Source organism: Nostoc sp. LEGE 12454 (genome assembly GCF_056620565.1).
On sequence record NZ_JBWQXL010000038.1, the window covers coordinates 1 to 57,671 of the forward strand.

Here is a 57,671-nt window from a genome sequence, read left to right on the forward strand (position 1 = left end):
ATATTTAACAGCTTTTTCCAATTCTTCTCGGCTCTGTTTAATCTCAACTTGCAATTTGAGACCCATCACACTTGTACCAAATACACCCTTGTGAATAATTTAGCGCAGCTTCATACAGAAATGGTATTACTTGATTTTGTTGCCCTACGTTGAGTAAAGCCGATCGTTAGAATAAACTGTCCTCAAAAATTCGCTATTCCCTAGCAAGTTGCTTGATGCATCAAGTAGCTAATTGCGATGCCTACGGCGAGCTGCGCCTACGCAATTTGATAGTTGAAAGTAAAAGCATTGTAATTGCTCACAGAACTGGTAGAATCACCATATTCTTGATAAAGAATACGAGGTTTTTTGGTGTTTGTACTAGATATATGGAATCATCCAGTATTATAAACATAATATAACTGTATTCCCATCAATTATTTGTAGATTTAGTGGAGGAAATGGAATGAGTTTGTGGCAACGCCCACTGAAAAGGTTACAAGCGATCGCGTTCAATAGAACGTATCGGTTCAGACTAAGTTCGCTCAAAGGCTTTGTATCACTCTTTTTGGTAGGTACTGTATTGAGTGTAGCCCTTGCCGCCTGCTCTGGTGGAGGAACTGAGAGTACTTCTTCCTCTGAAACCCCTGCTGCTAATGCTACTCCTGTGGCTGCAAGCAAAGATAATGTTGAACTAACTTTAGTTTCCTTTGCTGTCACCAAAGCCGCTCACGAAGCAATTATTCCTAAGTTTGTAGAACAGTGGAAAAAAGATCGTAATCAAACTGTCGTCTTCAAGCAAAGCTATGGTGGTTCTGGTTCCCAAACTCGCGCCGTTATCGATGGTTTGGAAGCAGATGTTGTTCACTTAGCATTAGCTGGAGACACCACAAAGATTGAGAAGGCTGGATTGATTCAGCCAGGATGGGAGAAAGAAGTTCCCAACAATGGTATTGTCTCTAAATCGGTGGCAGCATTAGTCACTCGTTCCGGCAATCCTAAAGGCATCAAGACCTGGGCAGATTTAGCCAAAGACGGTGTAAAATTGATTACTGCTAACCCCAAAACTTCCGGCGGTGCTAAGTGGAATTTCTTAGCACTATGGGACTCTGTGATTAAAACAGGTGGCGATGAGGCTAAAGCTACTGAATTTGTGACTAAAGTTTACAAAAATGTGCCAATCTTGCCTAAAGATGCGCGGGAAGCTACTGATACATTTGCCAAGCAAGGGCAGGGAGATGTCTTAATCAACTACGAAAACGAAGTTATTTTGGCACAACAAAAGGGCGAAAAGGTTGATTATGTCGTTCCCGATGTGAATATATCCATCGACAATCCGATCGCGGTAGTAGATAAAAACGTCGATAAGCACGGAACCCGCGAAGTTGCTGAAGCTTTTGTGAAATACCTCTATAGCCCAGAAGCACAGCAAGAGTTTGTCAAATTGGGATTCCGTCCTGTGGATGAGACTTTAGCTCAAACGAAGGAAGTCACAGACAAATTTCCCAAGCTGAAAACTCTGGGTACAGTTGCAGACTTGGGCGGTTGGGAAGCGATTGATAAGAAGTTCTTCGCAGATGGGGGCGTGTTTGACAAGATTCAAGCCAAAAAATAATTCGTAATTCGTAATTCGTAATTCGTAATTCTGACTCCACAACTTTCTTTTCTCCAGAATTAAAAGTAGTTGGTCTGTGCTTGAATTACGAATTAGCAATACGAACACTGGCAAAAAGCTCCTTGTGAATTTTAAATTTTGAATTTTTCACTATGACATCTGTATCTCCTTCTGTGGAAGTTGAACGCAAAACGCCATTCTGGAAGAGATTGGGGCGAGTTCCTTGGACTTGGCGAATCACCATTGCATACCTGACGGTGATGTTGTTTGTCCCCATAGCTGCGATGTTTCTGAAAGCAAGTACAGAACCTCCATCTAGGTTTTGGGCGATCGCAACCAGTGATATCGCATTAGCAACATATAACGTAACTTTTGTGACGGCAATATTTGCTGCCTTACTCAATGGCGTATTTGGAACTCTGATTGCTTGGGTTCTGGTTCGCTACGACTTTCCGTTAAAGCGCTTGATTGACGCCACAGTAGATTTACCGTTCGCACTACCAACTTCCGTAGCAGGGCTAACCTTGGCAACAGTTTACAGCGATAACGGCTGGCTAGGTTCGCTACTAGCACCACTGGGAATTAAGGTATCTTTTACCCGCACGGGAGTAGCGGTAGCAATGATATTTATCTCACTACCTTTTATTGTGAGAACTGTACAACCCGTGCTTCAGGAAATGGAACATGAAATTGAAGAAGCCGCCTGGTGTCTGGGTGCTTCTCAATGGCAGACCTTCTGGAAAGTGATTTTGCCACCTTTATTTCCCACAATTTTAACTGGTGTTGCCTTGGGTTTCTCTCGTGCAGTTGGAGAGTATGGTTCGACTGTGATTATCTCTTCCAATACGCCCTATCAAGATTTAATCGCACCTGTGCTGATTTTCCAACGGTTAGAGCAGTATGACTATTCTGGTGCAACAGTAATTGGCATAGTTTTACTATCAATTTCGTTGGTACTGCTATTGGCAATTAATTTCTTACAAGGATGGGCAAGGCGATATGACAGTAGATAAGCCAAGTTTTCACTCATCTGCATCTGAGACACATACGGCCAAGCCTAAAGAGCAGAAGAGTTGGGTGCCAATAGTTTTAATTGGGATAGCGATCGCCTATTTAGCCCTAGTTCAATATATCCCAGCAATTAACGTTTTTGTCCAAGCCTTCAGCAAGGGTGTTGGGCCGTTTCTATCCAACCTGACGCGACCAGCTTTTATCCATGCAGCTTGGCTGACACTGTTATTAGCTGTGATTTCTCTACCTTTAAATACGGTATTTGGTTTATGTGCAGCTTGGGCGATCGCTCGTCATAAATTTCCTGGACGCGCCGTAGTTTTGAGCATAATTGACCTGCCCTTTTCAATTTCGCCCGTAGTTGCAGGATTAATGATTGTGCTACTTTACGGCCGGAATGGCTGGTTTGGCCCTTGGCTTCAAGCCCATGATATCAAGATTATCTTTGCCTTTCCAGGTATGGTACTGGCTACAGCCTTCGTGAGTATGCCCTTTGTGGCGCGGGAAGTGATTCCGGTTTTAGAAGAGTTTGGTAAGGATCAAGAAGAAGCTGCTAGAACTCTAGGTGCGAAAGATTGGCAGATATTTTTGCGCGTCACCCTACCCAGTATCCGTTGGGGCTTACTCTACGGTTTAATTTTGACCAATGCCAGAGCAATGGGTGAATTCGGAGCAGTTTCAGTGGTATCTGGCAACATTGCTGACCAAACCCAGAGCCTACCACTGTTTGTAGAAGACGCTTACAAACAATACGAAACGGAAGCGGCTTTCTCTGCGGCTGTACTGTTAGCGTTGTTAGCAGTAGTAACCTTGGTGCTGAAGGAGATTCTAGAACAGAAAACCCGCATTAAAGATGTTGAATAGAAAAATCAAGCGATTATAGTTATCTTTTGAATAGGATACAAGCAAATCATGGGACATGGTACGAGCTACCTAGTACCTATCAGGAAATTACCGTTAGGGTTAAGAGTAGTTCTGTACCAATCCCGATTAGGGATTGAAATAACTCAGATATGGCTACTGACAATACACTTACCAATAAAAGGATTCGACTCAGAATTCCTAAAGATTATCACCAGGAACCTGTTATTTCTCGCCTGGTGTCTGACTACGGACTGATTGTGAATATCACGGCAGCAATTTTGGGAGCCAATGCTGTCGGAGATGGTTGGTTTGACCTTGAACTACAAGGAACAGATGCACAAATTCAAAGCGGGTTAACTTATCTCCGCGATTTGAAATTAGAAGTCTGGGATGATACTAAAGCAAGCGATTGGTAAGAGTTATAGCAACACAAACAGTTTATTTATCTGGTTTTAAAAGAATTGCAACCCGCAGATCCTCGACTTTATAAAACTTGTCGGGGATCTTGTTTCTCATGAATGATTCAGAATTGCTATAGTGGTTTGTCTACAAAAGGGTATACCAAATACCGTTATCATTTTGACGTAAAATACGGTATCTTCCCTGAAGAAATTCTAGCATTCTGGGAAAATTTTTGTTGATAGTAGGCTGCTGAATATAATCAATAAAGATATAAGGAGGCTTAGATGAATCTAACTCTTCTAGAAGTTTTGTCCATTGCTCAGGTAGGAAATATTCAAGTGCCCAACCACGTAGTGATGTTGCCTGAGTCCGATTGGAGAAGTAGTAAATAGATGGATCGCCAGCTACATAAATCTTACCAGGAAGACTTCCTGGTTGGGAGATAAATTCAGCCTCTGAACGAAGAGATGGATATTTTTCTCTAAAAACAGTCTGATATTTTAATCGTGTATCTTCAGTTAAAGCAAAGTTATTATTAACCAGAACAACGCTTTTTTTTATCAGAGTATTCGATAAAGGCAAGAAAAACAAAAATATCAGTAGGATGGTAGTAAATGGGGAACTCAATTTTCTTAAAGACTCCCATAAAACATCTAATCCTTTAGTTGCTAAAATACCTAAAGGTACAAACAATAGTAAATAATGGTATTCCCAAAATGCCCCGCGTTGTAGAACAATCACACCCCAAGCAAAAATACACCAAATCACGAGTAACAAAGTCAATATATTCTTAGACTTACGTAATGATACATCTACTGCAACAATAGCGACTAAAAGTAGAGGGTAAAAATTATTTAAGAACCATTTTATTCCTGCAAAAAGCCCGCTTGGGTCAAATTGGGAATTAGCAACAATCCGAGGTGGATATAAAAAGAATGTTTGATACAAAATTGGTAAACTATTAAACCAGGCAAAATAGCTAACAATAAATAAAATAGGAAATATAATTCCCATAAAAATTGGTATAAATATTTCTACAAAAACTTTTTGAATTGGCTCTCGTTTAATTAGCACAGAATATATGAAAAGAGTTAGCCAAAACGAAAGTAATATTAGTAGAAGTATTAATTTAAATATGAGGACAATTCCACCAATCAAACCTGACAGTAAAAGTATAAAAAATCTTTGTCTTCCTTCACATTTAAAAGATTGAGAAGTCAGCCAAATACAAATGAATAAAGGCAAACTAACCAATGCTTCCACTTGAGTCAGATGCCAAGGCTGTGAAACAGTATAGTAAACGCCAACTGTTAACAAAGGTACTAGACTTGCGATTATCGGATGCTGAAAATAGCTTTTTAGACCCAGCAACAATATTATAGACAGAAACACCATGTAAATAAGTTCAAAAAGATGGATGCCAATCTCATTAAAACCAAATAAAGTTCCTGCCAAAAAGTAAAAGCAAAAAATCCCCGGTTGCTTCACATCCCAGAAATCACGATAAAGTAACTTACCTTGTTGCATTTCCAAAGCACCAAGCCTAAAAAATGCTTGATCTCCGTCAAATGGAAAAGGTAAATGTATAAGACCAATGATCGCAATCCCAATCAAAACTAAAAAGTCAATTTTATTTAATTTAGTAATATTACTCATCAAACTTTATAATCAAAAGTTAACCGACTATCTTATGCTGATTAATATCCTAACAGGGTAAAGATCAAGACAATTTTAGGATATGAACTTAAAGTTTAAAGTTTCTGCGATCGCGTCAACACTGACTTTTCATTTTATTAAAAATTAGCTGAAGTACCAAAAATATTTAAGTAAGTAGCCAAGAATAAATTAAAGTACATTAAATAATGTAAAAAATATAATTTTTCTCTACCTTGAAGGCTCTAGGTTTACTTTGAGGGCTAGAGCCGCTTAATCTAAACCTTTAATTATTAACACCGTTCTACTTCTCACAAGAGATGGCAGTTCTTGCTGGAGGAAATAAGTATGAATAAAAACCTTCTTTCCAACTAGAGCATCTAACATCGTCCACTGCCTAAGTCTCAAGTTGCGCATGGATTACTCAAACTGGACTGTCTCTGGAAAAGACGCGTACTATTTTTTAGTAAAAATGTCAACCGTATTAACCTCAAGCTAGTCAAAATATAATGAGTTTGATTTACGTTATTTTACCCATTGTATTTTTTCAGTCTTTGTGAGACTCTCCTTTACATAACAACAAAATACATAAAATCGATAGAGTTACAGTATTTTAATAAAAGCTAGAAATATGAAAATTTCTATGAGGCTGACATTCAAGCAGGCACAGTTGAGTTGTGGGGGCACGGCATCAGCAAGATTCTCTGCCGAACCCAAAAATTGCGTGCGATCGCTATTGGGAATTAATCTGATGTCTGAGAGTAAATCTGTAGAATCCGCTTCAGTCCATAGTCGAATTCTCGTGCCTCAACGGTATAACAGGCAACCTGTAATTTCTCGACTGGTTTCTCGTTATGGTTTAACCGTCAATATTAAAGCTGCATCCCTGACATCTGACAGTGACAGCGATGGCTGGTTTGATTTGGAACTTTCAGGAAATCCCCAAAAACTGACAAATAGCCTATCTTACTTGCAAGGATTGGGAGTGAATTTGCTGCAAATAGCGATCGCTAACCAAATTCAACCCAACCAGCACACTCTACCTTTCCCAAATCCAGCTAGCAAACTGAGTCTTAAAGACTCTGCATGGCTGACAAATAAATGGCAAGAACAATTCCAGCAATGGATTTCTCAGGGTCAAACAAATCGATTGCGCTTGCAACTGTGCGTCTTAAAATCTTATTACGAAGAACCAGTGATTTCTGAGTTAGTTTCTCGTTATGGACTAACAGTCAATATCACCAGTGCCTTACTTCAACCCGATACGGAAGATGACGGCTGGTTTGACTTGGATTTGTGGGGGAGAACAAAGCAACTCTACTCTAGCTTGATTTATTTAGAAAAACTGGGACTACCGATTTGGCTGGATTTGTCTAGCGTTTATAGCGATCGCTAAGTTAATAATTCGTAATGACGCTCCTGCGTCGCTAACGTAATTCGTAATTCAAGGACAATTTGGCTGGATTTGTCTCGGTAGCGATGTCTACGACGGGCTACGCCTACGCTAATTAATAAAATTACCACTATCCAATGGCAGCACTAAATCACCAAAAAACCAATTCCCAAAACAGATTATCACTGGTTTCTTCAGTTTCTGAAAAAAGCCAAGTCACTCAGATTCGTCTGCGGATACATATTCCCAAATGCTATCTGCAAGCGCCCGTGATTTCGCAGTTAATTTCTACTTACGGCTTGGTAGTTAATATTACCAAAGCTATGCTACAACCAAATACAGATCGAGAAGGATGCTTTGACATTGAACTGCGGGGAACAGTGCCACAAATTTCTCGCGGTTTAGCTTACCTAGAATCCCTGAATCTTAGAATTGTGGGTAAGCCGAATGCTGACGGCGATAGCTGGTTTTACTGAAATAATCTAAATTTCGTAGTACCAAATTTCTTCTTCTTTTAGGACAATTCGATGTAAGGAGAGACGATCGATCAAGCCCTCTTGTTCAAACTGTCCAAGAACACGAGTAATGGTAACACGAGTTGAACCAAGCATTTCCGCCAGGTCTTCATGAGTCAGACGCATATCTATTAAACGTCCCTTCTCAACTTCCGAACCAAACTTTTTGGATAACCATGCCAACAGCTTGATGAGCATAGTATCCACTTTTTTATGGCTACGAATGATCATCAATTCTTGAGCCTGTTGGATATGGGCAAGTAGAGTTTCTGTTAGTTCAGTCCACTCCTCTAGAGGTAAAACTGTTGCCTCCACTTTAGTTAGGCATTCCATCTGATAAGGTTCTAATTTTGACAACCTCTTACCAACGACATCTCCAGGTCCCCACAATCCTAGAGCGACAGTTGTACCATCTTCTAGATAGCTAAAAGTTCTCACAAAACCCGTTTCAATCTTCCAAAGGTCGTTATAATGCTCCGGCAGAAATGACCTACGGGCAAAAAGTTGCTTAGTATTGTTACTGCTTGAAGTAGATAAGCTTGTGTACAAAGACACCATACTATATAAAACTATTCTCCGATAAATTAACCGTAGTATTACATTTATATCAGGTTATAAGAACCTATGGGTATTTTAAAAAAGGGAGTGGGGAGTGAAGAAGGGAATAGGGTACAGGTTACAGGGTACAGATAATTCCCTATCACCTGTCACCTGTCACCTCTCCCACTCCATTCCCTAAATTCCCGCACCATCAAGAAAATCTTCAATTATCCCATCAGAATTATTACTCTTAGGGTTGTCGGTTAATTCGTCGCCAAGTTCAGCTGGAGACAAACTAGATTGTTCCAACTGCTCGAACTGTTTCTCTAGAGACTTGACACGTTCAAATAAAGCGCGGATGACTTCAGCTTCTACGTCGCGTACTTTATCGTGATCCAGAACATTGCTAGACGAGTTGTTCTGACGAGTTACGCGCCCTGGAATCCCAACTACAGTAGTGTTACTGGGGACATCTCGTAGCACCACAGAACCAGCTCCGATACGGACGCGATCGCCAATTTGAATATTTCCTAATACTTTCGCCCCTGCTCCCACAACCACATGAGAGCCTAAAGTTGGATGGCGTTTACCACTTTCTTTCCCAGTCCCGCCAAGGGTAACACCTTGATAAATCAGAGCATAATCCCCTACGATCGCAGTCTCGCCAATCACTACTCCCATGCCGTGGTCAATAAACACTCCCTGGCCAATTAATGCCCCAGGATGAATTTCAATTCCAGTTAAAAACCTACTAATATGAGAGATGAATCTTGGTATGAAGGGAATTCCAATTTTATACAGCCAGTGTGATAATCGATGAAACACTAGAGCTTGCAGTCCAGGGTAACAGAACAATACTTCTAGCCAGTTACGGGCTGCTGGGTCACGCTCAAAAATGGTTCGCAAATCAGTTAGTAGCATACTCTGTTGAGATTTTTGTTGGTAGGTGAGGCTCTGAAAACAGAAACTCAGGATGATTCCCAGAAAAAGATCGAGTCCTTTATGGGAATTGTGTAAAAGCAGAATCTACGGTAATTCGATAGAGTATAGTATTTTTGTGGGGAATAAGTGGGATGCTATCACATTCCACAGTTGAAAAAAATTAATTTCGCATAAACTGCGATATGTCCCTCAATTCACCGTAGTATGTTGAGTACAGTGTTGAATAGCCAAAACTACGCTCTCTTGGATCTATCTTCCAAAGTGGAATACGCATTGCTGGCACTATTAGAACTGGCAAGCCACCACGGAAAAAAACTTCCTTTAACCATGAGCGAGATTACTGCCAAACAACCCATACCTGAGCGCTATCTGGAACAAATTTTGACCAACCTCCGGCGTGCTGGTGTGGTGCAGAGTCAACGCGGCTCTAAAGGAGGTTTCGTTTTAGTTCGGGAACCTTGGCAGATTACAATACTTGAAATTGTCACTTTGGTTGAAGGCGAGCGGAAAGAGAAAGATACTTCTAACTCTCCGACTCTAGAAAAGACTCTGGTTTATGAAGTTTGGGAGCAAGCTAACGCTGCCTCAATAGAAGTTTTGGGTCGTTATACACTCCAAGACTTGTGCGAGGAAAGAGAAACTCGCGCCCAGCAGAGTCCAATGTATTATATTTAGTCACGACGGAGTACCCCCATGCGGATAGCGAAAGATATCACAGAGTTAATCGGTCGAACTCCTCTAGTTCAATTAAACAAGATTCCCCAAGCTTCAGGAGCGGTTGCTCGGATTGTGGTGAAGCTAGAAAGCATGAATCCAGCATCTTCTGTGAAAGACCGGATTGGCGCGAGTATGGTGGAAGTGGCGGAAGAAGCAGGCTTGATTCACCCCGGAAAAACTGTTTTAGTAGAGCCGACTTCTGGAAATACAGGAATTGCGCTAGCGATGGTGGCAGCCGCTAAGGGCTACCATCTCATTCTAACGATGCCTGACACAATGAGCCACGAAAGACGATCGATGCTCAAAGCTTATGGCGCTCAACTAGAGTTAACGCCAGGGGTAGAAGGGATGCGAGGAGCGATCGCTCATGCAGAGGAAATTGTCGCTAAAACGCCCAATGCCTATATGTTGCAGCAGTTCCGCAATCCCGCTAACCCGAAAGTTCACGCCGAAACCACAGCCGAAGAAATTTGGAATGATACCGATGGAGAGGTAGATATTCTCGTGGCGGGAGTGGGTACTGGTGGGACGATTACGGGAGTTTCAGAAGTTATTAAAAAACGAAAGCCGAGTTTTCAAGCGATCGCAGTTGAACCAAGCAACAGTCCGGTATTAGCAGGCGGTAAATCAGGGCCTCACAAAATTCAAGGTATCGGCGCGGGATTTATCCCAGCAATTTACCGTTCAGAAATGGTAGATGAAGTGATTCAGGTAGCAGATGAGCAAGCGATCGCTTACAGCCGTCGCCTAGCAAAAGAAGAAGGATTGCTATCGGGGATTTCTACTGGCGCTGCTTTATACGCGGCTATTCAAGTGGCACAACGACCAGAAAACGCAGGTCGCCTCATCGTCATGATCCAGCCTAGCTTCGGCGAACGCTACCTCAGCACCTCACTGTTCAAAGACCCAGAAGAGAATGAGTGGTTGAGTAAAGTTTGATTTCTTATAGTAAGTAAGCATTCTCAGGATAAGACTATTAATGAGGCAACTTAGAATCGTGAATTAAACTAAGTTCCAGGATTAGGTAGGGGCGGGTTTCCTTGATACGATCGTGAACTGTTAATTAGATCGTTAAATCCGCCCTTCCTTGTTTATTAATACACGGTAGAGCATCTGATTAACAATAGCGATCGCCTACTCTTCTATTCTTTTGGAATATTGCGATTGCTTCGGCACAATCTCCTGCTGTTCTACTGTGTACGCACAGTCGTTAGCTGATACAGAAACAGAAGTTTTTTCAAACATCAATCCTTTCGGAAATTTCCGCCACGTCCGTCGTACTAGTTACATTCATTTACTAGAATTTTCGCCAATTTCATCGGCGCTTTCGTTGTTTTTGACCAAAATCATCAAACAGATACCACTAGCAGCTAGCTTTATTGGACTTAAAGCTTCGCTTTTTAATACAATAAAAACGCCTAATCCGATCAGAACAAAAGGCACAAGATAATTAACGTAGTGAGTCAATACATCAGCTATGACTCTATTGTTAATTAATTTGTATGCAACATAGCACCAAACTCCTAACAAGAGAAAAAATAATCCGATAATTACCAAAAAACTCTCTAAGTTGCAGCTAGCAAATAAAGGTACGTAGACACTAATATTATCGCTACCATTGGCAATGGTAACAGCTGCCACACTATAAGCTTGAGGAGAAAAAAAGCTAGTAATTGTTGATGCTTCAGCTTCTTCTGTAGCAGCTACAACTTTTTTTGATGAATCTTCTTCTTGATTCACTAAGCTACTGATACCTATGGAAATTGGTAGCAAACCAAGTAATCCAATCCAGTTTTTTGATAAAACTAATCCCCCAAATAAACCCGGAAGACTAAGGATTAATAGAACTGTAAAACCGAGAAACTGACCAGCAACTATATGCCGGGGGCGAAAATTAGCACTTATTTGAGAAAAAAACAATAATAAAATGACAATATCATCAATGTTAGTGGCAATGAACGCAATTATCCCTGTAGTAATTGCAGTAACTAACTCGTTCATATTTTATGATAAAGAAGAATTCAGGAGTCAGTAATAATTACTGTGTCATTTTAAATCTAAGTTGTGCCAGAAGGTTAAAATAATTCGTGATTGGTAATGACGCGTAAGTATTTCGCCAATAATTACGAATTACATTAGCGTAGCGGTAGCAAAAAACGAGCGTCATTACGAATTACGAATTACGAATTACAAATTACGAATGAGTGAATTTGGTATGGTGGTAAATCGTAGATTCTAAAAATCCAGCATGAGTCAGCTAGGGACAGCTTTCAGTGAAGGGATAATCGCCTTCATCGCCACTAACATTGATGACATCATTATCTTGTTAATATTTTTTTCACAAATAGATGCTAATTTTCGGCGGCGGCATATCTTACTCGGTCAATATCTGGGTTTTACAGCCATTATCATCGCTAGCTTACCAGGATTTTTTGGTGGATTGGTTGTACAGCGAGAATGGATAGGATTGTTAGGACTACTACCAATAACAATTGGTATTCAGCAATTAATATTTAGAAAAGAAGAAACTATAACAGTTCAGACAGTCAGTAGTGATTTTAGAGAGCCTACACCTACGAACCCAGTATTATCTTTTATTTTGAGTATTTTGCATCCCCAAACCTATAAAGTGGCAGCAGTAACGATCGCAAATGGTGGTGACAATATCAGTATATATATCCCTTTGTTCGCTGGTCATGACCTTGCCAGTTTGGGAGTAATTTTAAGTATATTTTTTATCATGGTAGGGGTTTGGTGTGCGATCGCTTATTTTTTAAGTCGTCAACCTACCATTGCTAATATTTTAAGTCGCTACGGTAAAGCTGCCGTACCTTTTGTGTTAATTGGCTTGGGTCTGTTCATTATGTATGAGCGAGGTACATTCACTCTACTCTTTGGGTAAGAAGTTAATCAATGTTGGATGTTGGATGTTGGATTTGGAATTGAAAATCTCAAATTGGTTACACCTGATGAACTAATTTCCAACTCACCATCATTAAAATGGCGTAAATAATAAACCGTAGTGGGCGTTGCGGAGCTACTTGGCAGATTTTAGCACCTAGTAACACCCCAGGCACAGAGCCTAACCATATAGGCAGTACCAAATTCCAATCAACTGTTCCCAGGCTGAGATGACCAAGGGCTGTAAACATCAGTAAAATTGCTGCGTGTGAAATATCTGTACCCACTAACTTCCGTGCATCAAGGCGGAAAAACCCAATCAGCACTAGGGCAAACATTGAACCTGATGAGACGCTAGTTAGACCGACAAAACAGCCTAAAATTGCTCCCAAAGTAATTGTTATAAATCGACCAAAGTTAGTTTCTAAGTCTAACTTTGGCAGTTCGGGTAAATTAAATTTGGGGAAAAAAGTCAATAACAACAATTGCACTAGTGCTAACACAGTGACTAGCAAAATCATCCCACCCAGCAAACGGAGCAAAATATTATCCAGGTTATACTCACCTGTACGTTTAATGAAGTGCAAAATCCCCACTCCGAACAATGAGCCTGGAACACTTCCAAAGGCCAACCATTTGACAACTTCTGTATCCAGGGTTTTTTGTTCCCAATGCTTGACGCTACCAACAACCTTCATCAATGTGGCAGCTACAACATCAGAACTCACGGCGATGGAAGGTGGAACCTGAAAAACAAAAATCAACATTGGGGTAATGAGAGAGGCTCCGCCAATTCCCGTCAAACCAACTATGATGCCAACGAAGAAGCTTAAGAATGGTAGTAATAAATAGTGCATACTCTTTGGGGGTTTGAGAAAGTCAGCTAGAACTTCACTACTAGAGAGCAATAACTCAGCCGAATCACAGCCCAGTGGTAGATAGAGCTGGTCATGGCAAGTTATTGTGTTTCTCAAAAGATGAGTGACACAAGGAAAGGTTATCCAGCTAAAAGTTAGAGCAGAGGATTACTGGACAACTTAAAACCTGTCTGGAAGTTTTTGGAAGTATAACAACTGGGATTTAGCTGAAACAGGCTTTGATAACTCCTTATAGGTCAGTTGTTTTACTAAAATCAACTTCTCACTGGTTTTTTTGCGGTTTTACATACAAAAGCCGGTAAAACTATGTGCTTACCGTATTTTAATTGTAAACGCGATCAAACGTCTAGCGTATTCGCTTTGTATATCGCTATATTCCCTGGATAATAGACCGCAAGTCTAATAACTCATGGAAAATTTTGTTTTTACAACCCAGTCAAAATCCTTTTTAGCAAAGCTTAAATCGCCAATATTGCTGCTGAAATTTCTGTTGATGCCAAATTTATCATTACCGACAGTGGAGGTAGCATCAAAACTAATAGTATGTACGATCGGGTGAAATCTGCGTTGTCTGGACGTTGTGCCAACTTACTTAAGTATATTGTCTTCACTTAAAATGCCATCGTGCAAATTTATGTATGGCTTGACTTCATCGAATAAATCTTTGTTCAAAACTCGACGTTGAAAAATACTTGACCTGCAAGCATATATCATGGTATCAATAAAAAAACTGTTCGGTCGGTAATTTCAATTTACAGTAATTTTTAGTTCAATAAACTCACAACTCTCTACTCTATAAATCGCTGTAATGTCCAAAGGCGAAGAAACAAAAAATAGAATTCTCCACCAAGCAGCCGAACTGTTTAACCAACAGGGATATGCAGGCTCATCGATGTCAGACATTATGCGTGTTACGGGATTACAGAAAGGAGGAATTTACAATCACTTCCAAAGCAAAGACGATCTCGTACTACAGGCTTTTGATTTTGCGATCGCTCGTATTAAGCAGCATACTAGATTTGCATTACGAAGCAAACACCACGCAGTAGAACGTCTGCAAGCAATCATTCGGGTGTTTAGTAGCTTCGCAGAAAATCCACCGATCAAGGGCGGGTGTCCACTGCTGAATACAGCTGTGGAAAGTGATGATGCTCATCCGGCGTTGCGACAACGTACTCAACAAGCGATGAACTCTTGGCTACATCTAATTTGTCGAATTATTGAAAAAGGAATTGAAAAGGGTGAAATTAGCCCGGAAGTAAGTGCTGATGAAATCGCTACCATCATAATCGCAACGCTGGAAGGAGGCATAATGATGAGCAAGCTTTATGGAGATTCAATTCATATTCATAGGGTAATTAATCACCTAAATCAATACTTGGAAGCTTCACTTTAATTGAACAGACCGAGCAGTATTAAAAAATATCAAGAGAAATAATGCTAGTAAATAACAACCTACACAGGCCATTAGAAGTAGTATTAGCAATTCCTGTCAAAACATACGACATTGATTTTATGGGAATTGTGAGTAATATCGTGTATATCAGATGGCTAGAGGATTTACGTCTAAAGTTTTTAGATGAACATTGGCAACTCAATCAACAAATTGAGCAAGGATATACACCCATTATAGCTGCGACTGAAATTGAATATAAACGTCCAATAAAGATTATCGATCGAGTGATTGGACGTTTATGGCTGAGTGGTTTAGGACGCTTAAAGTGGACTGTGCAAGCTGAAATTTTATCTAACAATGAGTTAGCAGCAGTGGCGAGCCAAAAGGGTGGTTTTGTCAGTTTGCAAAATAATCGTCTTATTCCCATTCCAGAAGAATTACAGAAAAAATATTTACAGTATCAACAAGGGATTCAGAAAATTCAATAATTAGGAATAATTCAATATTTTTTTGAGTTTTTACAGACTGTTCGGTTTGTTTGTAAACATAATCTGGACTATAACACCGATTCTTGATGAATACGCGAAATAACCCCAATGCCTACGGCATCTCTCCTTGCTAAGAGTAGATGGGAAGGTGTCCTCTCATTCCCACTTCTTGCAAAAGTGGGGAAAAGGGTTAAGGTATGGAATTTTCGCTTTTATTGCCAATCTCGTAAATATACGGGAACTTCTTGTTTTGAGTTTTGGTCAGTTTATGTCACTTTGAACAGCAAGGCGGTTCTGACTCCAATAGATTAGGTATAGTCCAACTCAGGCATTACAGCCTTATATGTCGTCCAATTTAACTGACCCTAACTCTTCGGTAAACCACTGTACCCATCCAAAGGTATGTACAAATGCTGTTATCTGTTGTCAGGTTTTCCTGAATTGTCTTTATATATACAATAATTACACTTTGTTAGTCAGATTAACGCAGACTTAAAGCACTTTCAAATCGCTAAAATGGATGTTTGCTTATAGAACAATTTCGTCATATCCAACCAAATATTACCATAATTCTTTATATGTATGCTAAAAGTTTATGAAAGCTATATCAAACGACACTTCAAACACTTTTGCACCCAAAAACCTCTATACTAGACTAGACTTTGATAAATTTAAGAGTTTTGTTAATTGCAACACCAAAAACTATCAATTTTTAGATGAAATACTAGCGTATCTTATAGTCTATAGTTTTTAAGGTTTAGTCAAAACTATATCCAGTATCATCAAAAAACTGCAAACTTCATGTGGTGCAAAAATCAAGTGGGGAGTGAAAACATGAATTTACGTAGAGATGCATTGCAAATCCTCAAAGAAACTAGCCGAACTTTTTATATCCCAATTAGTGTTTTACCGCCAGGATTGCAAGAAGCAGTAGCATCGGCATATTTGTGTATGCGTGCCATTGATGAAATTGAAGATCATCCCGAACTAGATAACGCTACTAAAGCAAAGCTCTTAAGAACCATTAGCCTGACATTGCAGGCAGGAGTTGATGGCTTCGCGGTAGATGCTTTCTTTGCAGGATTTAGTGGGTATGAGAATTCATTAGAAGAAGTCACTTTGAGGATTAGAGAATGGTCACTGCTAGCACCAGACACCATTGCACCTCGAATTTGGGATGCCACTGCTGCAATGGCAGACCGGATGGCTTATTGGGCAGAAAAAAACTGGAAAATTTACACAGAATCCGATTTAGATCGTTATACCTTTGGAGTTGCAGGTGCAGTGGGACTGTTACTTTCTGACTTGTGGGCTTGGTATGATGGAACACAAACGAATCGTACCCAGGCGATTGGTTTTGGTCGGGGTTTACAAGCAGTCAATATCTTGCGTAACCATACTGAAGATTTGGGACGTGGGGTAGAATTCTTCCCAGAAGGTTGGAGTGCAGAAAATATGCAAGAGTATGCCCGGCGCAATCTAGCCCTGGCAGAAGCTTATATCAAAGACCTTCCTACCGGGCCAGCCTTAGATTTTTGTCAAATCCCCTTCACCTTGGCAAACGGCACTCTTGACGCCCTTGCTAATGGTAAAGAGAAACTCAGCCGCAGTGATGTTTTCGCACTTATCGAACAGCTGATTAGTGTGAACATGAAAGCCAGTTAATAATCTCTTAACGACTAATGGAGATGATTCTAAATTGCCTCCAAATTTGGGCATCCAAAATCCTACAGCGATTTTCTGTAGGATAGCCAGTGCGGTCTTGGGTTCTCCCCAAATATAGTAACTGGCGTTGGGCACTGCCCTCCAATACCTTTTAATACCAATTCTCCCATGCAAAAACCAGATTAAAGCTGATTTTTTGAATGAGATAATAGCCCGATGAACGCCATAAGCCATGAGAAAGCGTTATTAGGAATTACGAATTGCTAGAAAATAGCATAAACAGTATTTGCCAATGTAAGTATAATAAATAATCTTGTTTAGCGATCGCTTTAGGTAATCTCAGTTAAACTTTAGGAACTCTTCAAAGGATTTCCAGCAAAAATTACCTGGCAAGAGTTGATTAATGTCTAAATAATTGGAAGGGAGTATAACACTCCCCGTGATTATTCGTGCAGCGAGTTGAGAGTGCATGAGCTACTGCTTAAATCCTACCTGTTCCAATCCAGAAAATTTGGTATATAGCCAAAGGTGTCAGTCTTGTGGCTCGCAACTACTGTTGCGCGATCGCTATCAGGCGATCAAACCATTAGGTCAGGGTGGCTTTGGAGCCACCTTCCTAGCCAACGATCAAGGCTTACCAGGAGAACCGAGTTGCGTAATCAAACAATTACGCCCATCAGGAAGCGCCCCACACGTTTTACAGATGGCTAGAGAACTCTTTGAGCGAGAAGCCAAAACTCTAGGTAAAATTGGCAATCATCCCCAAGTACCAAGATTGTTAGACTATTTTGAAGATAGTGAGCAATTCTACTTAGTCCAAGAATATATCAGTGGTGACACCTTGCAAGAGGAGGTCAAACTTAACGGCATCTTGAGCGAAACTGGAGTCAAGCAATTTTTGAGCGAGATATTGCCACTGTTGCAATACATCCACGATCAAAAGGTGATTCACCGTGATATCAAGCCAGCCAACTTAATCCGCCGCACTCAAGATGCCAGAATGGTACTCATCGACTTTGGTGCTGTCAAGAACCAAATTAGCCAAAGTGCGACAGGCCCATCAGGACAGACAGCATTAACTGCGTATGCTATTGGTACTCCCGGTTTTGCACCTCCAGAGCAAATGGCTATGCGTCCAGTCTACGCCAGTGATATTTATGCACTAGGCGTAACATGCATTTATTTACTGACTAGCAAAACTCCTAAAGATTTAGATTACAATCCCAACACTGGCGAGATGATGTGGGAGCAGCTTGTGCAAGTGAGCGATCACTTAGGCAATGTGTTGCGAAAAATGTTAGAGGTGTCTGTACGTAATCGCTATCAGTCAGCGGCAGAAGTTCTCAGAGCATTGGAAATAGAACCATACTTAGATAGTTTAGCAAAGGGTTTGCTGACTAAATCTGATAATCGATCTAAAGAGCGAACACATAACCACCTGGAAAATTCTGCTGTTTTATGTAACAACCCTGCTGCTACCAGCACTGGAGTGGCACAGGTAGCAGCAGCGATTCGTGCTAGACGAGCCAAGGCAGCAGAAGCCGCGGGATTACACCAGGGTTCTGGGATGGCCAAATCAACGACTTTCAGTAGCAACAGCAATGGTTCACAAAGTCAAAATTCTAAAGTTGGGCGGAAGTTAGATACCCAAGGTTTATTAACAGCTTATCTGAAGGGAAGACGAGATTTTGCCTTACACAATTTAAATTTGCTAAATCTGCAAGGTGCTGATTTATCTCAAACAAATTTCCATTCTGCTCAATTGCAAAAAACCAATCTTCAGGGAGCTAATCTTCACAATAGTGATTTTGGCAGAGCCAGTCTTACTAGAGCAAATCTTAAGGATGCTAATTTGAGCAAAGCATACTTTAACCATGCTGATTTAGAAGGAGCAGACCTGCGAGGTGCAGACCTTAGCAATGCTTATCTCAGCAATGCTAACCTCCGAGGAGCTAATTTGTGTGGTGCTAATCTCACCAGTGCCAAAATTTCTGATGAGCAGCTAGCACTAGCAAAAACAAATTGGATGACCGTGCGCCCCAATGGAAAACGAGGCTTGTTGTGATTTGAAAGTGTGAACTACCGCAATCTACAGACGGATGGAGTTTCCTAATTCATTGAGAATAGCCTCTTTTGCCGCCGTAGTTCTATGCGAATATTCTCCTAATATTAGCTTCTAGATTATCCTGATGGATGAATCCTTTTTATTGAAGTCAATTATTTTAGATTAGCAGAATAGCCTCAACCTCCCTGCTTTTAAGTTCTCCATTTTTATTCACAATTTTAAAACACTTATTTTATCAGAATCACAAGGCTGAACTTTTCTTGTATCTGGGAAAGTTAGCCCTGATTCTTATCGAGAAAAACTTAGATTTATTCAGAATTGACCAAATATGTATAATGTTTAGGTTCATCTATGACCATCACTCTCACGAATATTAAGAAATATCCAACTATCTAGCAAAAATACGTAGATGAGTGTCAATTCTTTATGAAATCTTTATGATTTTTATCTGTTACAAATAACAAATGATTATTTACAATAAACCATAAAGCATCATAATAATTTTCTAAAGGTATTTACATGGTTTTTCTAGCTATAAATAACAGAGAATCTCACACCTAAAATTTGTAAAATAGCACGATCCTAAACCACTAAATTTTTCAGATGGCAGTAAAAAGCAGAAAATCAATTATCCCTGATTGTCAGCTGGAGATGTATATTACAACCGAAATCAGGTAGTATAAGGTTTACGTATAATGACTGACTTTGCACAAACGGAAATAGAACGCCGATTAACTTTATATCAAGTATTCCTCAAGTTGTATGAACACCACAGCAGCCTTCTAGATGAAATTCTTCAGCTAGAAAACCTATCTCAACCGTCGTTGAGGAGAGTCAAGACGACGGGTTACGTACATGGGGTAGTGGATAGTGCTGCTGTTTATTTGATGACTAACTTGGGCGACAATCAGACTCAGAGTTTACGACAGCCACAGCAAATCTGGACGATAGGTCGTAATCACACTAGTGGTATTTGCATTGCTGACAATCATCTCTCTCGTCGCCACGCTGCTATTCAACATATTGACGAGCAAGGCTTTTACTTAATTGATTTCAACAGTACCAATGGCTCGTTTGTGAATGGTAATCGCGCTGTTAGGCCGATTAAGCTCAAAGACGGCGATCGCATCCGTCTAGGAAATATGACTTTTGATTTTTTTGTGACTTCTACCTACCGCGTTCTGCCAACTGTTGCAATAGATTTATTGATGCAGCTTGTGCATCGAAGGAATAATCATACAGTAGATATACTTAGTTCTTCCCAGAATAGACAAAAACCTTTAATTGAAAAACCAGATTCTAATTTAGAGGCTTTCAGAAATTTCGGAATAGTTGAGAAGCTTGAAAATTTTTATGACAACTTCAGTTCAGAACAGAAATCAGAAATTTTAGACCGCCTGTTTAGCACACAATTATCGTCTAATCCCAATCAAATAAAAAATTGGAATTTCTAGCAGTTTTCAATTGCTTCAGGAGTGCTGTTAGCGGTAGCGTAATATTTAGTCTGTTAACCTCTGCTGAGAAGGTAAGGTTTGCTGAGGCAGACAAATAGTGAAAGTTAAAAGGAAACTCGTCAAAGTCAAAATATACAAAAAAAATTAAGAATGTGATTAAATATCATAGCAATCATTTTGGAGTAGCGTCTCTAGCTCACAATAAAAAGAAAGCGATTCAGGGATTGAGTGAGTAAGTTATGCTCTATCCTGGCAACAGGAGGATACTCAAGGTCTACCAGCAGTAGCAACAAGAGTAGTGATAGTGATTTACTCGGTTATGTCGCTCACCGCTACGCGTTTAGAGCAAAAAAACCCCCAGTGGGTGTTAACCTACTAGGGGAGTTAGTTATCAGGGTGCATCTACCAATTAAGTGTTCTCAGGTTGAAGACCATACTCCGGATAAATTTGGACAAAGGTCAGTTATTTTTTAAATAAAAAAACCCCCAGTGGGTGTTAACCTACTAGGGGAGTTAGTTATCAGGGTGCATCTACCAATAATCTTTTCTAGGGGCAGCTAGCATCTTCCGGGAAAAAAAACTAAATTAGGGTTGATATCTACGATGATCTGTAAAGCTCGTACCTCTATGGAGAAGCTACGCGTAGCATCTTTGAGAGGAAAAGACTCGCTATAATTTCTTAACTAGACGCATTTGCGATCGCTATTGGTAACGCAACTAGTAGAAAAAACTCCCAGTGGATGTTAACCTATCAGGGGAGTGAGTTATCAGGGTCAGTTATTTTTTTAAATAAAAAAACCCCCAGTGGGTGTTAACCTACTAGGAGAGTGAGTTATCAGGGTGCATCTACCAATAATCTTTTCTAGGGGCAGCCAGCATCTTCCGGGAAAAATGAACTAAATTAGGGTTGATATCTACGATGGGCTGTAAAGCTCGTACCTCTATGGAGAAGCAAGCTACGCGTAGCATCTTTGAGAGTAAAAAACTCGCTAACATTTCTATACCAGACGCATTCGTTATCGGTGACGCAACTAAAAAAAACCCCCAGTGGGTGTTAACCAACCAGGGGAGTGAGTTATCAGGGTGCATCTATCAATAATCTTTTCTGAAGTAAATGGGTCGCTACCGGATTAAATTAGCAGAGGTTGAAGTTGTTACTGTTTGTCGATGGAAGAAAAACCTCAGAGGGGTTAGTTATCAGGACAGACCTAGCAATTAAACCCTCAGTGCGCTGCTTGACAAAATGAGTGTGTCAGGGTTAATCAATAGCACTCAATTTTCATAAAAAAACCCCCCAGTGGGCGTTAGCCAACCAGGGGAGCTAGTTATCAGGGTGCATCTACCACTTAAATGTTCTAGGTTTAACCACCATGCTCCGGATAAATTTATTAGAAAATTGATTGTTATCGTGTGTCAAAAAAAACCAAAGTGGATATTAACTCAATTAGGGGAGTTAAAGATCGGGGGACATCCATCTATTAATCAAGTATTCTAGGATTAAGCATTATTTTCTGGTAGAGAATATCTGCGTCAGAAATTGCTGTTGTTTGCCAAAAATAAAAAAACCCCCAGTGGGTATTAGCCAACTAGGGGAGTTGAAGATCAAGGTGCATCTACCAATTAAGTGTTCTAGACCCAAGTAATCCGATCCGGATAAAGTTGTAAAGGCAGGAAAAACCAAAACAGCGCGGAATCAGAAACATTCAGGGGCAGGATGCATCTAAATTATCAGAGAGAGCGAAAAATCGACTTGAAACTTTCGCGTTTCAAACCAGATTTAGGAGGCGGACAGGAGAAGTTGTGACCCAGGAATTCCATATTTCCGTAACCCCAGTAGGGCAAAATGACTACTTGGTGCGGACGGAACAAGTCGCGCCTGGGGTACCATTGGCAGAAGAATTGGTGACTTGGCCTATAGCTGATTGGTTGATGGCTGCTGGGCATTTGATGAATGACCCGTTGAATTCGGTGTTGCAAGGAGATCCATTTACCTCTGGCGGGCATGAAAGCGATATCGCCAGAAACTCTGTGAATTTGGTGGCGTTGGGTCAACAATTTTATAACGCCCTATTTCAAGGGACTCTCAGAGATAGTTGGATTACTGCCCAAGGTATTGCCCAGAACCATCAACAAGTACTACGCTTACGCTTGGGGCTAAAAGACACTAGATTAGCTCGTTTGCCTTGGGAAGTGATGCACGCAGGCGATCGCCCTCTGGCCACTGGGCCTTATGTGGCTTTTTCTCGCTTCCAAAGTGGGATTTCGGGGGCTTCTCCTTTGCGATCCCTGCGGGGGGCTACGCCTACGCAAAATATGCCCACACCGCCAGAACAAGGTGGTGTCAGAGTCTTAATGGTAATTGCCTCTCCCTCAGATCAAGTTCGTCTTGACTTACAGAAACAAGAAGCAATTAAACTGCAAGCGGAACTTCACCGTCAAACGTCACGACCTGGTGAAGGTCGCAATCGTTTTCCCGAAATTGAACTCACTGTATTAGACCAACCAGGACGGGAAGAACTGACGCAAGCCCTAGAACAAGGCAGATACCACGTTCTCCACTACTCTGGTCATAGTAATTTAGGCGCAAATGGCGGAGAAATTTATCTTGTTAGTCGCAGAACCGGCTTAACGGAAATCTTGACTGGGGACGATTTAGCAGGTTTGCTCGTCAACAATAATATCCAAATGGCAGTGTTTAATTCCTGCTTGGGGGCATACACAGCAGCGTCCAATCCCTCTGGAGATACTGGCGAACGAAACTTAGCGGAAAGTCTGGTGAAGCGCGGAATTAGAAGCGTCTTGGCGATGTCAGAACGGATTCCTGATGAAGTGGCGCTGACGCTCACACAATTGTTTTACCGCAATTTAAATCAGGGATATCCAGTAGATTTGTGTGTAAGTCGGGTGCGCCAAGGATTAATTTCTGCTTATGGTTCTCACCAGATGTACTGGGCATTACCGATTTTATATCTCCAGCCAGAATTTGATGGTTTTTTAAGTCAGGAAACTGAGGTTTCTGCAAGTAGGGAGTCGCTGAATCAGTATAGTTCGCCTTTAGGGGTAACTTCCACGATGTACCCTGGTATACCTGATGATAGCGAGATGCCTTTAGGAATGGAAGACATGATTCCTAGTGGTTTGACGCGGGACTCTTCTGGGTTGGATTGGCTGGGTGAAGATACTTGGGGCGATCTGGTTGATGAAATTGAGTATGATGACCCAAGCTATGAAGAAGATTCTGCGATAGTTTCGGATTTGTTTCGTCAGCTAGATAACCAAAAACCTGGAACTGAAGCGGATCGACAAATTCACGAAAATAGTCTTCACCAAAGCCAGATATCAGAGGAAACGACTTCCTCAGAAGAAGAAGCAGATTTGTGGGGAGAAGTTCCACCACCGCCACCTGCAACTCCTGGAAACCTTGAAGAAAATTGGCAAAAGTCTAATTTTTCGCAATCGCAACCACCCCCGCCAAGAAATCGTACCCGTCGCCGCAAACTGTGGCCGATTGTCGGCGTTGTGGGGATCGGTGCGATCGCCGCTGCGTTCGGTTTAAATTGGTGGTGGCAAAATCGCCCCCAAGCACTGCCTAAAATACCAGAAATTCCTACCCAGTCTCTACCTGATTCTCGACCGATTCAAAAGCAGCCGAATATCGATTTAGGAATAGAAGCAACTGGAATTGTCACCGCTACTGCTACGGAAAAATTGAGCCAGGGTGACTTGCAAGGTGGGCTATTGGCTGTAGAAGAACTACTGAATCGGGGCGCACTGGCTGCGGCTGAAACTTCCTTAAAACTAATTCCCAGTAAACAAGCTGACGATCCATCTGTGAATTTTTACAAGGGACGATTGGCGTGGCAGTCGATCCAAACTGGAGACAATAACTATAGCGTCGATGATGCCCGCCGTTATTGGGAAACTGCTGCCAAAGCTAAACCCGAATCGCTTTTGTATAATAACGCTTTGGGATTTGCTTACTACACAGAAGGCAATCTGAATCGCGCCAATGATTCTTGGTTCAAGGCTTTGAATTTAGCTCTCAAAGAACAGAACACAAAATCAACATCCAGAAACACAGCAGTTCCTCAAGATGCTTTAACTTCTTATGCTGGTTTAGCTCTTGGATTGTATAAATCTGCACTTAGTCAATCTAATGGTAAGCAGACGCAATATTTGAATGAAGCGATTAAGTTGCGGCAAACGGTTCTCAAGTCCGATCGAGAAAATTTCCAGGTAGATAAATTAACTAAAAATTGGCTGTGGACGGAGAAAGCGATTGAAGATTGGCGATCGCTCCTTCAGAAAAAAGGCGAAGAACAGTAATATATAGCGCTTTTCGTTTGTATGCAATACACTCTTACCTCTCTCCAAACCTCTCTCCTAAGAGGAGAGAGGCTTTGAATTTTACTCCCCTTCCCTTGCAGGGAAGGGGCTGGGGGTTAGGTCTGTATCGGAATCAACTAAGAAAGGCTATATTGTGATGGTTGTCTTCGGATCTGAAATAGGGTTAGTTCGACTTTATTCCTAAATTTTTCGTGATTTAGGATATAGCCAAAAGCTAAACAAGCGGCTAACTCTCGGCATGACAACATAGGTTAAGAGCAAAACCATAGTAATCGTTATAATCAACGAAATAATCAAGGGTGGTAAACCACGAATTAGGGGTACTAAGAACGTATTCAATAAATTAATCAACACATATACAGCTCCCCAAGTTAGTAAGGCTGTTTTATAGCGCGGTGGAGTTTTTAATGGTTGACCAGGAAGAGAAAACCAAGCTTCTAATCCACTAATTTTTTGAACATAAGGATCGGATTCAACTAAATGCTTTCCTTGATTGAGCAAATGTTCGCGATCGCGCGATGTCATCCACACTTCTAAATTTTCATAATTGTCAAATCGGAAGATAATCACATATTCATTTCTGACCCCAAGTTGGGGACAAATCACCTTTGTTCCCATGTGACCCACATAAGTTCTGGAAACCCTGGTAATCTCTTTCAACCAAGCTTCGTAAGCAGTTTCGCATCCTGGTTTGACAAGTTGTGTAATGACCACGGTTACAAATCGATCGTTCTGTTCTATCTCCATTATTTATGCTAATCAATTTTGGATTTTAGATTTTTTCACATAGCTTGATTTTCGCAGGGCAAGCATCGATTTACTTGCTGTAAAACTTTTATGACCTTCAAACTGCTTTTAAATTTACTGTACTGAGATGTTGTAAATTAAGCAAATTGATTTCTGCAATATATATTTTAGGTTTTATGTATTGACAATAAATACCAAATATGAATTGGGTGAAAGGTGAATTGCAATTGCAGTTCTGCACTTCAGATTCATGGCTTGTTTCAATCCCTAAAAGGATGTCTGAAAAGTTTTTTTGTATACATCTAACCCTTGGAGATCCCCCTAAATCCCCCTTAAAAAGGGGGACTTTAAGACTCTTATTCCCCCTTTTTTAAGGGGGGTTAGGGGGGATCAATAAATATTTGATACTTCTCAGACATCCTCTAATAGGGATTTTGATGAATTGCAATTTAGGGTTTTTTAGAGCGATCGCAAAACATGGTGTTTCAATCCCTAATAGGGATTTTGATGAATTGCAATTTGCCACGGCATTCATCATCAAATAGCCAGGAAAGTTTCAATCCCTAATAGGGATTTTGATGAATTGCAATTTATGATGTTGTGATGCCTCAAAAGCCCACTGATAAGTTTCAATCCCTAATAGGGATTTTGATGAATTGCAATCAGTAATTTTAACCTTGGCGGTATTGGTAATTAGTTTCAATCCCTAATAGGGATTTTGATGAATTGCAATGGGAGCCTGAAAGCCAAACTATATTTAGTTTTCAAGGTGCGGTTGCGCGATTTTGGAGCAATCATAGCATTAGAGAATTCCTTTGGGAAGAGTGCCGGGAAAAGTTAAAGGCTGACATCCTAGTTTTTGTAAGCATTTCAGAGATTGCGCGGATGATAATTGGGTGATGAGTGGGGTGAAATGCTTGCTGGTATTGAGATAGAAGCACTTTTTTATGGCTGTGGAATTTGTACACCTACCCATTCACGCATTTGATATACAGAAACTCTATGAGAGACGCGATCGCTAAAAATAACCTAATGGTGATGGGGGGCGCGATCGCTGCCTTCGGAGTCAGAAATCCCAGTCTTTAATATGCTTATAGCCTCCCACATCACACACAACAACACTTGTAATGCTAGTCTTGAGACTCCTCAGAGATAGATTCTGATTCGGTTTCAAGTTCTTCTGTTTTAACTTTGGGGGCTGGAGGTTTAACCGGTTTTGGGCCGCGCGCTAGTGCAGGATTCACCGATTGTCTGCCTTCATCCCTAGATGACGATCCTTTTTTCCCTTTGTCAGACGAGCGTTGGCGCAGCCCGCCTTCGGCATCGCGACTCGGTTTTGAGCTTTTGGGGTTGGATTCAATAGGGGTTACAGAATCCGAATTTTCGGAATTGTTGTCAGTGTTTGCTTGAGACTGACGTTCCGATTTCTTAATTGGACGTTCTACCATTGTTGATTTTTGTAAATTTATCTGTATGGTACATCGGTTTGGTGACTGTCAGACTGTAGAGTAGCATTTTTAAATATTTTCTTGTTGGAATTTCTGAGTAGCTGTGGAAAGTTGTTTTGACAAAAAAGCAGCCAACAAACTTTATCAATTAACTCACTAAATTAAAATATGGGTGCGTTATCGATAGCTAAACGCACCCAACAACTATTAAACAAAATCAGGTCGTGCCTGTTGCCTTGATTTGAACTTTTCCTCTAAAACTGCCCAATTTTCTTGCTCAATTAAGTTAGTCAACTCATCGAGGTTTTGACGATATTGTTGTAGCGATCGCAGCAATGCTTGACGATTATACCGCGCCATCATCACGCCCAACTCTGGATTCCCACCACCCACACGACTAGTATCGCGAAAACCCGAACTAGCTAACTTTTGGGCTAATTGCAAAACATCGGGGTCAGTTTCGCTCAAACAAGCAGCAATCAACGAAGAACTGACCATCACAGGTAAATGAGAAATCCAACTCACAGCGCGATCGTGTTGTTCTGGTTGACAATAATAGATATTAGCTCCGAGCGATCGCACAATTTCTTCCACAACTGTAATTGCATTAGTTGGGGTTGTAGCTATCGGTGTTAAGACATAAGGTTTATTAACAAATAAATCTCGCTGTGCAGCTTCTATCCCGCTGTCTGTTCTGCCCGCCATTGGATGACCGCCGATAAAATTATCCCAAAGGGGAGTAATATCCTTGACTATCTGTGCTTTCGCCGAACCTACATCAGTGACGACTGTAGCCGTAGGCAAATGAGCGATTAACTGTTCAAATTGGGGCACAATAAGGGCTAGAGGTGTACAAATAAATACAACTTCTGCGGCTGCTAATAGGCTCAGATCGACTGATGCTTCATCAACACTGCCCAAGGTAACTGCCTTTTGACAGGTTGCTTCACGGCGACTAACTCCTAAGATATGATGTCCTTGCGATCGCAAATCAAAACCCAAAGATCCGCCTATCAGTCCCAATCCTAAAATTCCAATATTCATTTTTGATTTTGACATTCTGTTTTTTATGACTTTACCAACTATTAAAGTTGGCATCCAAGGGGTAGCATCGATGACTGTAGAGGAATTACTCGAACAATACGCAGCAGGAGTCTTAAACTTTAGTGGTGTTGACCTCCCAGAAGCCAACCTAAGTGGGGTTAAGCTCAGTGGTGTAAATCTGAGCGATGCTAATCTGAGTATAGTCAACCTGAGTGGCGCGAATCTTAGTGAAGCTAACTTGAGCAATGCCAAGCTGAATGTAGCCAGACTGAGTGGTGCGAATCTATCCAGCGCCATCCTCAATAACGCCAGTCTCAACGTCGCTAATTTGATTCGAGCGGATCTAAGTCGCGCTCAACTTAGAGGAGCCTCATTAATCCGCACCGAATTAGTTCGCGCTGACCTCAGTCGCGCTGATTTGTCGGAGGCCGATCTCACCAGTGCTGATTTGCGAGAGGCGACACTCCGCCAAGCGAATCTCCGTCACGCTAACTTGAGTGAGGCTATCTTGAGAGGTGCTTCTTTAACTGGAGCCAACTTGGAGATGGCTAACTTAAACGCCAGCGATCTCAGTCGCTCGGACTTGAGCGGTGCAAATTTGCGAGATGCCGAACTCAGACAAGCCAATCTCAGCCATGCTAACTTGAGTGGGGCAGATTTGAGTGGTGCAAATCTCCGGTGGGCAGATTTGAGCGGCGCAAATCTCCGATGGGCAGATTTGAGTGGTGCAAAATTGAGCGGGGCTGATTTAATTGGCGCAGATTTAAGCAATGCCAATTTAACAAATACAAGTTTAGTCCACGCCAATTTAACTCAAGCAAAATTAATTAGGGCAGAATGGATCGGTGCTGACTTAACAGGAGCAACTTTAACGGGAGCCAAGCTTTATGCCACTTCCAGATTTGGTTTAAAAACCGAAGGCATGGTTTGTGAATGGGTCGATCTTAGCCCAAATGGCGATCGCTCAATTGTCCAAAATTTCCATTCTGAAGAGTCACGAGATTTTTTTAACGAAACACCGCCAACAATTCGGATTATTGTTGATGCAGCTCTAGAACACGAAGCTAATTTTGCGATCGCTGGTGCTTACTACCAAATTGCTCAAGAATATCGAGGGCTGAAACAACCTCCAAGCATTGAAAGCGGCCGTCGCCGAACTATTTTTACCTTTCATGTAGATAGCGACGAAGCATTATTTCCCACTGCTTACATTGTCATTCTTCCCTTTCTAGATGCAGCACCTACCCAAAAGAATATTTTCAGTATAGTGGAAATGATTAACAGTGAAGTTTTTGCAAACCAAAACTTAAAATCGCCTCATATAGTGAAACAATTAAATACTCTTTTAGAACAAGCTATAAATCAGGCTACAAAAATTAAACAGATGAAAAAAAATATCGAAGTTGCCGCAAAATTAAATTTTTGTAAAGCCCCAGCCCAAATAGTTTTAACCAATTCCAGTGCCCACACTTTGATTGTTTATGACCATCCCAACTTTGGGAAAAGATTTATTAATCGCTCTGTTCTCAATGCTTCAGCTTATGATATATCCAGTGATTTAACAAAAAATATATTACCTTCATTAGATACAGTTATAGATTTTGTCAAAGGATTTCATTATATTAGTCATTAGTTATAGGGCATTGGGCACTTGTACTGAGTGAAGTCGTTGGCGTAGCCTCTCGTAGAGAAGTATTGGGCATCGGGCATTGAGTATTGAACTAATGACAAATGACAAATGACAAAATTTTGGAGGAAAAAATGAGCAATTTTTTTAATAAAATGATTGGTCGAACTCGCTATGTAGTGTTTCGCCTATTTCTGCACTTAGGGGGAGGTGAAGTAGCGCCAATTTTGGGAGTATTAAATAGTGCTGGACGAGATGCAATCGATGCCGATGGCGACTTAGAAGTATTAGGAGAAGGATTGGTAGAAATTAGCCAAACCTTGCTGCAATATGATGAATATTGGCTTTCTGCTGCCAACGAAGGTGATGTATTTTTTAATGAGGGCGAAGCGGGGGATTACGTGAATGAATTATTTACTGACTCTGCCGAAAGATATCTCAGCGAACCAGATTACAGTTCCAACTCTGGATTGAATGAACCTTTATCCATACCTGTAACCCGCAACGTCATTGTGATGATTACAGTAGCTTATGAAGGAGAAGTACCAGATTTGGAAACCGATCTTTCTAACGTTCAGGCGCTCAAGGAAGGATTGAAAGCATTGATAAATTTGCATTATAAACATAGATTAAAGGCAATCCAAGTACATTTCTCACCAGCACAGTTAGGCGATGAACTTACTAGCGATCAACTGCTGCAATATTACCCAGAATTGATTCCTTTGTAATTTGTTGGGTAGTCCGTACTTACTACTCAGATGATAAATTGTTAAGCTCAGAGATAGGACAATAATCCAATGATCATGACCATAGTACGTAAATTTACAGCCGTTTTTTTAGCTCTGAGTTTGTGTATCACAACTGTTGCTTGTGGTGGCGAGAACCAAAGTACTCCTCCAGCTAAGAACGTTAGCCAAAGTTCTACTAATACAAAGTTGAGTGATGGCGAGTATCAAATACAACAAGCCACTTATGACGATGCAACTGGTGAATACAGCCTGTTTTTACTTAACAATAATCCCCCAACCTTTGCAACCGAAAATTTGCAAATGGCACGGTTAACTGATGATGAAATCAAGCAGGGTAAAAAAACCTATCTGAAGGTAGAAAAAGGACAACCGATTTTATATCTGACGGAAGATTTTAAAATTGAGTACGTCCACAACGTGACCGAGAATAAAACCAATCCCCAAACAGGACAACAAGAGACGGTTGTAGTCCGTCGAGAAAATAACTTCTGGGCACCATTTGCTGGGTCTGTGGCTGGTAGCTTGGCGGGACAGGCAATTGGTAGTATGTTGTTTAGACCCCAGTATTATGTACCCCCTGTCTATCAATCAGGACAAGGATTAAGTGGCTTCGGTGGATATGGCGGAAGCTATGGCCAAGCAGTTCAAAGCTACCAAACTCGATACAATACGCAACCCGCAGCCGTGAGAAATCGCACTGCGTTCCGCAATACAGGGACAATTAGAAGGTCATATCCTGGAAATTCAAATATACGCAATACACCGCGTAGCACTACAGGTAATAACCGTCCTTCTGGTTCTGGTTTTGGTGGTAGCACATTGCAACCCTCTGGTAGAGCCACCTCACCTAGACGCAATTCTGGCAGTGGTTTTGGTAGTGGGCGTAGTTCAGCACCCCGCCGCTCAACTGGTTTTGGCAGCAGACGCCGTTAATCAATTCCAAGTTGAATAAATAGACTGCCTAACAAGTAAAGGTAGTTGTGCATAAAGAAGCCGGAGGGTAACAAGTCAAACCTCCGGCTTATCTTTATATGTATGCAATTTGCGAGGAGGAGTTATTAATTATTCGGTTAAATAATATGAAATACTAAATACAAATATTGCTAAGAGAACAGGCATCATTTTACTAAAGTCTATTCGCTTTTGTTGAACCATTTCTAAACAAGACATCGGAATCATCAGAGGCCAGAAGATAGTTGTCACCACAAACATCACAAACGATAAAAATTTATCTTCTGGATTGGAAGCAGTCTGACGTAGGGAAAATATTAACCAATTAGTTACAAAATAGCATGTCATTAATAAGTAACCAATAGTTAAAGTCAGTTGTATCTGATTCACCGTGAGTACTCCTAAAGTTATGTAAGCTTTACTATAGCCTTTCCTGTTCTAACGAGGTACACTATGAACTTCAATAGTGAGTGGATTTTAAATTAGGTAGAAATGAAGAGATACTCACTAAGTTGCTAGGTATAAATAAATTAAAGTTTGTAGTAAGGACTTTAGTCCTGATAATCCTTCCTTATTTTCTGTTTAATAATGTCTATCTATTTAGGAATGTTAACTATCAATACTGCTATGTAAACAAGCATACAATCAAGGAAAATTATATTAACTATGAACCATATATTGATTTTATACCCTCTTGACTTAAAGTATAATACAATAGCCCTGTCAATTATTCCCACAGTTCCCGATGTATTAATTAAATAATTAGCAATCATTGCCCAGGCGTAAACAAAACCATTTCCTCGTTGCTCGATTGGTGTTGTTAAGTGATTATAATACTGAGAAAAAGCAAAAGTTCCAAAACAAATAGCATAACCTATTAGCCACTTGCTGTTCGGCATAATCTGAGCAATAAAAAAAGGAATAATTGTGGCTAATATAAAAAACAAGATAAGAGAATCCAACATTTGCACTTTTTTCCTTGTTTACAACATATAAAAACATTGCATACAGAATTACTGCAATTTCTATCAAACTTTTCCTTTTTGTTGTAGGGTATAGTTAACCCTTTTTGAAGAAATTTTTTAAATTTTGGATGATGAATATTCACTATCACAATCCAAAACTTAAAATTTGGCCCGTTATTAAAGCAATAATCAAGCAGTCTTAAAAAATCGAATAATTTCGCGGACATGATCGAGAAATTGCCCGTCGGTGGAAAGTTGCGCGATCGCATTTCTGGCTTCTCTCCCCAAACGCTCATGTTCTGTTTGATTTGTCGCCCGTAACTCTTCTAAATTAGCCGCAATTCGAGCTAAATCTCTGCGAGTTTCTTCGGCAAAACGTTGTTGAGTTGCGGATAAAGAATAGGGTTGTTCTGGGTTGAGTTGATCTTCCAAAGACTGGATTTTTTGTTCCAATATAGAGAAGCGATCGCGCAGTTCAAAAATATCTTCGCGCGGATACTTCCATTCTTGGCGAATCATCGCTAACCGCGCATATAAATACTCGTAAGCGCGAATCGCGGGACGCAGAATTGTTAATAACAAAGCTGCACCAGAACTTATATATCCAACCGTACTAATACCAGTGACAGCAAGGGTATAAAGACCAACGGCTGAGAATAAGTGTAAAGCAATAGCAACCCAGAGCGATCGCTTTGCCAACAATGTGACATACTTCACTTGTTTCTCATCAACTGGAATTCCTTTCTCAGTTGATTGTGCTGCTTCTGCTAAGACTTCTTTGGCTTGAAAATGCACATTCCACGGTACGGTGACAATTACCAACAGCCACCAAAAACTAGCACCACCAATCACCCAATCGAGAAAGTTACCAGCAGGGATGTGCAACCATTGCAGTAACCCAAAAGCCGCCAGCACCACAACCACAATTCCAGCAATAGAACTGATGAAAAAGTTAATATACATTTTGCCCTGTCTCCGGTGAAACTATCACCTCGATTATGGCTAGTGGTTCTCAATTATACAAATATATTTGTGATGGTTTTTCTAGTTGCACATAATAAAAGAAGGGAGAAATAATGGAATACTGCTTTGTAGAGTTTCAAGTAGATGATTCCAAAAGATTCAATGCTCTTTGTGAAGTTTTCAACGAAATTAAAAAAGATAAAGACAACGATTCTTGGCGTAATGAAGAAGATTGGCTAATTTTTTTTGATCGCAAAGCATTATCACATTTTTGGTGGCCTAGTGAAGAGGAAGTGACTGAACATTTCCGTCGCTGGTTTGCAACACCTGTGGAACAGAGGTGGATAGATCCTAGCCTCAAACATCCTTGGGGATTTTATTCTATGTTTGATGCTTTTCAAAATGGTGAATATCAATTAATTGCTTGTAGGATGGTTTCTGCCGACAGAGCTAAACTTGAATTTGAACCCTTTGGTCATCCCTATGGCGGAACTGCTGCAATACAGGCGTTAGTTAAATCCTTCGATTTTGTAATTTTTGCAGAAGATGACGGTATAGAATACACAAATTTTAACCTGTAGTTTGGGAAAAGAATGAGACAATTTAAACCTTTCCCCGTCACTATTGGATGAGATAGCTACGCCAAATTGATTGACTATCTTTACTACCTTTTTCTGGAAGCAGCAATCGCCAAGTTTTACCTTCTTGCTGAATTTGCAGGTAAACGTCAAATGCTTGTTGTGGTTGCGTCAAGCGTCGTTTTGGTAGCTTAACAATCAAATCGTAGGTTCCCCGGACGTGGAAAGCTGGTAAATTTTCAATCGTCAGGGGTTGTTCTTGGGTAATTGATAACCGCTTGATTTCAAATCCTTGAAAATCTAGATCCAACTGTTGGTTAAGTTTTTGTTGAGTTTGTTCTAGCCCAAGTGCGATCGCTTTTTGCACTAAGTCGCTAGTTGGTAGTAGTCCAACACTGCCACAAGCTGTCACTAGTACTAGCAATATTGCTGTCAAAACTAACCGCACCATGTTATTCCTGAGATTCCACTTATCAGCGATAGTATAACTGTAGTTTCTCTCAATTCTCTCATCTATCATGCCAAAACAGTCTATAGGTCTTGATAACCAACTCTACAATTATCTTTTATCCGTTTCGCTGCGAGAACCAGAAATTCTTGAAAAGTTGCGCCAAGAAACCGCCAATCATCCCCGGAGTGGAATGCAGATTTCACCAGAACAAGGGCAGTTTATGAGCCTTCTGGTACAGTTAATTGCAGCGAAGAAAACCCTAGAAGTTGGAGTGTTTACGGGTTATAGCTCACTTTCTGTCGCTTTGGTACTACCGCCTGATGGCAAAATTATTGCTTGTGATGTGAGTGAAGAATTTACTGCGATCGCTCGACGATATTGGCAAGAAGCTGGGGTTGCCGATAAAATCGATTTACGATTAGCACCAGCTTTGGAAACTTTAGATCGGTTATTAGCAACTGGGCAAGCCGAGACTTTTGATTTTGCCTTTATTGATGCTGATAAAGAAAATTATGATGGATATTATGAGCGATCGCTGCAATTAGTTCGTCCAGGTGGATTGATTGCGATCGATAATGTTTTATGGTCTGGACAAGTCGCTGACCAGCAAAATAAAGATGAAAGCACCCAAGCAATCCGGGCGCTGAACGAGAAGTTACATCATGACGAACGCATTAGCCTCTCCCTTGTCCCCATCGCCGATGGACTTACTTTAGCAATCAAGCGACCTTAATACAGCAAGAGCGCACAACTAACTGTGCGCCCTTATTACATGTTCTACTTTTATTTACCTGAAGTTATAGCCAATTCCTAATTGCAGTCCGACATCAGTATCATCTACAAAAGCAGCATTTACACCACCTGTTATTGTAAGTCTAGAACCGAGAGGAATGTCTACACCACCTGTTAACAGTAATCCAATATCAGTATCAGCATTAGCTTCAATTGCTACACCCGCGCCTATGTAAGGAGATATACTATAGGTTCTTTCACCCACCGAACCTGCTCTGCGGGGAGAAAAATCTAAAGTTACGGGAACTAGAAATATTGTATTGTCCCCAAAGATCACCGATGGTCGCACTGATAGATAGTTTGTCAGACCAAGTTTGCTGATCACTGTAAAGTTAGTGTCGCTCAGAGCTGTATCATCGCCGCTCAAACCAATGTTACCACCAACTCCGATATAGCTTCTGCCACCACGAGTACTTCTACCTACGTTAACATCAGGTGTCCCATTTCCTGTTGGTGGCTGATTTAACTGACTGATGTTAACATCAGGCGGAATCAGGACTTGGTTAATTGCATGGATAACACCATTGCTAGCTTTCACATCCGCCTGGAGAACTCTGGCATTATTCACCGAGACTTGACTGTTAGCGGAATCGATTTTAATATTTACAGGTCTTCCTTCATCTGTTGTCAATTCCCCTGCTGAGAGTTGACTAGAAGTTACCGCACCGGGAACCACGTGATATCTCAAAATCTTAACTAGCGCTTCTCTGTTTTCTGGTTGCTCTAACTGTTGTAAGGTAGCAGCAGGTAAAGCAGCAAATGCGTCATTGGTGGGAGCAAAGACTGTATAAGGGCCTGGCTGTTGAAGAATATCTGCTAGACCGGCTGTCTTTAATAAAGAAGTCAGAGTTGTAAAAGAACTACTGGATGACGCTAGAGCAACAATATCAGTACCGGCAGGAGTTCCAGCTACAACGTACTGACTAGCTGGAAGATTGCTAGCAATGGGTTGCACCCGTCCTTGTTTAACTAAAGCTTGATATAAAAGTGCTGCTGCTTCAGCACGAGTCAAAGACTGTTGCGGATTGAGTTGTTTTACATCCGGGTAGTTGACAACAAGATTACTTACTGTCGCTGCTGCCACACTGCCAACAGCATACTCTGGGATAGCTGAGGCATCGTTGTAGTAAGTAGTGAGAGTACTAGTATCGCCACCAGTTAAAGCTAAACCGCTACTTAAAGCAACAATCCCCTGCACTCTAGGAATTTCTTGATTTGGTCTAAACACGTTCCCAGGATAGCCTGCCAAAAATCCAGTTTCGTAGGCGTTTTGAATTGCAGCAGCGGCCCAGTAGTTAGCAGGAACATCACTAAATCCACCTGCGCTTAATTGCCGAACTCGGTTTTGGTTACTGAAAGCTTTTTGAATCAAGGCAGCAAATTCAGCACGAGTCACAGGCTGATTTGGTCTATAAGTGCCATCAGGAAAGCCACTAATCACGTTATTCTCAGCTAGGGCTTGAATGAAGGGACGCGCCCAATAATCTGAGGAAACATCAGATAGGTTAACTGTTGAAGTCGGCGATGGTGTCGCAGGTGATGGTGTCTCAGGTGATGGTGTCGCAGATGGAACAGGAGTTTGAGATGAAACTGGGGCAGAAATTACGATGGGAGTTATTGTAGCAGCTGTCATTCCCAGAACTAGCAAAGCAACCTTTGTTGATGACCAACGAGACAAACTAGACATGGAAATATCCTCTTTTCAATTTCTTGGGTTGATTATGTGAAAAATACTGGATGCAAGGTTAAGTGAATACAAATATCTGAGATGATTATTTGGTTCGCCTCGACATGAAAACCAGAAATGAAACCTGTTAGCTCTGGAAAATTAAAACGCTGAACATTATGAGTAGCTGCTTTGATATCTCATAACGTTTATCCTCATGTGCACCACACATAGTATCGAATTCCTATTTTTTTTTAAGAACCGCAGAGCACACTAAAAATAAGCATGGCTCTTGTAGTAATATAATATGTTGCAACAATAAAGATATTTAGTGCAAGTAGGCGATTTTATTCAGTTCTAAAATTGCACTCAAGCAGTAAAATAATTGGCCTTTAATAGCCGTCTCTTTATAATTGCCGAGGAGGGTTAATGCCGTCAAACTCAATGTATCATGTTCTTTAGCAATATTTAAGAAATAAAATCAATCTTCGGGATATGGTGTATTATTAATCTTTTATCGAGATTATACAACTAACTCAGGGCTGGATTTTGAAGAAAAACTTTCACTCTTTAGATAGTTGTCCTTGATGGTAAATTTCCAAATACTAAACTGGAAATTAGCGATCGCAATCAAAAATTCCCAGCCCGATTGCCCCAGTATTTTTGGCTAGGAATTATTTTTTTACAAAAGACTATTTAATGAAAAGCAACCTACAGATAAACCGATATTTTGGAAAGAGGTTTAATCTGTATCGGTTCTGCTCACAACTCCTCTGGAGGTAAGGCAACAAATCCGGTTTTTACTCCACGTTTGAACCCTGCATTTTCATAGAAGTGCAACGTCTCCTCACGTTTTGAGCCACTCAAAAGCATCACTTTATAGCACTGTTGCTGCCATGCTAATGCTAAGGCATAATGTAGCACTTGTGTACCTAATCCTTGTTGTCGAAAATCGAGATGGGTGACAACATTTTCAATAATGCCGTATGGACGTGCGCCACGCGTCAAGTTGGGAACAATGGTTAAGCTACATGTTGCTACTAGCTGGTTATCAACATCAGCTACAACGTAATACAAACGGGGATCATGCAAAATCCCATCCCAGATAGATTGTAAAACATCATCAGTCGGTAGAGGTGCATCGACAGGATTTAGATGTTTATATAAATCCAAAAGTTGGGGAAGTTCGTCGCGTGTAATTAGGCGAACGGTAATTATCGGTTTAGACAACTTACTTATTAAGGGAATTTTTGACAATTTCAAATGTCAAAATTATGGGAATGTCAATTCAGTGCGAATAACTCCAGCGCGTTCATGGCGGGCTAGCAGTTTAACTGTACTACCTGAAGGGGCACGCACCAACCATTCAACTTTTGCCCGATCCTTGGTAGGATCGCTGTGCCGTCTAATGGGAGTTGAAGGCTTATAGGCTCGTCCTTCTAATTGACCTAACTCTTCACGAGGCTTACCCGTTACCAAAGTTACCCCAGAAGGCAGTTCAATTTCACAGATACAGCCCCGCACCAGCTTTTTTTCTAAAGCTTTTTGGGTGACATTAGTGGGCAACCAGCCTGTATTATGCACAACTAATTGCACCCGATAAGTATCATCACCCAAGCTGTGGACACTGGCTTCGTAAATCTCTAAACGCGGAGATATTAATAGATGCCAAACTAGCCATTCTGGGAAGAGGGCTATTTCTTTCTCCAGAAATTCAGGGGGTGGATTTGTCCAAGCGTACATCGTATCCCAGCCGCCTAGTTCAATCTGACCGAGTTGCGGATGCTCGAAGGGATACCAATCGACGTAGCCTTTACCTGCAAGTTTTTCATCGTTCCAACGCAGCAATTTCAGGTCATCTTCTATAGGGTGTTCTCGCTGCCAATCGATGTATTTATAATCATTAATTCCAGCTTGGCGCTGCGGACTCCAGACTTCTACTGTCCAGGCAAATAGACCTTGGTATTCATAAGCCCAGTCGTCGAATGTACCTGTAATTACGTCTTTGGGGTCATAGCGGAAATCATGAAAAGCAGAGATGGCTGGGTATTGAGTAAGTTCAGTACCTTTTGCGCCAATGCGTTGATAAGTACGGAGGTCATTGACCGGGAATTCGTCATCGCTGAGGTGGGTGTAGGGACGGATGAGAACACCGCTAAAGGTATGAAAGGCGATCGCTCCTGTAATATTAGGATGTGTACTGATAAACTGAACAAGCGATCGCACTTCTGTTTCAGATGTAGGATAAGAACCAGCCCCCGATTGCTCAGATTCTTGCCGCCACAAAAATGGAAAATTCCGGTTTAAATCTAGCCCTTGCTTAGAACGCTGAATCTGAATCTGAACTCCGTCATAATTTTCTATATTTCCTTCTGGTAGTACGCGATAATACTGACCGCCTATTTCTGTTGGTTCGCGTCGCACCAGCAGGCGAGGTTCGCTAGGAGAGACTTTCCAAGCCCCATTAGCATCGGGGATTCGCATCAGTAAAATCCGACCATCGCCATCGATATCTTCCATCACTAACCCGTCGTTGCCCTCCTCATCATGGGGATAAGGGCGAGTACCGGAGCGAATAAATTTCGGTTTGTCAGCCAATGCCAACTCAGCACCATCAGGATTAACACGGGGACAAATATAGAAGGTGCGCGTATCCAAACAACGGGTAATTTCTGGGTGAGTACCGTAAGCTGTCACTAATGTTTGCAATAAGTATAGACAAACACTTGATGGTGCTAATTCTGTGGCGTGAATGTTGCCATCAACCCAGAGAGCAGGTTTTTCTTGATGTGCGCCAGTGGCAAAGTTGCTAACTGTCAAGAGCCAGATGTCACGTCCCTCGTAACTTTTGCCAATGCTTTCTATGCGTACTAGTTGGGGAAATTCCTTCGCATAACTGTGTAGAATGCGCGTTAGGTCTTCATAACGATAGTATTTATCAAACCGAACATCTGGCATAATAAACCCCTTAGTACGAATTATTTTAAACCTATTGCCGTTTCAATTCTTGTATCAATAGCTGACAACGTTTACTAGCTTCTTTAGCTTGTTGTCTGAACTGTTTAGCTTGTTCCCGATCCGTCAAACACACTTCAGTTGCTTTTTTACTAAATTTTACAGTTTGACTACTGAGTTCTTTGATTCGAGTTTTTAATTCTTCAATTGTTTTCATTTCTACTCCAATTCTGAGATGATGATTTCTAAATTTTCGACTTCTTCATAAAGTCTATCTGCTCGACTAGCCAACAAACTAGCATCGTCAAAATCATTGTTCTCTATTGCTCTATCGTGAGCTTCATATAACTCTTGAATTATCTTATGTAGTTCTGCGTAAGCTTTAAGTAATATATTTCTGGTTTCTAATTTCATATTTATTTTTAATCTTCACTTCCGCCATTAATTTTAAGACCACAGTGAATACATCCAATTTTTGTATATAATTAGACTATTCTACTGAAATTACTGAACTTTTAGAGACGTGAAGCTAAAAACAAGTATCTGGCTAATTTTATGGCTGAAATAAAAGTTTCAAAGTATTAATTAGGCTTACCCATAATCGTAAAAGCTGCCCAGTAGTAAGGATGATTATAAAGATTTTTATCTGATGCCATTTTACTATTTCTATATAGTTGGGTCGCTAAATAAGTTTGAATTCTTACTTCTTCTGGATGCAGATTATTCAAAATATCTTCATACCATTTTGTCAGTTCTCCAGCAGTTAGTTCTTTCAGCCATCGTGTTGCTTCAGCTAAGGCAGTAACTGCTGATTTATTGGGCTGTAATCGTCGGTAAAACTCGATCATCACCAAGGCGCTAGCCGAAGATTCTACACTCCAGAGAGTACTCACTACATGAGGTACGCCCTGAGTTATAAAACCACTGACTAAACTCACATATTCGCTGCTGATAGTGTAGTTGTTAGTACTTAAATTTTCACAAGCAGAGAGGGTAATAAGGTTGTAACTATCTAGATTTTGTTGGCAGATTTCATCTAGAGTAAGTCTGTCTTCCCCTGCTAATGCTAATTCTGACTTTTTCGGTTCAGCTAAATTATTAGTAACATGACCTGTAAAATGCAAGATGTTATAATTATCAAATAGGGCATTTTCAACAATACTTTTCGTAGCTTCTGCGCCCTGAATTCGTTGGATATTATTGAACATCTGACTAACAATTTCAGACTCCAGTTTGGCAAATTTAAGTGTGGGATAACCTGTACTTTCAGGATGTTCAACACTGAGCAATAACTTATTTTGCCACTGCCAAATATCCTCAGTTCTGATTGATAAACCTATTTGGGCACTAGGTAGATAGGTAAAGCTGAAATTTGATTCCACATTCGGTAACTCTTCTGGTGATGGTGAAGAAAGATGGAAAAGTGTATGAATGGGCAATCTGTACAAGTCACGGTGAGGAATTAATACCAGTTGGGTGATACCTTCGAGTTCCTGGGCAATTGTGGAAATATTCAGAATTTTATACAGTTGCAACAGCTTCTCTTCCATCTCAACTCGCCAAGAATGATGACTTTTACTTTCTTTGTCGTGGGCTGTGCTGCGATATTCTTGGTATTGTTGATGCCAATTTTCTAGCCAAATTTCAAATTCAATTAGGCGTTGCACTGCTTCGGGTAGAGGCAATTCATTGAGACGAATAGCATCTTCTCCTAAAGGTATTACCCCAGTATCTTGCATGGGTGTAAACAGGAGAATTGGTGATGGTGCTTGGTCTTTGAGAATGAAAGTATGTAGGGCAACTGGGCTAATATGCCAGTAAATAATTGCTGTTGTGGGATTGAATAGTTGTTGAATTTCGCCATAATAAGGCGAGTAAATATTATTATTCCAGCCAGAAAGCAGCCAGTTTAAACAAGCATTTTTACCTTGTTCGGCAATTTCCCAAGCTTCTACTAAATCACCCGACTCCACAGCTAAATCAACTGCCAATTGATCGAAGCCGGCAAATTTTAAAGCTAGCTGTTTTTTACTTTCATCTGAGCGAGTTTCTTCACTCAGTAATTGTCGCAATAAATCTGTCCCACGTTGCAGCAATTCTTGAACTTGTGTAGTTTGTCCCAAACCCATCAACACTTTGCTGAGAGATTGTAAAACCTCTAAATGCAACTGGGGAAAATACTCTAATGTCAGAGTTAAGAGCGCCTGATGGTACTCAGATGCAGCTTTGCGCCAATAATCGCGGGGATTGGTATGTTTTTTGCCTTGCTCGTAGTAAGTATTCGCGATCGCAAAATGCAATCTACCCCAACCTTCTGGATGGGTATCTGTCCGTAGATGCCTTAAACCTTCTTCGTAGCTGGCTAATTTTCCTTCGTAGCCGCCCTGTTGTAAGGCAGGATTTGTCGCGATCATACTACTCGACAAATTCAGTAACTCGTCATAATTCACTAAATGAGCGATCGCAGTTCCCCGACCAATCCAAGCTTCCCAATAATCTTGTTTAATTTGCAAAGCGTTGTCATAACAGACGATCGCTTCGGCAAATTGTTCTAAATAAAACAATGCTACTGCCTGATTATACCAAGCTAAGTGGAAGTCGGGTTTAATGGCGATCGCTTGTTGATAGGAGGCGATCGCTTCTTGTCTCCGTCCTAAGTTGTCTAATGCTATACCCCGGTTGTACCAAGCTAAGTAGAAGTCGGCTTGAACTGAAAGTGCTTTATCCCAGGAAGCGATCGCTTCTGACCACCTGCCTAAATTAAACAGCACTACACCCCGATCTATCCACACTTCATGGTACTCTGGGTTAATTTCTATAGCTCTGTCGTAAGATATAATCGCCTCGGCAAATTGTTCGCTGACAGCTAGGGCTATGCCTCGGTAATACCAGTTTTCCTGGTCTTCTGGTTGGAGTTGTAGCGCTTGGTCATAACTAGCAATAGCTTCTGGTAGCCAACCTAATTTCAGCAGTGCCAAACCCTTGCTAGACCACGCTTCTTGATAGTCTGGCTTGATTTCTATAGCTTTGTCAAAAGAAGCGATCGCTTCTTCAAAGTATCCTAATTCTCCGAGAGTTCCACCCCGGTTGTACCAAGCTTTGTAGAAGTCTGGTTTCAGTTGTATGGCTGTTTCATAAGACGCGATCGCTTCATCAAAACGTTCTAAATGGAACAGCGTTAAGCCTCGATTAAACCAATATTCGGAGAATTCGGGTTGCATTTCAATAGCTTGGTCATAAGATGCGATCGCGCCTAGCAAATCGCCTGTTTTCGCTTGCTGAAGACCTTGGTAAAACCACCCTTGAGCGTGGGTAATCGGATTATCGTTATGCCGCTCAATAATACCAGGAGAATTACTGCTTTGAACTGCCAAATCTGAAGCAAGTTGCTGGACTAAATTGGTACTTTGATCCAATTTCACCCACAACTCATCTAAAGTATTAGCCACATTTGGCTCTAAATTCGTCAAAGTGTTATCCCAGGTTTCCACCGAGGGAGACGTTGCTAATTCAGTCCTTTGTCTGGTGGAAAGGAGATTCGCTGGTGTCGTAATTTGAACAACTTCTTCTTCGTCGAACCGAAGTTGGGTTAACAAGCTGATTGAATCTTCCGCTGCTGGCAGGGGGATATTTTCTGGTATTGTGGCTTGGGTGTCTTCCCTTTCATATTTCCATACCAGTTCCTCGAAGTTTTCGGGCGATCTCTCCTCAAAAAAGGCATTTTGAGGTGCTGACGTTATTGGTTCAACATCTGGCTCATCATATTCCCATAATTGTTCGCCAAAGCTAAGGATTAGCTCTTGTCCGGGAGAAGCTGGGATAATTTCTTCATCGGTTATAGTTTCTATTACATCTGGCTCATCATACTCCCATAACTGCTCGCCCAAATCGCGGATCAGTTCTTGTCCAGGAGTAGTTTCGATTACATCTGGCTCATCATGCTCCCATAACTGTTCGCCCAAATCGCGGATCAGTTCTTGCCCAGGAGTGATTTCTAGATCATCTTGTGCCTGATTTTCCTGATAATTTTCTATTTCTGTAGGTAAGTTTTGCATTAGCCGAATGCCAATGTCATAAGCAACTTCTCCAATTCTGCCAACACCAAGTTCCCCCAATTGCACCATTTGTGTTGCTAAAAGAGGATTTGGTGTAGGTGAAGCTAGTAAGCTTTCACCAAACATCACCAACCAGTCTATCCAACGTTCAGCTGGAACGCGATTTTCGATCCGTTGCAGATACCTCAATGCCCACTGTCGTCCTCGTGCTTGATGCACGCCTTCTAACAATTGGATAAACAATTGTTCCAGATCCGCATTGGTTAGTTCTGGTAGTACCCCCACCAGATTGCGTCCTCTCGCACCCTTGAGAGAACTATTCTGTTTACTTGCAATGAGGCGCTTTAAAAACCTTTTAAGCGACTGCGATATCCGCCTGAGCATCTGCCACACTCTTGGATTTTGTTTTTCTAGATTGTAGCCATCGTTGTCTTAAAAAAATCATCAATTACGTAAAAATCCATTAGATTCGGACAGCGCTTCCGTAGCAGGTTAGCAAAAAATATACAAATCTTCAAGAGCATAGCATTACAACGTTACAATTCCCAGATTTCACTCTTGAATTTGATTCTGGCAAGCAGTTAATTTTCAGTTTGCTCTGTAGTCGATTGACCAGCAGGATATAACTGACTAATTAATGCCTGGACAAGCACTTGTGGATCGTCTGTTTCAACGGCAAGCTGTTGAGCAATTTGCTGACGTAAATTTTCATCCTCCTGTAACATCACAAACAACTGTTCTAGGGTGACAGTTTGGTATTCTCCCTCTGGGAGGTTCTCTGGTGCATCTGCTGACTCTAATACTGGGGCAGCTACCTCAGAGGGCAAAGGAGTAGTGCTAAAAGCATCTGGCCCTTCATATTCCCAAACTGGTTCGCCTTCATTGCGTGTCAACAACTGCATCCCGATATTATAGGCAACATCTCCAATTTCTCCGACGTTTAACTCACCTAATTGCACTAACCGCGCAGCCATTTCATTATTCGGTGTTGGAGATGCGAGCAATCTGTCGCCAAAGCGCCCTAACCACTCAACCCACTCTTGAGTTGTGATGCGATGTTCGATATTATGCAGCCACTTCTGTGCCCATGCTTCCCCTCGTGCTTGATGTACTCCTTGCAACAGTTCGTTGAAGAGGAATTCCAGATCCGTATCGCTTAAGGGTGGTGCTGGTTCTTTTTCCACATTCCCCCTAGATTTTGAGGTAGTCTGTTTTCCACCAAACAAGCTCTGAAAAAGCTTTTTGAGCCATTGAAATAGCCGCTTGAGCATCTGCTGCACCATCGAGTTTTACTTTATCTATAAAATTGTAGCGATCGCACTGGACTATGGCGTTAGTTCAGTCAATAAAACGTATAGTCATTTGTCATTAGTCATTAGTCATTTGTCAAGAGTTATTCTTCTCTGCTTCCCAGTCTTCTTCTATAGAACAAATGTACTAAATGATATGCTATAATTCCGATACATTGATGTTGAAATCATAGTAGAGGATAAGCTCTGGTTGCTTGCTTTCCTGAGTGCCAAAATTTACGGCATTAGTTGAGTGCAAGAGCTATGGCAACATCGATAAATAAAGCCAGGTACGAGAGTTTAAAATAATTGAATCCTCAACTCGACTCGGTGCTACTAATTAACGTTGAAAGGCATTGAAGTCTATTTTTCCATGTCTTACGAACCCCTGCACCACAAATATCGCCCCAAAAGTTTTGCTGAACTGGTGGGCCAAGAGGCGATCGCTACCACCCTCACGAACGCGATCGGCACATCCAAAATCGCCCCCGCCTATTTATTCACCGGGCCAAGAGGTACGGGGAAAACTTCTAGTGCCCGAATTTTGGCTAAATCCCTCAATTGTCTCAAAGGCGATCGGCCCACGGCTGAACCCTGCGGCGTGTGTGAGGTTTGTCAGGGGATCGCTAAGGGTTACGCTCTAGACGTAATTGAAATAGACGCCGCTAGTAATACTGGTGTCGATAATATCCGCGAGTTGATTGAAAAAGCCCAGTTTGCTCCTGTGCAGTGTCGCTACAAGGTTTATGTTATTGATGAATGCCTAACTGGAGATTCTCTGGTCTTGACTGATGAGGGACTTCACAGAATTGACGATCCCAAAATTAAAGGCAAGAAAGTACTGAGTTACAACAACTCATCTCTTAAGTGGGAATTCAAAAAAGTTGTCAGGTGGTTAGATCAAGGAGAACGGCAAACCCTGGTTATCAAGACAACTAACCGAGAAATTAGATGTACGGGTAATCATTTAATTAGGACAAATCAGGGATGGCTACCAGCAAAGGACGTAAAAGAAGGAGTGAAGATACTATCCCCTGTGAATGTGGATGCGGCATCCTCATTTACAAATTTGGTATCGATGGACGCACCCGGAGATTTGCTAGCGGACACCAGTTTAAAGGCAATACATCAGGGCAAAAATCATACGACCTGGAATCTATCCTTAAACAAGCCGAATTACTCCGACCTTTCTGTGCTTGCGGGTGTGGAGAAAAGCTTGATATCCCAATCTTTTTACAAAAAAAGGGACGAGGAATCATCAGTATCCAGTCTCGCTGGGAAAAACATCCATATAAAAAGGGACACGGAATTTGGGAACTTAGAACAGAAAAGTTCCTTGCAGATGCGGCAGTTATACAACCAAATGCACTTGGGCTTATCTACGGAACCTTGCTTGGAGATTGCTCTATCAGTTATCCCAATAAATACAGCAGATTCCCCAGATTGTGTTGGACGCACTCAGAAAAGCAGCAAGAATGGTTGGAATACAAAGCCTATCGCCTTCAAGAGTTGCGACCAAAACTGCGAATTACATCTAACAAAGGATACGGAAACATATCAGTTACCTGTAACACAGGTTGCCATCCCCAACTCAAAGATGTCTTTGACATCGTTAAACCGAATAGGGATAAAAAACTCGTCTCTATGGACTGGCTTAATCGAATTACCCCAGAGGGAATTGCTTGGTGGTTTTGCGATGATGGTTCACTTGCCCTCAGTCCACAAGGAAGTCCACAAATTCAATTACATACTGAAGGATTTTCTGCCCCGGAAAACCAACTCATTGCTACTTGGCTTACAGCAATGGGATACTCAGCAACAACAAAATTCTACACCAGAAGTAGTACAGGCAAGACTTACCACTATATACGGTTGGGGGCAAGCACCAGTAGAAAATGGCTGGCAGACCTTAAACAATATTCCATCCCCTCGATGGATTACAAGTTTGGAGACAGTCGAATCTGTCCACCTCGCTGGGGTTGAGCGAGTTTATGACATTGAAGTAGCAGATAATCATAACTTTGTGGCAAATGGGCTTTTGGTACATAACTGCCACATGCTCAGTACCCAGGCATTCAATGCGCTACTTAAGACACTAGAGGAACCACCGAGGCATGTGGTTTTTGTATTGGCGACAACAGACCCGCAACGGGTGTTACCAACGATTATTTCACGCTGTCAAAGGTTTGATTTTAGACGCATTCAGTTAGAGGCGATGGTGAAGCATTTAAGTGCGATCGCTTCTTTTGAAAACATTCATATTTCACTTGATGCTGTAACCCTGGTAGCCCAACTTTCTCAGGGAGGGTTGCGAGATGCCGAAAGTCTACTCGATCAATTGGGTTTATTAGCAGGTGAAGTCACACCAGAGCGAGTTTGGGATTTGGTAGGGACGGTAAGCGAACAGGATTTGTTAGCACTTTTAAATGCGATCGCTCAAGATAAACCGGAAGCAGTTCTAGACTGTACTCACTACATTTTAGATCGTGGTCGAGAACCCCTAACTATTCTGCAAAATCTCGCTGCTTTTTACCGTGATTTACTGATTGCCAAAACAGCACCCAACCGCCACGATTTGGTTGCTTGTACTCAGCAAACTTGGACAGCGCTGGTTGAGTTTGCTCAATACTTCGATATCAGCACGATTTTAGCGGGACAGAAACACTTGCGAGAAGCTGAAGTACAAATTAAAAATACTACCCAGCCGCGTTTGTGGTTGGAGGTAACATTACTAGGATTGTTACCCAGTGCGATGAATATTCAGCCACAAGCCCCAAGTGTCGCGCCGCGAGTTAATACACCTACTCTATCTCCAACTCTATCTCCAAGCTATCCTCCGGCAGTTGCCCAAAATCACCCAGTCTCTTCTGTACCTTTAGCTGAACCGCAAACAAATTATAATTCTGCATCTGCCAATCATCAAGCGGATGCCCAAAATCAGCCCGTCATTTCATCTCCCCCAGTTGAACAGCAAACAAATCACAATTCTGTTGCTAAATCAGTTTCACCACCAATTCCAGAACCTGTTGCTGTTGCTGTGCCACCTGCAAACATTGAACCAGTAACTTCAGAAGTTGTTGGCGAAGCAGAATATGACTTAACTCAGATTTGGCAACAGGTGCTTGCTAACCTTCAGCCAAAATCAAGCCAAGAAATGCTGCGTCAAATGAGCCAACTCATCGAGTTCGACGGTGTTGTGGCTCGAATTGCTATTAAACAGGCATGGTATGACAAGGGAAACAAGGGAAAATCTTATCTACCGATGATTACGGCAGCTTTCCAGCAGACTTTCCAGCGTGAAATCCAGATCAATATAGAAAAAGGAACTTCTTCAAACTCTATCTCAGCCAAAAAAAATCCTCTCTCAAAAGACTCTACTCGCGTTCAGCAAGCACCCACACCTAGCTACAACCAGCAAATTCCGTCTCCAGCGCCAGCACCACAGCCAACTAATCCACCACCAGCACCAGAAAAAAGCGAGTTGGCAGCAAGAAATGGCAATGGTGTAAATGGAAATAGGGCAAATGGAAATGGCGTAAATGGAAATGGGGCAAATAGAAACGGCGTAAATGGAAACGGGATGCAAACTGTGCCTCCAGCCCCAAAACAAACACCCGCGCCTGATTGGGAACCTGACGAAGTAGCGATCGCAGCTCAACGTGTAGCAGAATTTTTCAACGGACAAATCATCCGTTTTGCAGATGATTTTCCAGAATTCTCCGATTCCATAACTACACCAGAATGGGTAGAAGAAGCAGACGTGGATGATGAATAAAGGACTTTCAGTTAAAAAAAGATCCCTTTTTAGGGGCGCAAGGCCTTGCGCCCCTAAAAAGTACAAATAATTTTGAATAATTTATTCTTTGTCAGTCCCTAAAAAAAATGCAAAATTATTTTTGGTAATTTTGCATTTTTAATTTTTAATTTTTAATTCCCCAAAGGGGCTATTCCCCATTCCCCGTATGCAAGGTTTTCACCCATTTCAGGCGCTTTGGTCTTACCGACATCCGGGCAGTAGTACTGCTCATGACGACTAACCAGTGCAACATATATAAACTGCCACGCAGGGTTTGCAACAGCATCGTAAGATATGTAGAAAGTGGGAATTTTTGATCTTGACGTACCCGCTTCAGACCTGTAAACATCCCTACCATCGACATAGAAATGGATAAGCCTGTGATCGGACTTAACATTGGTGGGCGATGACGAGCGATCGCCATTAATAAATCTGGGACTGCTGCTGTCGGTAAGATATACATAATCAGCATAAAAATCAGCAAATCCCAGCTTTTACGCGTTCCCATCCGGTTTTTGAGAATTAAATCCCAATAATCCAAATAGCGCTGATAACCGCCTTCTGCCCAACGGTTGCGCTGATGCCAGAGTGAAACTGCATTTGTCACTCCTTCTTCTTGTACCGCTGGATGGAAAACACACTCAATATCCCATTTATCCAAATGTAAACGGATTGTCAAATCCAAATCATCGGTAATGGTTTCTTCATTCCAGCCACCGCAGCTTTCCAAGGCTGAACGCCGGACAAATTGACCATTGCCCCGCAGTTCGCCAATGCCACCAAGGGCAGTCCGCTGTTGCTGGAACCAGGTATCAAGTGCCATTTCTGCCATTTGACCCTTAGTCCAAAAGTTGTCTTTAGCGTTGGCGATCGCTTTTCGCACCTGCACCGCCCCCACGTTTTCTCTTTGAAACAAAGGTATTACCTGTTGCAGTAAGTCTGGTGTTACTTGGGCATCAGCATCAAATACTGCTATAATGTCGCCCTTTGTCAGCGGCAATACCTGATTCAACGCCCCCGATTTGCCACCAGTAGCTTCTGCTGAACGCCTTAGTACTTTCAGTTTGTCGTGTTTCTGTGCGAGTTCCGCTAATAAATGTGGCGTGCTATCACTGCTGCGATCGTCAATTATCCAAATTTCGTACTGCCCACCTGGATATTCCAGATTACAAAGATTTTTGACTAATTTAGCAATTACCGCTTCCTCATTTTTCGCAGCCACTAGCACAGAAACAGAAGGTAAATCTCCCTGTATTTCTTTTGGATAGCGACGGGATTTAGTAAACACCACCACCAAAGCATGAAATCCTAGAATGGTGGTCAGTCCTAGAATAAAAATGGAAGCCCAAGAAACTAAATGTAGAGCGATCGTGCCACTCCAGACGATAGTCAAGACTAGAGCTGCTTTGCCTCTACGACCTTGAAACCTGGATGGTAGAGACATAGAATCTGTCTCTAACACTGACTCCTCATCTACTGATAGGTCAGACAACAAGGAGTTGAGCGGATCGAGCTCTTGATAAGAATCTTCTTCGGGCCAGGAATTCGCTGGCATAGGTTAGGTTGCTTGATTCAAAAACCACTATTTGTCTACAGTTAGTAATTTTACGGACAAATATCCCTAAGCTACTTTTCCCGATATTAATCGGAATGGGCAAACTGCAATACCCGCTATCCCTAAGCCAAAAGCCGCTGGGACTACCTTTGTTGTCACCGCCACTGTGCGTAATTACCTCATATTAACCGCGTTTACTACTCTTAGACAGAAGCTTGATTCCTTTGATAGCCACTTCGGCAGGAAGCTTGTAGAGTCGGACTTTCTCTAATGAGAACTCCGCTTTGGGTAAAGTAATAGCAAGGTAGCAGCAGCTTTTTGTTGGGAAAAACTGCAATAACGGCATCCACCACTGTACAGTAGGGATTTTTAGTGTTACCGTTCCCAGATTCGATAACAGTTAATGCAGCATCATTGTAACCGAAATTTTAATATTTCTTAGTAGTAACTTCATTTATTGGGCATGGAGCATGGGACATTGAGCACTTGTACTGAGCGACTTGCCCTGACTTGTGCCGAGCCTGTCCTGAGCGTAGCCGTTGGCGCAGCCTCTCGTAGAGAAGGGCGAAGCCGAGGTAGCGTAGCCGTTGGCGCAGCCTCTCGTAGAGAAGGGAGTCGAAGTATTGGGTATTGCTTATTTTTCCTTTGTCCGATTCCCCATTCCCCATTCCTACTATGTGCTTTAGACACATCTTTGGGGAATACTACTAACATCCACTAATATCCCCAGTTGCTAACTAACTTGAGGAATATTTAACTATGTCTATTGAGCAACTCCAGCCTGCAACTCAACAACAAGCCAGTGTTTACTTACCTTATGTTCAGGGCGCTAGGCGTAATTTTTTACCCTATGCCATCAGTCTTTATCAAAAAGGGGTCTTGGAGGGGCATCGGAAGATCGAAGCCAGCGAACATGTCCCCTTTGTCGCCTCCTGGAATGTTGCTACTTTACCCTCAGACTTAACCCGTTGCCGAATTCAGTTTGATGGCAATGCTGACCTGAGTTATGAACTGATGATGGCTAGTTTCGAGTTTATTAATTTTTTAATTGAACTTATGGATAACTATAAACGTTATCGTATAACCGATTTTTCACAACCGTTTTACCGCAAGCTACTGCGTATAGATGATTGATTAAACTCAGCCGGATTTGCAAAAGTCCGGCTTATTTTAAATTGATAGATAAATAAGTTCGTAGTCAGGATCTTTAGTCCTTATTTTCTAAAATTATTTGCTCACAAGGCACTGATTTTTACAATTCAGCTTAAGCCTTGTGAGCTTTCTTACAACAGGCTTTCAGGTTTAAAACGTCTTCCTAAGTCCGCTGTCTTTTCTTCTTTTCAGAACGATACCAAAACTAGCTACCATCAGAGTTCCGAGAAGGCTAGCGGGTTCTGGAATAGAAGTTTCATTTATAGGTACTATGATTCTTAAATTTGCCAAACTAGCGTTAGTTATGGTCATGGATGTTACGCCTGGGAAACCTGGGATATCAGACTGGAAATCAAAGACCGTGGGAGTTAAATTACCATTGGGATTACTATATCGCTCCCCATATCCACTCACTTCAAAAGTACCTTGATACTTCTTTCCGGTGTCTGGGTCGGTGACAGTACCAGTGTAGAAAGCTTTTGTAAGATTAAATTCGTCTTGAACTACTCCTTGAAATGTGGTTCCTGGCAATTGTCCCTGGTAAAGAAAGGTAGTCAATTGACCGCCAGAAAGAACTGGCGATGTCAGAACACCATTAAACGAGACAATTGGAATACCTTTAAAGTCAACAAAGTAATGCAGACTTCCATCGGAGCGTGTTTCTACCTGTAAATAGTCTGATTGGTATACAGGAACATAATTAGGATTATTATTAGTACCTAAGTTCCGGTAATAAGTTCCAGTATCATCCGTATCAATACGAGTAATACTATTATTTAAATTTGGATTATTTCTGGGAAGTTCGATAGTTCCTGATAATGTACCAGTGCTTTGAATTGTGATGAATTGAGCAGCAATTGCACTTGCTCCACTCATAGCGATCGCGACTGCCGCAAGACAAGTGCTGCTAACAGCTGCAAAACCTAGCTTAATCCCTGATGAACTCACTTTCATTAACAAACTGTTCCTTTAATTGTCGATGGTAAACACACCTAATCTGCTGAGATTAATTGCAAATATTTCTCATGCATGATTTATTATTCCCAAGCTGGTGATAGAAGTTTCATCGGCAACAAAAAGTCTTGTCAATTGCTATTTTTGTTCTTGCGTATGCAGAGTATGCTGGAGACAATCGCCTTATTAATCAATTTCAATCTCGTTATTTGATTCTAAGCTTTAGATTAAACTACAACGCGATCGCGTCCTTTAATTTTTACCTGATTAAGTATTTCTTCGGCAGAATTAACCAAAGTAGCGGCGATTAAATAATTAAGTTAGTTCATCTAAACTAAAGAGGACGGACAACTGTTGATTTTCTTCTTTCAACCATTCAATATAAGTATTATTGAAATGCTCACTTTTTTTAAGATATTGTTGGAAATATAACCGATATAATTCACACGCAGGAGTACTGCGATCGCCTTCTAAATTAATTAGCCCTATACTTTGTAATTTATATGCCAATCTTGGCTCTAATTTTACATAATTTGTAGTATTAATCACTTCATAAAAAGCATCTCCCAATTCTGGCTCATCTCGAAGTGCTAGTACATACTGCTTTAGACATTGGTTATAGATTCCGGCTTCTGTGGGTGCTTGTTGCAATAACTGTCCTAAATCTCCTTTTAATCCGCCTTTACCCACAAGCTGATACAATGCCAATCGCACTAAATAAGGATTTCCTCCCACCATTGCCATCAAACTATCGGCATCTTTACCATCTGTCCAATCTAACCCGTGACGTTGTGCTAAATCCTGCACCTGCTCTTTCGTAAAGGAAGGTAAATTAATTGTCAAACCAATATTAAATGGCGATTGAGTCAGTTTTATGGGAACAAGAATTTCTGTTGAATAAACCAGAACCAGACGCAGTTTTTGCCAAATTTCTACCCTTTTGGCTTGTTCGTGCCACGATCGCACTAATGGTAGCAACTCTCCAGCAATTTCCTGAGACTCAAATACCCAATCCACCTCATTTAATACTAAAACCAGGGGACTTGAGAGGGCAGGTAGTAAATATTTTTGGAAATAGATAGAGCAGCTGACTTTGCTACCCATATCTTCATCCCAATAATCATTGAGTTTTGTTTCTAGCTGTAACTCCCGACTAACATTGGCACAGAACCAGCGCAAAAATTTATCCAAACTGGCAAATACTGCTTTGTCTGCTTGCTGAAAGTCCAAAGTTACGGTGCGAAAGCCTTGCTTGTTAGCGCGTGCAAGCAACCGGAGAATCAAAGAGCTTTTCCCCATCTTTTTGGGCGCTTTGATGCAAATTACACTCCCTGGTTCAGCCATTTCTGCGTAAGCGAGTTCTTCAATTGGCGGGCGAGGAATGTAAAATCTGGAATTAAGAGATACTGGGCCAGTAGGGAATTCTAAGGATATCGCTGTGGCGGCTCGGTTGAATTCCTTAATTAACTGCTGATGCACTTCGCTAAAAGGATGATTTTCTAGAGTCTGGCGAAAGTTAGATTTATGTATTGGTTCTTTGCAAAAATTACTCAGTACTTGCCATAAATGAGCAGCGATTTTCTTGACACGTTCCTCGCCGTAGTGCGCTTCACTGGCTATATTGGTGTAGGTTTTTCCTTCCCACGAAGAACGCAATATCAATTCTTGGAGCGTCGTTAAACCGGTTGCTTGACTGGCTTTTAGTAGCAATACTAGTTCATCTATAGTCATTACTCATTGACTCTAATTCAGTATGATATTTTTTCACACCATTCAGCTTTAGAAGTCAATGTCGGCTGCCTTGTATGCATAGCAGCCAGACCTGACTCAAAAAGCTACAAAAAAGCCTTGACAATTTTTTGCATCCTGAAATTATTTAGCGTGATTCAATCATAGAATTTTTTTTACAAATTTTTCGGGGTTTTTAGGTAATTATATGTGACTTGAACTACTTTTTTTAGACATATCTTAGAATGTAGATGCACAACAATGTAGCGATTTTTTCTAAAAGATTGCTATTGCGATCGCAACAGAGGTTACATTCTTGTAAATTCCATCTGAATTTATGATATGGGCTGATATATCCCTGACCTAAGTTACAGCCTAATAAATCAATTAGGCGATTTGTCCATAACTGAATTGTTAGGGTGCTAAAACAGCGTAGAGAGAAAGCTACAGAATATCTTCCTCATCGTACCAGCAGCTATGCATATCCAAGAACCCGCTACTCATGAATCGGAAGCTCCATTTTCAGTACAAGATTCTCAAAGTTTCCCAGAAGCCAAAGACTTATCTCTAGAAAATTTAGATACTTGCCAATGCTCACAAGCCGCCTTACAAATGGCATTAATCGCTAGTGGCTTGGGGTTGTGGGATTGGAATCTGGTAACTGACAAAACCTATTACGATCCCCAGTGGAAAAGCATCCTGGGATATAAAGTAGACGAAATCGACAACGATTATAAATCTTTTGAACAACTGGTACATCCACAGGATTTACCAAGAATTCGCCAGGTATTGCACGATTATCTCCAAGGATACACACCTGTGTTTGAAGTCGAATTGCGAATGTTGACTAAAGCCGGGGAGTGGAAGTGGATTTTGACTTGTGGCAAAGTATTTCAACGGGATAAATTCGGTAAACCAGTGCGGATGGTGGGAACGCACAAGGATATTAATCAGGATAAGGCGATGTCTACGACGGGCTGCGCCTACGCTACTCAACAATACCAACTATTTGAACAACTCCAAACCGAAATTGCTCAACATCAGTCTACCGAAGATCAAGTTAAGGAAAAATCACAACAGCTAGAAACTACCCTCGAAGAACTCAAATATACCCAAAAGCAGTTATTGCAGAACCAGAAAATGGCTAATCTCGGTCAACTGGTGGCGGATATGGCTAACGAAATTAACAACCACGTTAGCTCGATCTCCGGCAATCTCCATCCTGCTAGTAAATACGCTGAAGATTTAATCAGAATTATTGAACTTTACCAATATTACTATCCCACGCCTACCCCAGTTATTGCCTTACATTTGCAACACCTTGACCTTGGTTTCGTGAAGACAGAATTTTTAAAATTACTGTGGTCAATGCGAGCCGGTTCTGAGCGCGTGAAAGATATTGTTTTCGCCTTGCGGAATTTTTCCACCTCTGACGAAGGTCAAATGAAAAAGGTTGACCTGCATGAAGGATTTAATAGTGTTCTCAGGATTTTGCAACATCGGCTCAAAGAAAAACCTGATAGAGCAGAGATTAAAGTAATTAAAACCTTTGGTGAATTACCCTTGATCGAGTGTTACCCCGGTGAACTGAATCAGGTATTCATGAACATCTTGACTAATGCCATTGATGCTTTAGAAGAGAGGATGAAGCATGATGATTCTTTCACTCCAAAAATTTTGATTCATACAGAAGTTGTTAGCAGTCATTTATCATTGGTCAATAATAATGAACCTTGGGTAAATGACAAACTACTAGGGAAAAAGCACAAAGTTATCATTCGCATTTTTGACAATGGCAAAGGTATACTTCCCCATATCCAAAAACATATATTTGAACCGTTTTTTACAACCAAGCCAGTAAGCAAAAGTCAAGGACTAGGGTTATCAATTAGTCGGCAAATTATCGTTGAAAAACATCAAGGTAAACTTAAGTGTAATTCTCAATTAGGTCAAGGGACAGAGTTGGTGATTGAGATGAATACAACAGCAAGACACTATGCCGCGATTAGAAAACACGCCAACTTTTAGGTAATTAACCTTAAACAGGAGGTGTTAATTTTTGCAAGTCGATGCATTAACAATATCTGAGTTTGATAGATTTGGTATAGCAGTTGTCAGGTAGATTAGGACATAATGACAAGCGTAAATCTCAGGAATAGCAAGGTTTTTACCTCCTGCCTCCTGCCTCCTGCCTCCTGCCTCCTGCTATATTGTCTTTTGAACACCTAAATTACAGCACAAGCCATCAGTACACTTCCTACGATAATCACTGCGTAGGCGCAAAAGGAAAAAGTCAACACCTACACCACCGATAAGAATGACAAGTGGCGCGGTGTAGTCGCGCCACGTGCTTGTGAAACTTGCATAAGTCCTGATTAAGCAAATTGCTGCAATCCATTAAGAGGTAGATCGAGAATCACTGCTGAATTTGGAGAATAACCGATATCTAAAGAAACACTAGCTTTTATCGTCTGAGGACTACCAATTATAGGAGTTGTAGTACCTAGTGCAAAAGTCCTATCTACTGTTAGATTAGATACCAAAGGAGATGGTCTAGGATTGTCATTTGAGTTGATATCAATGTCAATAATCTGTCCGGGGGTTAACTGCAAGGTACTAAAAACAACCTGAGCTTGAGCTTTAGCATCTTTAACAGCTTCGCTCAGAACTTGCAGGCGTGCCTGCTGCAATACTTCGTCTGAGGCAGTGAAGCTGATATTCTGTATGACATTTGCGCCTGCTTGAATAGCTTTGTCAATTGCTGCCCCAGATTGATTTGTTGGTAACTCAAACTGAAGTGTGTTGAGACCTTCAAAGCCGGTGAGAGTTTGAGTACCATTTTCAAAGCTATAGACAGGATTTAGTTGAATAGATGTAGTTTGAAGTTCCTGCGCCCCAAGCTTTTGCAGTACATCAACCACCGCAGTTGAACGTTGAGCAACTTGTTCTTGAACTTCGGTTGCAGTTTTTGCCTGTACTTTAATCCCCAATTGTATATCAGTTAAAGTAGTGGCAACACTGACCTCTCCTTGACCAGTAACTTCCAATATCTGAGCAGTGCTACCAATGAGGGGATCGGCGATCGCAACACCCGGATTTATCACACCGATGAGATTATTAGCAGCCGAAGCAAGAGTCTCTGCTGAATTTGGAGAATAATCGATATCTAGAGAAACACTAGCTTCTATCGTCTGAGGACTACCAATTATAGGAGTTGTACTAGCTGCTGCTGAAACCCTATCTGCTGTTAGATTAGACACCAAGGGAGATGGTCTAGGATTGTCATCTGAGTTAATATCAATGTCAATAATCTGTCCGGGGGTTAACTGCAAGGTACTAAAAACAACCTGAGCTTGAGCTTTAGCATCTTTAACAGCTTCG

46 protein-coding genes and 1 pseudogene (1 of these 47 running past the window's edge) are annotated in these 57,671 nt (G+C 41.3%); 24 read left to right on the forward strand and 23 right to left on the reverse strand.

All coding sequences use genetic code 11. From position 1 onward, the window contains the following. Nucleotides 1-445: 445 nt before the first annotated feature. From AC1F2U_RS26700 to AC1F2U_RS26715, 4 genes are all read left to right on the forward strand, one after another. Entirely contained in the window at nucleotides 446-1,594 is a 1,149-nt protein-coding gene (locus tag AC1F2U_RS26700; protein ID WP_480263847.1) for a sulfate ABC transporter substrate-binding protein, read from the forward strand. A 152-nt stretch (nucleotides 1,595-1,746) separates the two neighbouring features. Further along, nucleotides 1,747-2,607, forward strand: a complete 861-nt coding sequence (gene cysT / locus AC1F2U_RS26705) for a sulfate ABC transporter permease subunit CysT (protein WP_480263848.1) — start codon at nucleotides 1,747-1,749, stop codon at nucleotides 2,605-2,607. Then, a complete protein-coding gene (cysW, locus tag AC1F2U_RS26710) occupies nucleotides 2,594-3,469 on the forward strand; it encodes a sulfate ABC transporter permease subunit CysW (protein WP_480263849.1) in 876 nt (291 codons plus the stop codon). Before cysT ends, cysW begins: the two co-directional genes overlap by 14 nt. A 149-nt stretch (nucleotides 3,470-3,618) precedes the next feature. Then, the gene (locus AC1F2U_RS26715; RefSeq protein WP_194043244.1) at nucleotides 3,619-3,885 is read left to right on the forward strand and encodes an NIL domain-containing protein; all 267 of its coding nucleotides are present in this window, start codon (nucleotides 3,619-3,621) and stop codon (nucleotides 3,883-3,885) included. Nucleotides 3,886-4,015: 130 nt separating this feature from the next. Here AC1F2U_RS26715 and AC1F2U_RS26720 read toward each other — a convergent pair whose 3' ends face one another. Continuing rightward, nucleotides 4,016-5,527, reverse strand: coding sequence for a hypothetical protein (locus tag AC1F2U_RS26720; RefSeq protein ID WP_480263850.1), 1,512 nt, complete (start codon nucleotides 5,525-5,527; stop codon nucleotides 4,016-4,018). Between the two features lie 748 nt (nucleotides 5,528-6,275). Between AC1F2U_RS26720 and AC1F2U_RS26725 the strand changes: the two genes are divergently transcribed. Further along, on the forward strand, nucleotides 6,276-6,920 hold the full coding sequence (locus AC1F2U_RS26725) for an NIL domain-containing protein (RefSeq protein WP_480263888.1): 645 nt from the start codon (nucleotides 6,276-6,278) through the stop codon (nucleotides 6,918-6,920). A gap of 134 nt (nucleotides 6,921-7,054) precedes the next feature. Continuing rightward, complete coding sequence (locus tag AC1F2U_RS26730; protein WP_094351027.1) at nucleotides 7,055-7,393, forward strand: NIL domain-containing protein; 339 nt, start codon at nucleotides 7,055-7,057, stop codon at nucleotides 7,391-7,393. A 6-nt stretch (nucleotides 7,394-7,399) separates the two neighbouring features. On the opposite strand, the gene AC1F2U_RS26735 is transcribed toward AC1F2U_RS26730, so the two are convergent. Together AC1F2U_RS26735 and cysE are read right to left on the reverse strand one after the other, a co-directional pair. After that, nucleotides 7,400-7,990, reverse strand: a complete 591-nt coding sequence (locus AC1F2U_RS26735) for a Crp/Fnr family transcriptional regulator (RefSeq protein WP_480263851.1) — start codon at nucleotides 7,988-7,990, stop codon at nucleotides 7,400-7,402. Between the two features lie 177 nt (nucleotides 7,991-8,167). Next, nucleotides 8,168-8,893, reverse strand: coding sequence for a serine O-acetyltransferase (gene cysE, locus AC1F2U_RS26740; protein ID WP_480263853.1), 726 nt, complete (start codon nucleotides 8,891-8,893; stop codon nucleotides 8,168-8,170). Nucleotides 8,894-9,118: 225 nt separating this feature from the next. Here cysE and AC1F2U_RS26745 point away from each other — a divergent pair, with 225 nt between their 5' ends. Beyond that, on the forward strand, nucleotides 9,119-9,589 hold the full coding sequence (locus AC1F2U_RS26745; protein WP_289797690.1) for an RrF2 family transcriptional regulator: 471 nt from the start codon (nucleotides 9,119-9,121) through the stop codon (nucleotides 9,587-9,589). 18 nt (nucleotides 9,590-9,607) lie between these two features. Then, nucleotides 9,608-10,570, forward strand: a complete 963-nt coding sequence (cysK, locus tag AC1F2U_RS26750; protein ID WP_480263854.1) for a cysteine synthase A — start codon at nucleotides 9,608-9,610, stop codon at nucleotides 10,568-10,570. A 351-nt stretch (nucleotides 10,571-10,921) separates the two neighbouring features. On the opposite strand, the gene AC1F2U_RS26755 is transcribed toward cysK, so the two are convergent. After that, on the reverse strand, nucleotides 10,922-11,632 hold the full coding sequence (locus AC1F2U_RS26755) for a cadmium resistance transporter (protein ID WP_480263855.1): 711 nt from the start codon (nucleotides 11,630-11,632) through the stop codon (nucleotides 10,922-10,924). A gap of 247 nt (nucleotides 11,633-11,879) precedes the next feature. On the opposite strand from AC1F2U_RS26755, the gene AC1F2U_RS26760 reads away from it, so the two are divergent. Next, nucleotides 11,880-12,533: a cadmium resistance transporter gene (locus tag AC1F2U_RS26760; RefSeq protein WP_480263856.1), complete on the forward strand. Its 654-nt coding sequence runs from the start codon at nucleotides 11,880-11,882 to the stop codon at nucleotides 12,531-12,533. A 58-nt stretch (nucleotides 12,534-12,591) separates the two neighbouring features. Here the strand turns inward: AC1F2U_RS26760 and AC1F2U_RS26765 are convergent, their stop codons facing one another. Beyond that, a complete protein-coding gene (locus AC1F2U_RS26765; protein WP_480263889.1) occupies nucleotides 12,592-13,389 on the reverse strand; it encodes a sulfite exporter TauE/SafE family protein in 798 nt (265 codons plus the stop codon). An 829-nt stretch (nucleotides 13,390-14,218) separates the two neighbouring features. Between AC1F2U_RS26765 and AC1F2U_RS26770 the strand changes: the two genes are divergently transcribed. The 6 genes from AC1F2U_RS26770 (at nucleotide 14,219) to hetF (ending at nucleotide 24,804) form a co-directional block, all read left to right on the forward strand. Beyond that, a complete protein-coding gene (locus AC1F2U_RS26770) occupies nucleotides 14,219-14,806 on the forward strand; it encodes a TetR/AcrR family transcriptional regulator (RefSeq protein ID WP_480263857.1) in 588 nt (195 codons plus the stop codon). Nucleotides 14,807-14,847: 41 nt separating this feature from the next. Beyond that, nucleotides 14,848-15,294: an acyl-CoA thioesterase gene (locus AC1F2U_RS26775; RefSeq protein WP_480263858.1), complete on the forward strand. Its 447-nt coding sequence runs from the start codon at nucleotides 14,848-14,850 to the stop codon at nucleotides 15,292-15,294. 834 nt (nucleotides 15,295-16,128) lie between these two features. Continuing rightward, the gene (locus tag AC1F2U_RS26780) at nucleotides 16,129-16,959 is read left to right on the forward strand and encodes a squalene/phytoene synthase family protein (RefSeq protein WP_480263860.1); all 831 of its coding nucleotides are present in this window, start codon (nucleotides 16,129-16,131) and stop codon (nucleotides 16,957-16,959) included. A 469-nt stretch (nucleotides 16,960-17,428) separates the two neighbouring features. After that, nucleotides 17,429-19,024 (forward strand): protein kinase domain-containing protein, encoded by a 1,596-nt coding sequence (locus AC1F2U_RS26785; RefSeq protein ID WP_480263861.1) that lies wholly within the window; start codon nucleotides 17,429-17,431, stop codon nucleotides 19,022-19,024. 695 nt (nucleotides 19,025-19,719) lie between these two features. Further along, the gene (locus tag AC1F2U_RS26790) at nucleotides 19,720-20,478 is read left to right on the forward strand and encodes an FHA domain-containing protein (RefSeq protein ID WP_480263862.1); all 759 of its coding nucleotides are present in this window, start codon (nucleotides 19,720-19,722) and stop codon (nucleotides 20,476-20,478) included. Nucleotides 20,479-22,278: 1,800 nt separating this feature from the next. Beyond that, nucleotides 22,279-24,804, forward strand: a complete 2,526-nt coding sequence (gene hetF / locus AC1F2U_RS26795) for a cell division protein HetF (protein WP_480263863.1) — start codon at nucleotides 22,279-22,281, stop codon at nucleotides 24,802-24,804. Nucleotides 24,805-25,005: 201 nt separating this feature from the next. On the opposite strand, the gene AC1F2U_RS26800 is transcribed toward hetF, so the two are convergent. From AC1F2U_RS26800 to AC1F2U_RS26810, 3 genes are all read right to left on the reverse strand, one after another. Beyond that, the gene (locus AC1F2U_RS26800) at nucleotides 25,006-25,572 is read right to left on the reverse strand and encodes an antibiotic biosynthesis monooxygenase (RefSeq protein ID WP_480263865.1); all 567 of its coding nucleotides are present in this window, start codon (nucleotides 25,570-25,572) and stop codon (nucleotides 25,006-25,008) included. Nucleotides 25,573-26,702: 1,130 nt separating this feature from the next. Next, the gene (locus AC1F2U_RS26805) at nucleotides 26,703-27,020 is read right to left on the reverse strand and encodes a hypothetical protein (protein WP_480263866.1); all 318 of its coding nucleotides are present in this window, start codon (nucleotides 27,018-27,020) and stop codon (nucleotides 26,703-26,705) included. Nucleotides 27,021-27,227: 207 nt separating this feature from the next. Continuing rightward, nucleotides 27,228-28,064, reverse strand: coding sequence for a prephenate/arogenate dehydrogenase (locus tag AC1F2U_RS26810; RefSeq protein ID WP_480263890.1), 837 nt, complete (start codon nucleotides 28,062-28,064; stop codon nucleotides 27,228-27,230). A gap of 70 nt (nucleotides 28,065-28,134) precedes the next feature. Here AC1F2U_RS26810 and AC1F2U_RS26815 point away from each other — a divergent pair, with 70 nt between their 5' ends. The 3 genes from AC1F2U_RS26815 to AC1F2U_RS26825 all read left to right on the forward strand — a co-directional run bounded on the left by AC1F2U_RS26815 (nucleotide 28,135) and on the right by AC1F2U_RS26825 (nucleotide 31,373). Next, nucleotides 28,135-29,697, forward strand: coding sequence for a pentapeptide repeat-containing protein (locus tag AC1F2U_RS26815; RefSeq protein WP_480263891.1), 1,563 nt, complete (start codon nucleotides 28,135-28,137; stop codon nucleotides 29,695-29,697). A 128-nt stretch (nucleotides 29,698-29,825) separates the two neighbouring features. Continuing rightward, nucleotides 29,826-30,419 (forward strand): DUF1517 domain-containing protein, encoded by a 594-nt coding sequence (locus AC1F2U_RS26820; RefSeq protein WP_480263892.1) that lies wholly within the window; start codon nucleotides 29,826-29,828, stop codon nucleotides 30,417-30,419. Nucleotides 30,420-30,488: 69 nt separating this feature from the next. Further along, nucleotides 30,489-31,373: a hypothetical protein gene (locus tag AC1F2U_RS26825; protein WP_480263867.1), complete on the forward strand. Its 885-nt coding sequence runs from the start codon at nucleotides 30,489-30,491 to the stop codon at nucleotides 31,371-31,373. Between the two features lie 129 nt (nucleotides 31,374-31,502). On the opposite strand, the gene AC1F2U_RS26830 is transcribed toward AC1F2U_RS26825, so the two are convergent. From AC1F2U_RS26830 to AC1F2U_RS26840, 3 genes are all read right to left on the reverse strand, one after another. Then, the gene (locus AC1F2U_RS26830; protein ID WP_480263869.1) at nucleotides 31,503-31,781 is read right to left on the reverse strand and encodes a hypothetical protein; all 279 of its coding nucleotides are present in this window, start codon (nucleotides 31,779-31,781) and stop codon (nucleotides 31,503-31,505) included. Between the two features lie 206 nt (nucleotides 31,782-31,987). Further along, complete coding sequence (locus tag AC1F2U_RS26835; RefSeq protein ID WP_480263870.1) at nucleotides 31,988-32,356, reverse strand: hypothetical protein; 369 nt, start codon at nucleotides 32,354-32,356, stop codon at nucleotides 31,988-31,990. 189 nt (nucleotides 32,357-32,545) lie between these two features. Further along, on the reverse strand, nucleotides 32,546-33,319 hold the full coding sequence (locus tag AC1F2U_RS26840) for a hypothetical protein (RefSeq protein WP_334875058.1): 774 nt from the start codon (nucleotides 33,317-33,319) through the stop codon (nucleotides 32,546-32,548). Between the two features lie 113 nt (nucleotides 33,320-33,432). Between AC1F2U_RS26840 and AC1F2U_RS26845 the strand changes: the two genes are divergently transcribed. Next, entirely contained in the window at nucleotides 33,433-33,900 is a 468-nt protein-coding gene (locus tag AC1F2U_RS26845) for a hypothetical protein (RefSeq protein WP_480263871.1), read from the forward strand. A gap of 40 nt (nucleotides 33,901-33,940) precedes the next feature. Here the strand turns inward: AC1F2U_RS26845 and AC1F2U_RS26850 are convergent, their stop codons facing one another. Then, nucleotides 33,941-34,348, reverse strand: a complete 408-nt coding sequence (locus AC1F2U_RS26850; RefSeq protein ID WP_480263872.1) for a hypothetical protein — start codon at nucleotides 34,346-34,348, stop codon at nucleotides 33,941-33,943. Nucleotides 34,349-34,415: 67 nt separating this feature from the next. Here AC1F2U_RS26850 and AC1F2U_RS26855 point away from each other — a divergent pair, with 67 nt between their 5' ends. After that, nucleotides 34,416-35,081: a class I SAM-dependent methyltransferase gene (locus tag AC1F2U_RS26855; RefSeq protein WP_480263873.1), complete on the forward strand. Its 666-nt coding sequence runs from the start codon at nucleotides 34,416-34,418 to the stop codon at nucleotides 35,079-35,081. Nucleotides 35,082-35,135: 54 nt separating this feature from the next. Here the strand turns inward: AC1F2U_RS26855 and AC1F2U_RS26860 are convergent, their stop codons facing one another. The 7 genes from AC1F2U_RS26860 to AC1F2U_RS26890 all read right to left on the reverse strand — a co-directional run bounded on the left by AC1F2U_RS26860 (nucleotide 35,136) and on the right by AC1F2U_RS26890 (nucleotide 45,087). Further along, a complete protein-coding gene (locus tag AC1F2U_RS26860; RefSeq protein WP_480263874.1) occupies nucleotides 35,136-36,827 on the reverse strand; it encodes a fasciclin domain-containing protein in 1,692 nt (563 codons plus the stop codon). A gap of 741 nt (nucleotides 36,828-37,568) precedes the next feature. Then, on the reverse strand, nucleotides 37,569-38,036 hold the full coding sequence (locus AC1F2U_RS26865) for a GNAT family N-acetyltransferase (protein ID WP_480263876.1): 468 nt from the start codon (nucleotides 38,034-38,036) through the stop codon (nucleotides 37,569-37,571). Nucleotides 38,037-38,078: 42 nt separating this feature from the next. Then, nucleotides 38,079-39,764 (reverse strand): M14 family metallopeptidase, encoded by a 1,686-nt coding sequence (locus tag AC1F2U_RS26870; protein ID WP_480263877.1) that lies wholly within the window; start codon nucleotides 39,762-39,764, stop codon nucleotides 38,079-38,081. A gap of 31 nt (nucleotides 39,765-39,795) precedes the next feature. After that, on the reverse strand, nucleotides 39,796-39,978 hold the full coding sequence (locus tag AC1F2U_RS26875) for a hypothetical protein (protein WP_335197124.1): 183 nt from the start codon (nucleotides 39,976-39,978) through the stop codon (nucleotides 39,796-39,798). Between the two features lie 2 nt (nucleotides 39,979-39,980). After that, nucleotides 39,981-40,175: a hypothetical protein gene (locus AC1F2U_RS26880; RefSeq protein WP_480263878.1), complete on the reverse strand. Its 195-nt coding sequence runs from the start codon at nucleotides 40,173-40,175 to the stop codon at nucleotides 39,981-39,983. 167 nt (nucleotides 40,176-40,342) lie between these two features. Then, a complete protein-coding gene (locus AC1F2U_RS26885; protein WP_480263880.1) occupies nucleotides 40,343-44,200 on the reverse strand; it encodes a CHAT domain-containing protein in 3,858 nt (1,285 codons plus the stop codon). Between the two features lie 197 nt (nucleotides 44,201-44,397). After that, a complete protein-coding gene (locus AC1F2U_RS26890; RefSeq protein ID WP_480263893.1) occupies nucleotides 44,398-45,087 on the reverse strand; it encodes a hypothetical protein in 690 nt (229 codons plus the stop codon). 391 nt (nucleotides 45,088-45,478) lie between these two features. Between AC1F2U_RS26890 and dnaX the strand changes: the two genes are divergently transcribed. Further along, entirely contained in the window at nucleotides 45,479-48,880 is a 3,402-nt protein-coding gene (gene dnaX, locus AC1F2U_RS26895; RefSeq protein ID WP_480263881.1) for a DNA polymerase III subunit gamma/tau, read from the forward strand. Between the two features lie 169 nt (nucleotides 48,881-49,049). Here dnaX and AC1F2U_RS26900 read toward each other — a convergent pair whose 3' ends face one another. After that, nucleotides 49,050-50,456: a glycosyltransferase family 2 protein gene (locus AC1F2U_RS26900; protein WP_480263882.1), complete on the reverse strand. Its 1,407-nt coding sequence runs from the start codon at nucleotides 50,454-50,456 to the stop codon at nucleotides 49,050-49,052. 478 nt (nucleotides 50,457-50,934) lie between these two features. Between AC1F2U_RS26900 and AC1F2U_RS26905 the strand changes: the two genes are divergently transcribed. After that, complete coding sequence (locus AC1F2U_RS26905) at nucleotides 50,935-51,177, forward strand: hypothetical protein (RefSeq protein WP_480263884.1); 243 nt, start codon at nucleotides 50,935-50,937, stop codon at nucleotides 51,175-51,177. A gap of 38 nt (nucleotides 51,178-51,215) precedes the next feature. After that, the gene (ebsA, locus tag AC1F2U_RS26910; RefSeq protein WP_289797664.1) at nucleotides 51,216-51,590 is read left to right on the forward strand and encodes a type IV pilus biogenesis protein EbsA; all 375 of its coding nucleotides are present in this window, start codon (nucleotides 51,216-51,218) and stop codon (nucleotides 51,588-51,590) included. Between the two features lie 168 nt (nucleotides 51,591-51,758). Here the strand turns inward: ebsA and AC1F2U_RS26915 are convergent, their stop codons facing one another. Then, the gene (locus AC1F2U_RS26915) at nucleotides 51,759-52,562 is read right to left on the reverse strand and encodes a PEP-CTERM sorting domain-containing protein (protein WP_480263885.1); all 804 of its coding nucleotides are present in this window, start codon (nucleotides 52,560-52,562) and stop codon (nucleotides 51,759-51,761) included. 318 nt (nucleotides 52,563-52,880) lie between these two features. Then, a pseudogene (locus AC1F2U_RS26920) lies at nucleotides 52,881-54,293 on the reverse strand (AAA-like domain-containing protein); the annotation flags it as partial. 474 nt (nucleotides 54,294-54,767) lie between these two features. Between AC1F2U_RS26920 and AC1F2U_RS26925 the strand changes: the two are divergent. Further along, complete coding sequence (locus tag AC1F2U_RS26925; protein ID WP_480263886.1) at nucleotides 54,768-56,318, forward strand: PAS domain-containing protein; 1,551 nt, start codon at nucleotides 54,768-54,770, stop codon at nucleotides 56,316-56,318. Nucleotides 56,319-56,665: 347 nt separating this feature from the next. Here the strand turns inward: AC1F2U_RS26925 and AC1F2U_RS26930 are convergent. Beyond that, nucleotides 56,666-57,671: part of an SIMPL domain-containing protein coding region (locus AC1F2U_RS26930; protein ID WP_480263887.1), annotated on the reverse strand (this coding region is incomplete at its 5' end). The annotated region continues 100 nt past the right edge of the window; the window shows 1,006 of its 1,106 annotated nt.

What these genes read in the sequence shown, in the direction of transcription:
- AC1F2U_RS26800 (WP_480263865.1), bottom strand. Translation starts at nt 25,572, where the DNA reads ATGGAGATAGAACAGAACGATCGATTTGTAACCGTGGTCATTACACAA.
- AC1F2U_RS26875 (WP_335197124.1), bottom strand. Translation starts at nt 39,978, where the DNA reads ATGAAAACAATTGAAGAATTAAAAACTCGAATCAAAGAACTCAGTAGT.
- AC1F2U_RS26760 (WP_480263856.1), top strand. Translation starts at nt 11,880, where the DNA reads ATGAGTCAGCTAGGGACAGCTTTCAGTGAAGGGATAATCGCCTTCATC.
- AC1F2U_RS26860 (WP_480263874.1), bottom strand. Translation starts at nt 36,827, where the DNA reads ATGTCTAGTTTGTCTCGTTGGTCATCAACAAAGGTTGCTTTGCTAGTT.
- AC1F2U_RS26810 (WP_480263890.1), bottom strand. Translation starts at nt 28,064, where the DNA reads ATGAATATTGGAATTTTAGGATTGGGACTGATAGGCGGATCTTTGGGT.
- AC1F2U_RS26925 (WP_480263886.1), top strand. Translation starts at nt 54,768, where the DNA reads ATGCATATCCAAGAACCCGCTACTCATGAATCGGAAGCTCCATTTTCA.
- AC1F2U_RS26825 (WP_480263867.1), top strand. Translation starts at nt 30,489, where the DNA reads ATGATCATGACCATAGTACGTAAATTTACAGCCGTTTTTTTAGCTCTG.
- AC1F2U_RS26820 (WP_480263892.1), top strand. Translation starts at nt 29,826, where the DNA reads ATGAGCAATTTTTTTAATAAAATGATTGGTCGAACTCGCTATGTAGTG.
- AC1F2U_RS26785 (WP_480263861.1), top strand. Translation starts at nt 17,429, where the DNA reads ATGAGCTACTGCTTAAATCCTACCTGTTCCAATCCAGAAAATTTGGTA.
- dnaX (WP_480263881.1), top strand. Translation starts at nt 45,479, where the DNA reads ATGTCTTACGAACCCCTGCACCACAAATATCGCCCCAAAAGTTTTGCT.
- AC1F2U_RS26880 (WP_480263878.1), bottom strand. Translation starts at nt 40,175, where the DNA reads ATGAAATTAGAAACCAGAAATATATTACTTAAAGCTTACGCAGAACTA.
- AC1F2U_RS26870 (WP_480263877.1), bottom strand. Translation starts at nt 39,764, where the DNA reads ATGCCAGATGTTCGGTTTGATAAATACTATCGTTATGAAGACCTAACG.
- AC1F2U_RS26755 (WP_480263855.1), bottom strand. Translation starts at nt 11,632, where the DNA reads ATGAACGAGTTAGTTACTGCAATTACTACAGGGATAATTGCGTTCATT.
- AC1F2U_RS26840 (WP_334875058.1), bottom strand. Translation starts at nt 33,319, where the DNA reads ATGTATATTAACTTTTTCATCAGTTCTATTGCTGGAATTGTGGTTGTG.
- AC1F2U_RS26835 (WP_480263870.1), bottom strand. Translation starts at nt 32,356, where the DNA reads ATGTTGGATTCTCTTATCTTGTTTTTTATATTAGCCACAATTATTCCT.
- AC1F2U_RS26855 (WP_480263873.1), top strand. Translation starts at nt 34,416, where the DNA reads ATGCCAAAACAGTCTATAGGTCTTGATAACCAACTCTACAATTATCTT.
- AC1F2U_RS26780 (WP_480263860.1), top strand. Translation starts at nt 16,129, where the DNA reads ATGAATTTACGTAGAGATGCATTGCAAATCCTCAAAGAAACTAGCCGA.
- AC1F2U_RS26735 (WP_480263851.1), bottom strand. Translation starts at nt 7,990, where the DNA reads ATGGTGTCTTTGTACACAAGCTTATCTACTTCAAGCAGTAACAATACT.
- cysW (WP_480263849.1), top strand. Translation starts at nt 2,594, where the DNA reads ATGACAGTAGATAAGCCAAGTTTTCACTCATCTGCATCTGAGACACAT.
- AC1F2U_RS26770 (WP_480263857.1), top strand. Translation starts at nt 14,219, where the DNA reads ATGTCCAAAGGCGAAGAAACAAAAAATAGAATTCTCCACCAAGCAGCC.
- ebsA (WP_289797664.1), top strand. Translation starts at nt 51,216, where the DNA reads ATGTCTATTGAGCAACTCCAGCCTGCAACTCAACAACAAGCCAGTGTT.
- AC1F2U_RS26790 (WP_480263862.1), top strand. Translation starts at nt 19,720, where the DNA reads ATGACTGACTTTGCACAAACGGAAATAGAACGCCGATTAACTTTATAT.
- AC1F2U_RS26700 (WP_480263847.1), top strand. Translation starts at nt 446, where the DNA reads ATGAGTTTGTGGCAACGCCCACTGAAAAGGTTACAAGCGATCGCGTTC.
- AC1F2U_RS26730 (WP_094351027.1), top strand. Translation starts at nt 7,055, where the DNA reads ATGGCAGCACTAAATCACCAAAAAACCAATTCCCAAAACAGATTATCA.
- AC1F2U_RS26900 (WP_480263882.1), bottom strand. Translation starts at nt 50,456, where the DNA reads ATGCCAGCGAATTCCTGGCCCGAAGAAGATTCTTATCAAGAGCTCGAT.
- AC1F2U_RS26805 (WP_480263866.1), bottom strand. Translation starts at nt 27,020, where the DNA reads ATGGTAGAACGTCCAATTAAGAAATCGGAACGTCAGTCTCAAGCAAAC.
- AC1F2U_RS26850 (WP_480263872.1), bottom strand. Translation starts at nt 34,348, where the DNA reads ATGGTGCGGTTAGTTTTGACAGCAATATTGCTAGTACTAGTGACAGCT.
- cysK (WP_480263854.1), top strand. Translation starts at nt 9,608, where the DNA reads ATGCGGATAGCGAAAGATATCACAGAGTTAATCGGTCGAACTCCTCTA.
- AC1F2U_RS26885 (WP_480263880.1), bottom strand. Translation starts at nt 44,200, where the DNA reads ATGCTCAGGCGGATATCGCAGTCGCTTAAAAGGTTTTTAAAGCGCCTC.
- AC1F2U_RS26815 (WP_480263891.1), top strand. Translation starts at nt 28,135, where the DNA reads ATGACTGTAGAGGAATTACTCGAACAATACGCAGCAGGAGTCTTAAAC.
- AC1F2U_RS26720 (WP_480263850.1), bottom strand. Translation starts at nt 5,527, where the DNA reads ATGAGTAATATTACTAAATTAAATAAAATTGACTTTTTAGTTTTGATT.
- AC1F2U_RS26715 (WP_194043244.1), top strand. Translation starts at nt 3,619, where the DNA reads ATGGCTACTGACAATACACTTACCAATAAAAGGATTCGACTCAGAATT.
- AC1F2U_RS26745 (WP_289797690.1), top strand. Translation starts at nt 9,119, where the DNA reads ATGTTGAGTACAGTGTTGAATAGCCAAAACTACGCTCTCTTGGATCTA.
- AC1F2U_RS26890 (WP_480263893.1), bottom strand. Translation starts at nt 45,087, where the DNA reads ATGCTCAAGCGGCTATTTCAATGGCTCAAAAAGCTTTTTCAGAGCTTG.
- AC1F2U_RS26845 (WP_480263871.1), top strand. Translation starts at nt 33,433, where the DNA reads ATGGAATACTGCTTTGTAGAGTTTCAAGTAGATGATTCCAAAAGATTC.
- cysT (WP_480263848.1), top strand. Translation starts at nt 1,747, where the DNA reads ATGACATCTGTATCTCCTTCTGTGGAAGTTGAACGCAAAACGCCATTC.
- AC1F2U_RS26775 (WP_480263858.1), top strand. Translation starts at nt 14,848, where the DNA reads ATGCTAGTAAATAACAACCTACACAGGCCATTAGAAGTAGTATTAGCA.
- AC1F2U_RS26725 (WP_480263888.1), top strand. Translation starts at nt 6,276, where the DNA reads ATGTCTGAGAGTAAATCTGTAGAATCCGCTTCAGTCCATAGTCGAATT.
- AC1F2U_RS26915 (WP_480263885.1), bottom strand. Translation starts at nt 52,562, where the DNA reads ATGAAAGTGAGTTCATCAGGGATTAAGCTAGGTTTTGCAGCTGTTAGC.
- cysE (WP_480263853.1), bottom strand. Translation starts at nt 8,893, where the DNA reads ATGCTACTAACTGATTTGCGAACCATTTTTGAGCGTGACCCAGCAGCC.
- AC1F2U_RS26765 (WP_480263889.1), bottom strand. Translation starts at nt 13,389, where the DNA reads ATGCACTATTTATTACTACCATTCTTAAGCTTCTTCGTTGGCATCATA.